Origin of the sequence: Eggerthella sinensis (assembly GCF_003339815.1) — a bacterium.
Classification (GTDB): domain Bacteria; phylum Actinomycetota; class Coriobacteriia; order Coriobacteriales; family Eggerthellaceae; genus Eggerthella; species Eggerthella sinensis.
Genome location: NZ_PPTT01000020.1, coordinates 1 through 57,671 on the forward strand (window position 1 = coordinate 1; position 57,671 = coordinate 57,671).

Genomic DNA, 57,671 nt, shown 5'->3' on the forward strand with positions numbered 1-57,671 from the left:
CGGGGATGGGGGGTGGTGACGCCGGGGGCCATCCAAGTCATCGTCATTGTGTCTGTTGGGGATCGCTCCGTATCGCAAAGCGTTCATTTGTACTAGAATACCCGCATGCGCAAAAGAAACGTTGACATGCGACAGATGATTGAGACACCGCTGCTGGGTTTCGGCGTGGTGCTGTTGTCGTTGTCGTGCTTCCTGCTCATGCTGTGGACGCTTATCATCATCGTGAGGATCGTGCTGGGCTGATATGTGGCAACGATTCACACTGTATGACGTACGGGTCATTGGCCATTACCTCGGCGTGCTCGTATTGTTCTCCTGCCTGGCGCTGCTCGTGCCGTTCGTCACCGCTATCGCGTGCGGCGAATGGGTGCCGGCCACGCACTACCTGCTCACCATCGGCATCGCGCTGATCATCGGCTCGGCGCTGCGCTACCTGCGCATCGATCCGGGTCGGTTGAACCGGCAGCAGGCGCTCGCGGTCACCGGCTTCGCGTGGATCGTGCTCGCGTTCGTGGCGTCCATCCCGCTGTACTTGTCGGGACATTACGTCACCTACCTCGACGCGCTGTTCGACGGCGTGTCCGGCCTCACCACCACCGGCGCGAGCGTCATCATCGACCTCGACCACCTGTCGAACGCCGACAACATGTGGCGCTTCATGATGCATTTGCTGGGCGGCTTCGGCCTTATCGTGGTGGCGCTGTCGTTCGGCCTGTTCGGCAAGCGCGCCGGCGCGAGCCTGTACATGTCCGAAGGCCGCAGCGAGCACGTGGTGCCGAACGTCGTGCAAACCACGCAGTTCATCGCGAAAATCGGCATGGGCATGATCCTCATCGCCACGGTGCTGCTCACCGGCATCTGCCTGTTCATCGGCATGGAGCCGCTGCGCGCCGTGCTGCAATCGCTCTGGCTTTCCATCTCGGGCTTCACCACCGGCGGCTTCGCACCCATGAGCCAAAGCGTGATGTACTACCACTCGTTCCCGCTCGAAGTGGTGCTCATGCTGCTCATGCTGCTGGGCTCCATCAACTTCGTGCTGCATTCCGAAGTGTGGAAGGGTCACGTGGAAGTGTTCTTCCGCGACCTCGAGATCCGCACGATGGTGCTGTGGCTTGCGGTGATGACCTGCGTGTTCGCCGCCTCTCTCAGCGCGAGCCCCGAATTCTCCAGCTTGCCGGCCATGCTGCGGCGCGGCCTGTTCATGGTGATCTCCGCGTTCTCCACGACGGGCTTCCAGAACATCACCACCAACCAGCTGTACACGGCGCTCTCGTCGGGCGCCTTCCTCGTGCTCGCCATCCTCATGGCGGTTGGCGGCAGCGGCGGGTCGACGTCGGGCGGTTTGAAGTTCAGCCGCATGGGCGTCATCATGAAGTCGCTCATCGCCACCATCAAGGAAGCGCTCGCTCCCGACACCGCGCGCGTGGTGGTCGCCTACAACCATGTGGGTCGCCGCATTCTGTCGCCGGAAATCGTCAAGGAAGCCATGACGGTGTTCGTGCTGTACATCGTCACGTACGCCGTGGGCGCGCTGGTGGGCATCGCGCACGGGTTCGAGGCGACGCAGGCCATTTTCGAATCGGTATCGATGGCCAGCAACGGCGGCGTGTCGTCGGGCCTTGCGGGGCCGGGCATGCCGGTGACGCTTGAAATGTTCTACATCGTGCAGATGTGGGCGGGCCGTCTCGAGTTCGTCACGCTGTTGGCTCTCGTCGCGGAAATCATCGTGTCGCTCAATCCGAAGAGGCGGGTGCTGAAGTCATGAGGGTGCAGGGTCGAAACATGACGATGCTTGCGCGGCGGGCGACAGCGTGGTGTCTCGCGCTTGCCGTGGCGCTCATGCTCGCGGCTGTGCCGGCGTACGCGGACGAGCCGGCCGAGGGCGACAACGCGGTGAACACGCAGCAGCCGTCCGACAGCTCGTTTATCTACGACACGTCCATCGGTGCGCTCAGCCAGGCCGACTCCTACTACGACGGCCAGACCGTGCAGGTGGTAGGCGAAGTGGTAGGCGATAGTATCCGCGCCGGCATGTCCGGGCGCCATCGCTGGATCACGCTTTCCACACCAGGCGATTCCGCAACGATCGCGGTGTACATGAGCAACGAAGCGGCGGCGAAGATCGACACGTACGGTGGATACGATACCGTTGGGACCATCCTGCAGGTGCGCGGTACGTTCCATCTCGTGTGCGCCGACCACGAAGGCCTGAGCGATCTCCATGCGGAAGCGGTGACCGTGCTCGAGCCGGGCAAGAGCACCCCCGACGCGTTCGATTTCAACGCGTTCATCCCGGGCATCGTGGCGGTGGTCATCGGGTTCGTGCTGTTGGGCGTGTTCTACTGGATGAGGGAACGGCAGCGGTAAGCGCACGGCGCGTCCGCGGAAACGAAGGAGTGCTTTTGCAAAGAGGCCAGGTCGTTAAGCTTGATCGCGGGTATCCGCTCGTGTGCACCGACGAGGGCGCGTTCGTGCGATGCGAGCACGCCACCGCTTTGGTGAAAGGCGAGGAAGTGCGCGCCGTGATCGGCGACTTCGTTGAGGTGTCGGTGCCCGAGGGGCACGACAAGGGCATCATCGAGCGCATCCTGCCGCGCTCGCGCGCCTTCGTGCGCAAGGACCCCACCGAGCGCGCATTGCCGCAGGTGCTGGCCGCGAACTTCGACCGCGTGTTCGTTGCGCAGCCCCTGTCCGACGTGAACGTGCGCCGTCTCGAGCGCGAACTGGTGCTGGCGTACGAAACGGGCGCGGCGGTGACCGTGGTGCTGACGAAGGCCGACCTTGCCGAGAGCGATGCCGAAGTGGCTGCCGTGCGCGATCGCGTGTGCGCGCTTGCCGGGCCCGACGTGCAAACCATCATCGTGTCGGCCGACGACCCTGCAAGCGTGGAAGCCGTGCGTACCCTCGTGCCGCCGAACACGACGGCCGTGCTCATTGGCAAGAGCGGTGTGGGCAAGTCGAGCCTGGTGAACATGCTCGTGGGGTGCGAGATGCAGGAAACGACCCCCGTGCGCGACCGTGATGGCAAGGGCCGGCACACCACGGTGAGCCGCGAGATGGTGGCCATTCCGGGCGGCGGATTCATCATGGACATGCCCGGCGTGCGCGGCTTGGGATTGTGGGAAGCCGACACCGGCATCGGCGCCGCGTTCTCCGACGTCGAGGAGGTGGCCGAGCAGTGCCGCTTCCGCGATTGCCGTCACGAGGACGAGCCGGGGTGCGCCGTGCGCGCCGCCGTCGAAGCCGGCGACATCAGTCCCGAGCGCTTCGCCTCGTACCAGGCGCTGCGCCGTGAGACGAAGGACCTGCGGGTTCGGCGCGAGGAGGCCCGCCGTATGCGCGGCGAAAAAGCCTCCGACCGCTCGAAAGCCCCAGCCCGCAAAGGCGGATCGCGCAAAAAGCACTGACAAACGAGGACGCCGCCTGTGAGGGCGGCGTCCTTCATGGGGATGGGGAATGCGGTGCTGTGTGCGTGACGCCGAGCTAGGAGTTCGCCGCTTCGCGTTCCGCTTCGGTCACCGGCAAGCCGTTCTCATAGCCCACATGGAACTCCGCACGCTCGAGCGCCTCGCGGTAGTCCTTCGTATTGGTGAACATCTCGTTCTTCCACCAGTTCTTCTTGAGCTTGCGCGAGCGGTAGACGGCGGCGCACACAAGCGCGATGTTCGCCACGAGTGCCAGGGCCGATACGACGGTCATGGGCAGGGTGTTCACGGCGCCGTTCGTCATGATGCCGTCGGCGTACATGGCGGGAAGCACGCTGAACGGAGCTTGCTCCATGAACAAGGGGAACACCTGCGCGAACATGCACCAGAAGGTCAGGGTGTGCCCGCGGTTGATCAGCCACGATCCGCGGTTCCACACGAATGCGAGGATGGTTGGCGCCAGCAGCAGGGCGACGCCGCAGTACCAGGAGTGCGTCGGCAGGTTGTTGTAGGTGTAGGCGAAGTTCCACAGGTCGTAGGGGATGATCCAAATCCAGGTCATGTCAGCCCAGATGACGTCGCGGCCGCCGTCTTTACCAAGCGGCTTGCTCACGTAGATGTGCATGACGGCGGTGAGCCCCACGATGCACAGGATGCCGGCGAGGGCGTTCATCACGTTGTGCCAGCCGCCATACAGCCACACGCCTTCGCTTGAGAGCTCCCACGTGTACCACGCGCCGATGGCGTGTTCGAAATCGCTGACCACGGCGATGAGGATGTTGAGGATGAGGATGCCGGGCACGGTGTAGATGAACCACTTCTTCTTGCCGATGCCCCATTGGAAGCGGATGAGCAGGAAGCTGATGCACGACAGCAGAGCTGCGTACAGTTTCGCGTAGTGGAACCAGCCGTTCATGTAGAGGTTCGTCGGGTTTTGCAAGGCCCACTCGGCTCCCGCGCCTGCGCCGACGGCCACGGCGACGCAGTATACCGTGACGATGGCCGGGATGGCGACGAGCATGATGAGCGCACCCCGTTTGCTCTTGATGGAATACCAATTGAGAAGCATAAGAACCAGCAGCACGGCGATAAGGCCGCCCCACTGGAACAACGCGTTCTCCCCGTACACTTGGAATAGCATGTCCCGCTCCTTCCTTTCGTTGAATTCTGTGGTATGACCACAAGTGCAATATACCACCATGTGTGAAGAAAAGGAAATAAGTTTTGCGAAATTGCTGGTAAATTTGGTAGTAATGACTTGTATAACGACAAATTCTGTGGTATTACCAAATACCAGAAGTGGTGTGGATTGAAGAAAACAAAGACGGAGTGGAGGCGGTATCGTGCAATTCGAGCGCATTGCGTCACCGAGCTTGAAAGATCTGTTCGTGCAGCAACTCGAGCGCATGATCTTGTCCGGAGAGCTTGCGGTGGGCGATCAGATACCCGCCGAGCGCGATCTTGCTGAGCAGATGGGCGTGAGCCGTACGGTGATCAACGCCGGCATTGCCGACATGGCGTCGAAAGGGTTTTTGGAAATCCGTCCGCGCAAGGGCGTGTTCGTTGCCGACTATCGGCGCACGGGCTCGCTGTCGACGCTCGTGTCCATCATGGATTTCAACGGCGGGCTGCTGCCGCGCCGCGAGATCAAGTCGCTGCTCGAGCTGCGCATGGCGCTTGAGGTGCTGTGCCTGCACGAAGCTATTCCTGCGATGACCGCCGACGGGTTGGCGGTCTTGCAGCGGCGGTTGGACAACCTGATGGATGCCGCGACTCCGGCCGAAGCCGCGGAGGGGCGGTTCGCCTTCGGCCACGAGCTTGACTGTCTGAGCGGCAACACCGTGTTGCCGCTGCTGAGCCACTCGTTCAAAAAGCCCATCGTGTCGCTGTGGACGGAGTACGGGCGGCGCTACGGCATACAGCTGCTCAAGGATCACTGCGTGAAGCGTTTCGACTACATCAAGGCGGGCGATGTCGAAGGTGCCGTCGCCTGGACGAAGCAGTGCTTGCAAGAGGCGATCGAGGGTGATCGTCAGCTGTACGGCGAGCGCTAAGAACGCTTCGTCGAGAAAAAATTCGGCGACGTAAGTATGACGTTCGTCATCCATTTAGCCTGATGCGCTCTTAAAAGGGGCGGGTATTCCCAGATGAGGCGCATTTTGCGTCGTTCGGGTTGTTGTGTTACGGTTGTGCCGCGTTGCGGATGAGCGCTGAGCGACAACGTGGGGGACGCACATGGGGAAACGCGCATTCAGCTTGAAGACCATTTACATCGTCGCATTGACGGTGGCGTTCGCCGTGTCGTTTTTCGCCTTCGCCGCCTTCGACTTCTACTCGCAGCAGAAGCAGACCGAGCAAGCCATGCTCGAGGAGGCGCGCACGTTCGCGCGCGAGATGGACGCCGTGTGGCAGTTCATGGACAACCAGCAAAATGTAATAAACACCTCGTCCGACGGCACCTACGAATTCAAGGGCCTCCATTGTTCCGTGGTGGGCAAGAGCGTCGGCCGGCTGTTCTCGGCGGGCAGCGACTACGCCATCCGCTACACGAATTTCAATCCCCGCAGCGAGCAGGATATCCCGGACGACTTCGAGACAAAGGCACTCGATGCCTTCTACGCCGACCGGTCGGTGCAGGAATACTACGGTGTGGCGTCGTTCGACGGCGAGAACCGCTTCCGCTACCTACAGGCGCTCGAGGTGGACAACAGCTGCCTCGAATGCCACGGCGAGCCCGCCGGGGAAATCGACATCACCGGCCACGCGAAGGAAGGCTGGACGCTCGAGTCGGTGGGCGGGGCCATCAGCATCGTGATCCCCCTCGATCAGCAGCAGGCGGCCATGCGCGACAACGTGATACGCGACGTGGCGTACTTCCTCATGATCACCGTGTTCATCGGCGCCATCATCTACGTGGTGACCACCGTGTTCGTGCTGCGTCCGCTCGGCGGCATGCACCGGGCGTTCGGCGAGCTGCGCGAGGGACGCCTGGAAGCGTCGCTCAGCGAGCAGTACGCCGCGAAGGAAGTGCAGCGCCTCATGGCGGGCTTCAACGACATGGCCGGCGAACTGCGCGATATGTACGAGCATTTGGAATCGCAGGTGGAAGCGCGCACCATCGACCTGAGCGAGGCGAACGCGCTGCTGGAGCATCAGCGCGACAAGCTCGAGCAGCTCAACGCCGACCTCGCGCAGGAGACGCAGTTCAAGTCCGACCTGCTCAGCATGGTGAACCACGAGCTGCGCACGCCGCTCACGTCCATCATCACCTTCGCGCAGATCTCGCGCGAGGCGTGCGACCCGTCGAACGCGGCCGATCGTCGCTCGTGGGAGGAAATCGAGAAGAACAGCCAGATTCTGCTCAACATGATCAACAACATGCTGGATATCGCGCGCTCCGACGCGGGCAGCGTGCGCGCAACCTGCGAGCCGATGGACCTTGGCGACGTGGTGGCGTCGGTGAAGAGCACGATGGCGCCGCTCGCGCGCAAGTACGAGGTGTCGTTCCGGACGAAGGTGGCGCCGAACGTGCCGCTGGTGAACGGCGACTACGAGAAGATGACGCGCATGCTGGAGAACCTGGCCAGCAACGCCATCAAGTTCACGCCCGACGGCGGCTCCATCGAGCTGCGCGTGGCGGTCGACGAGGCCACGCACGTGGTCACGCTGTCGATGGCTGACGACGGCATCGGCATCGCGCCCGAGGATCAGGAGCGCATTTTCGAACGATTCGTGCAGGTGGACAGTACATCGACGCGCAAGTACAACGGCAGCGGGCTGGGACTGGCGCTTGTGCGCGAGTACGGGGAGATGCAGGGATTCGCCGTGACGGTTGAGAGCGAGCTGGGCGTGGGCAGCACGTTCGTCATCACGATACCTGCCGACGCGATTGTGGGGGAAGACGATGTATAAGGTCATGCTCATCGACGACGAGGACAACCTGCAGCAGGCCATCGAGCAGCTGCTCGTGTCGAACGGCTACGCGTTCTGCGGCGCGAAGGATGCGGAAAGCGGGCTGGACCTGCTGGCGTCCGAGCATCCCGACCTGCTGCTGCTCGACGTGATGCTGCCCGGCACGAACGGCTTCGACCTCTGCGCGCGCATCCGTGAACAGGGCCGCCGCATCCCGGTGATCTTCCTCTCGGCGAAGTGCGACATCGTGGACAAAAGCATCGGCTTCCGCTCGGGCGGCGACGACTACGTTACCAAGCCCTTCGATTCGACGGAGCTGCTGCTGCGCATCGAGGCGAACATCCGCCGCCATAAGGACACCATCGACTTCGCCCGGTGTCGCAACCGCGAGGGCGTGGCCTGCATCGGCGATTTGGAGGTGCGCTTCGGCGAATACGAGGTGCGCGTGAAGGGCCGCCCCGTCGCGCTGACCACGAAGGAGTTCGAGATCGTGGCGTTTCTGGCGGCGCATCCCGGCAAGGTGTTCACGCGCAGCCAGATTCAGGAGTACATCTGGGGCGAGTCCGACGTCGAATGCAAGCCCACGAACAACATCACCGTGTTCGTGCGGAAGATTCGCGAGAAGATCGAGGAGAACCCCTCCGAGCCCAAGTACCTGCTCACCGTTCAGCGCGTGGGCTATAAAATGGCCGATGACCTGTATCGTTAATATCCGGTTAACAACTTTTTAACCCAAAACTTATTTTCGGTTTATCGCAATATTCCTCGGAGCTCCGTAAAGTGAAACTCATGAAAGGCCAGGGGGATCACGGCTTTTCAGCTCGTCCTTCGCGTAAGACCTTCCCTCCCTCCTTCCGCGAAGGGCGAGCACCGAACGGCCAAGCTGGCCGATGGAGTGGCGAAGAGAGGAGAACGCATGGCTGAACAAACGACGCACGGTTTCACCCGCAGGAGCTTCATCAAAGGTGCCGCAGCCCTAACAGCCGCCGGCGCTTTAGTAGGTTGTAGCCCAAAGACCGAAAACCTGGAAGAAACCGACGCAAAGAAGGAGGCTCCCGAGACGCAGATATATGCGGGTTCTTGCCGAGGTGCCTGTATGCAAGGCTGTCTTCTGAACGTGCATGTTCGCGATGGCGGGGTTGTCCGGACCACGGCGCGAGATCTGCCCGACACTCGTTACAACCGTATCTGTAGCAAAGGTCTCACTCATCCGTTTCGCATGTACAGCGCAGAGCGGCTCCAGTATCCTATGAAGCGGGTTGGAGAGCGAGGGGAAGCGAATTTCGAAAGGATTTCCTGGGACGAGGCTATTTCGGGTATTGCCGAAAAATGGAAGAGCATTGTGGACGAGTACGGTTCCCATGCCGTTGCCGCCATCACATGCGGTGGCAATCTTGGCATTCCGACCTTTGTGTACTCTTCAACGTTGGCGGGTATCTTGGGATTGACCCCGGTCAACACCGATTTCGATGCCGCGCATCAGTCGGCCATGAAGCCCATGCTTGGCGGCGGAGACATGTTCCGTCAGCAGAACGAAAATGCCGATCTGGTCAATTCAAAAACCATCGTGGCTTGGGGCTTCAATCCTGCCGTTTCCCATGTGCAAACGATGCATTTCATTAACGAGGCCCGAGAAGGCGGCACGCGTTTTATCGTGATCGATCCCGTGTTCAGCCCGACGGCTCAATTCGCGGATTGGTTCATTCCCATCAATGCAGGCACCGATGCGGTACTGGCAATGAGCGTTTTGGGCGTTGTTATTGAGAATGGCTGGCATGACCTCGAGTTCCTCAAGTGTCATACCGAGGCGGGTTTTCTCATAAAAGACAATGGTTCCTTCTTGCGCATGAGCGATTTGGGTGTAGAGCCAACCGAAGGCGATCCCAATCCCTATACCGGCCAGCCCACGATGATCGATCCATGTGTTGTATGGGATGAAAGCTCTCAGTCCGCTGTCGCTCATACTGAATCCTCCAATCCTCAGCTGTCTAACGTTCCCGAGGTGGAGGGTATGACGGTGAAGACTGAATGGGAGGCAGTTCTCGACTCCATTGCCGCGTACGACCCCGATACTGCTGCAGGAATTACGGGCGTTTCCGCTGATGACATTCGTGAACTTGCTCGCGTCTACGGAGAAGATGGCCCGGTTAACACCTACAACATCTACGGCTTCAACCACTATTTCAATGCCCATCAGGCATATCGCGCTGTTTATACGCTTGGATTCGCCACGGGCAATGTCGGCAAGCCCGGAGCTGCAACGGGAAGCGCAAATGGCGAGCCTTATGCGATGTTTAACCTTGTAGGTGCAGCCATGCCCACGGATGATAGCGGCAATTACTGCCAAGGCTCAAACCCTGTCCAGCCGCCCGTATCTCAGCTCGCATCCATTATTGAGACGGGCGAGTATGCAGGGCAACCGTTCCCGTTGAAAGCGGCTCTCGTTGCCAATTGTAACTTCATGGCAACCAATACCGATCGAAATTACACGCTGAAGTGGTTAAGCGGTCTCGATTACGTCGTTGTTGCGGATATGGTCATGAGCGAAACGGCAAAATACGCCGATGTGATTTTGCCTGTAGCGCATTGGTTTGAGCAGGAGGACGTACTCTGGCAAAGCATTAACCTTCCGTTTGCTCTATGGCAGGATAAAGTGGCGGATCCTCTTTACGAGAGCAAAACGGATGTGGAAATTGCGAAGCTGCTGGCAGATGCGATGGGGTATACAAATTTCCCGATCCTTTCTAGTCAGGAGGAGTATCTAAAGACCCTCTTCGATACCGAGGCATTGCGGCAATGCGGGGTTACACTCGACAGGCTGAAGGAAGAGAAGGCGGCTCGCATCTGGACTGCCGATGGGAGCGAATTAATCGCGTATAAGAATCTGACCTTCAGTACCCCATCGCAAAAAATCTCCTTTTATCGGGAAGCTCCATTTCTCATGTACGACATGGGGCAAGAAGTCGATGCCGTACGAGAGAGCTGCTTGGCGTGGGATCCGCCGAAGGAAGCGTACGTCAACGGGGAGGTGCGTAAGGTGTTCCCATACCACTGCATCTCGGAGCGACAGCGTCATCGTACTCATACGCAATGGCAGGATGTGGGCTACCTCAACGAGCTGTATCCCGAATCGGTTTGCAAACTCAACCCTAAAGACGCAAAAGAGGTTCATATCGAAGAAGGAGACAAGGTCAGGTTGTTCAATGATCGCGGCAGCGTGGTCGTTCGCGTGGCGATACACGCAGGCGTTCCGCAAAAGACCCTCATCGCTTCTCGCGGGTACGAGATCGATGAGGTTATCGAAGGTCATTTCGGAAACCTTTCGACTCACGAATATGACAATATCAACAAGAACCAGGTGTTTCTCGATTGCGCAGTAAACATCGAAAAGGTTGAGGAGGGCGAATAGCGATGAGCCGTTATGGGATGGCGATAGACCTCAAGCGATGCATCGGGTGTCATACGTGCTCTATTGCGTGCAAAGTAGCGAATAACATGCCCGAGAATGTGCGGTACAGCTGGGTGCGGACAGTAGGGGGAGATGCATCCGACACCGCTTCGGGAGATTTTCCCAACTGCACTATGTCCTATCTTCCGGTCCAATGCCAGCATTGTGAGAACCCGGCTTGCTTGGACGTTTGTCCTACGGGGGCTACCTCGAAGGATGAGGAGACGGGCATTGTTTCGGTGGACAGCGAGCTGTGCATCGGGTGCGAGTCGTGCATCAAGGCGTGTCCGTACGAGGGCGTGCGCACGCTGATCAAGAGCCCCGAGTACTACCTCGACGTGGTGGTGGGCGAGTACGACGCGCCGCCGCACAAGGGCGGCACGGTGGAGAAGTGCACGTTCTGCAAGAACCTCATCGACCGCGGCGAGGTGCCGGCGTGCATGCAGCTGTGCCCGGGCCGCGCGCGCTACTGGGGCGATCTCGACGACCCCGAGTCGGATGTGTCGAAGGCCATCGCGGGACGTGAGACCATGTTCCTGCACGAAGAGGGCGGCACGAAGCCGAGCGTGTATTACCTGCAATAACGCAGACGCGGGGCGGCGGTTTTGCAGCGATCGCCGCCCCTGCTTGTTGACGAGCGAGGGGGACGTATGGGGCAAGAAGAGGATCTGAAGCAAGCAGTGGGGTTGGCCGACGCGTGCGAGTTGCTGTCGTATGCGTTCGCGTATCCCGACGAGCGATTGGCGCAGGCGTTGGTGGACGGCACGCTGGCCGATGACGCGCGGGCGTGCCTGAGCGATGCGGGCGTTGCGGCCAACGCTGAGGCCGAGGCAGCGGCGGAAGGCTTGCGTGCGTGGCAGGGCGCTTCCATCGAAGAGACGCTGTCCGTCATGCGCAAAACCTACTCGCGCCTGTACCTGGCGCCGGGCGGCCACACGCCCATCTTCCCGTACGAAAGCGCGTTTCTCCACGTGGAGCGCGGGCTGCCGGGCATCCCGGCCCTGTTCCGCACAGCGGTGACGCTCGACGTCGAACGGCATATGCGCGAAGCGGGCGTCGCTGCGAGGAACGGACGCAAGGAGCCGTGCGACAGCGTGTTCGAGGAGTTCGAATTCTTGTCGTACTTGCACGCGAAGCGCGCCGAAGCGCTACACTGCAATGATGGCGAACGTGCCGTCGCGTGGGCGCAACGCATCGGCGCGTTCGAGGAGGAGCATGCTTCGATGTGGCTGCCGACGTTCATGCGGCGCACGCAGGAGCTTGCCGAAGGAACCCCGTACGCAGCGTTCGCCGCGTTGGGGTTGGCGACGATGGGGGAGCGGTCATGACGTTGGTGCTGGTGCTGGTGGGAACCGTGGTGTTCGCGTTCGCGTGCAAGCGGCCGATCAAAGCGTGCCCGATGGCGTTCTACGCGCTGGCCGTGGTGCTCGACGTGCTGTTCGTGGTGGGCTCGTTTATGGGCTTGCCGGCGATGCTGTACGACGTGCTGTTTCTGCTGCTTCACAAATGCACCCTGGCCACGGCGCTGTTCGCCGTCGTGATGTACATCGGGGTGTTCGCGCGCGACGGCCGCGTGGCGCAGTATTTCCGCCCCATCCGCGCCGAGCTCTCCATCATGGCGTGGCTGCTGTCGCTGGGCCACATGGCCATCTACCTTTCCTCGTACGCGAGCACTCTGGCGCTCGGCCTGCCGCAGACGAACGTGGCCGTGGCGCTGGTGGTGGCGCTCGCGTTGTTCGTGCTGCTCGTGGTGCTGGGCGTGACGTCGTTCAACGTCGTGAAGAAGGGCATGAAGAAGGAGACGTGGAAGCGCGTGCAGCTGCTGGCGTACCCGTTCTGGGGCCTCGTGTACGTGCACCTGCTGCTCATGCTGCTGCCCTCCGCCCTGCGCGGCGGCGCGGCGGCGCAGGTGAGCGTGATCGTGTACTCGGTGGTGTTCCTGGGCTACGCCGTCCTGCGCGTTGCCCGCGCGCTGCGCGACCGCCGCGCCGCGCACGACACGCCCGCATCCCCGAAATGTTTCACGTGAAACACGTCCGTTTTCCTCCCTGTTTCACGTGAAACAGGTGCGCGCGACGAAGCCCCCTGCCGCATGGCCGGGGGCTTCTGCTATACTTCCCCTCGGCCGGTCGGCTGCGGAACTCACGCCCGCACCAGACATCGGCTCCGCGTTTGCATCGTTGGGCCCTGCACTCGCGGTTTATCAGCTGCCCAAAACCCGCGGCATCGCGCCGCGTGGAGACAGGAGCATATCCATGAACAAGAAGACGACGTACGTCGCCCAAGCGGGCATGATTGCGGCCGTGTACGCGGCCGCAACCCTCATCGCGCTCATGCTGTTGCAGGGCTTGGCCTGGGGGCCGGTGCAATTCCGCATCTCGGAGGCCGTGTGCGTGCTGGCGGTGCTCACTCCTGCCGCCGTGCCCGGACTCACCATCGGCTGCATCATCGCGAACCTCATGGCGCTCGCCATCAACGGCACCGGCGCCCTCGGCATGCTCGATGTGGTGTTCGGCAGCCTGGCCACGTTCCTCGGTGCGTTGTGGTGCTGGAAGATGCGTGAGCGCCCGAAGGTGGCGCTGCTGGGGCCGGTCATCGCGAACGCGCTCATCGTGCCCGCGTACCTGCCGCTGCTGCTGCAGGGCCTGGGCTACTACACCATCCCGTTCACGTCCATCGCGCTCGACGGGCTGTACCTGCCCATGTACCTGTTCGGCGTCGTGGCCACTGGATTGGGAGAAGCGCTGGTCATGTACGTGTTGGGGCTGCCGCTGCTCTCGGCGCTCAAGCGCTTCAACGTGGTGAAAAAGGCCGCTGCGTAGGCAGTCGTGCGGCCTCGTTGAGGCGGCGATGACGAGGCGGGCATGGAACGCGTGAGCTATGCCCGCTCCACGCGACGGTGACGCGCTTACTGATTCGGTGAATTGAGAAGCGTTCGGAGCGAAAATCGGTACAATAACAAAGTTGGGCCTGTTTCGAGTGAAGGACGTGCATGAACCCTGTTATTGTGATTCCGACTTTCGTGTCTGCTCGCCGCCGCAAAGAAGGCGGCAGCGTGCTCACGACGTACGATCACGCGACCCCCATTTCGCAGCCCGGCGAGCTTCCGCGCTTGCTGGCGTCGTTGCAGAAGGTGCGCGGCGTCGGTCAGATCATCGTGCTGGTGGTGAGCGAGCCTTCGATCGAGAATCAGGCTGCCGAAAAGATCCAGGGGGTGGTTTCTCGCTATCCCTCCCTCAACTCCGTGGTGATTGGCGCGCCCGAGCTGGCGCTCATTCAGCAGCGCATGGAGCAGTTGGGCCTGGGCAAGCTGCAAAAGGAAATCGGCCTGTCCGGATACGGCGCCGTGCGCAACCTCGGCCTGGTGATGGCCGATGTGCTGGGCTTTGACTCCGTGGTGTTCCTCGACGACGACGAAGTGGTGGACGACGCCGACTTCTTGCAGAAAGCCATGTACGGCCTGGGCAAGCTCACGAAGAAGGGCATTCCCATCCTGGCCAAAACCGGTTTCTATTTCAACTCCGAAGGCTCGTACCTGTCGAAGAGCCAGGACAAGTGGTACAACCATTTCTGGCAGCAGGGCAAAGCCTTCAACAAGTGGATTTCGAAGGCCATGCGCGGACCGCGCCTCTCGCGTTCGAACCACACGTGCGGCGGCTGTCTGGCCCTGCACAAAGAGGCGTTCAAGCGCCTGTCGTTCGACCCGTGGATCGCGCGCGGCGAAGACCTCGACTACATGCTTGACCTGCGCATGTACGGCTCCGACATCTGGTTCGACAACCAGTGGAGCCTGCGTCACCTCCCTCCGGAGACCGAGAGCGAAGGCACGCGCTTCCGTCAGGACATCTTCCGCTGGCTGTACGAGTACCGCAAGATGGAGTACAGCCGCACGCAAATCGACTTGCTGCAGGTGAAGCCGTCGTCGCTCGAGCCCTATCCGGGCCCGTTCCTCGAGGCCGGCATCACGAAGCGCATTCGCATGACGGCGTTCCTGCGCAGCCTGGCGCGCCCCGACAAGAAGGCGTACCGCAAGGCGGCGAAGGCCGCCACGGGCGAGGCTACCACCTATGCGCAGCGCAACTGCTCGAAGTACTTCGAGTTCCAGTTCGTGTGGCCCGAGCTCATGGCGCGCATGGAGAACGATCAGATTCTGCGCACCGCGCTCATGCAGTCGGCGGCGCAGCGTCAGGCCAGCATGGGCTCCGAGCGCATGGCGGCCGCGCAGGCCGTTGCGGCTGCGGGCATCGATCCGGGCGTGACGAGCGAGATTCGCCTCAACGTGGCAGAGTAGAAGGCGATCGTAGATGGAAGTGTTCACCCTGTTCGTGCTTCCGGCAATCGTCGGCGTGGGTATCGGCATCCTGTCGGGATTGCTCGGTATCGGCGGCGGCACGGTGATGGTGCCCATCTTCCGTTTGGCGTTCGACATGAGCCCCGTGATGTCGACGGCAACCTCGCTGTTCGCCATTATTCCGACGTCCATTTCGGGTGCGGCGTCGCATATCCGTCACAAGACGTGCATCGTGTCGCTGGGCGTGGCCGCCGGCCTTGGCGGTGCGCTCACATCGCCGATTGGCGTGTGGCTTGCGCAGATTTCCCCGGCGTGGCTCATCATGGTGGCCGCCGCTCTCATCATCAGCTGGTCGGCTGCGAAGATGCTGGGCAAGGCGTTCAAGATGCAAGCCAAGAAGAAGGCGGAGAAGAAGGCCGAGCAGGTTCCCGCACCGATGGACGCGGTCGAGCTCGACGAGGAAGCGCTCGAGCGCGCAGCCGACGCGGCGGCGAACGACGATGCGCTGGCCGAGCCGGCCGCAGAGACGGCAGGCGACGCTCCCCGCAAGCTCACGCGCAAGCAGCTGCTCGTCGGTGTGGCTATCGGCCTGGCTGCGGGCTTGGCCTCGGGCTACGTCGGCGTCGGCGGCGGCTTCATCATGGTGCCGCTCATGCTGTCGCTCGTGGGCATCGAGATGCGCCAGGCGTCGGGCACCTCGCTCATCGCCGTCATGATTCTGGCTGTCCCCGGCGTTATCGAGCAGGCGTTGCTGGGCAACATCAACTACATGGCCGGCATTGCCATCGTGATTGGCTCTATCCCCGGCGCGGTTATCGGCGCGCGTCTCGTGCGCGTCGTGCCCGAGGTCGTCCTGCGTTTCATCTTCGGAGGCTTCCTGATTGTGGCCGCCGTCATCCTCGTGCTGAACGAATTCGGTATACTGGGCTGATAGTCCCAGGCGCGTCGCTTGGGTCGGTTGAGCAACGCGGGAGGTACCATGCAGGAAGAGACGAAGGGTTCGAAGTCGACGTTGCCGCGCTTCTTTACCCTCGAGATGTTCATGTTCACCATCACAGCCCTGTCGGGCCTCGTGCTGCTGTGGTCTATCGCGGTGCCGTACCGCAACGTGGCCGTTATGGTGCTTGCCGGCATCGTGTTCACGTTCTCCATCGTGGTGGTTATCCGCCTCATCATGGACCCCGATTCGGTGCGCGCCCGGCAATCGGACTCCATGCTGAAGCTGGCAAGCCAGACGCTGGCCTGCATGAACGATGGCATGGACCGTACGGCCGCGCAGAAAATTTGCGGGCTGCTGCTGCCGTCGACCGCCGCCATCGCCGTAGCCATCACCGACAAGGATCAGATTCTGGGATACGCCGGCTTCGAGGAGGCGCAGAATCCGTCGGGCAGCATCATCCGCACGCACGCCACGCATGCCACGCTCGCCGACGGGAAGCTGCGCATCCTGTTCACGCCGGAGGACATTGGGTTCCCCAGCGAATCGTCCAACATCAAAGCCGCCATCATCGTGCCGCTTGCGGTGGGGCGCAACGTGGAGGGCACGCTCAAGTTCTACTACCGTCGCGCGAACCACATCAGCGAGACACAGAAGTCCATTGCCGAAGGGTTCGGTCAGCTGCTGTCCACGCAGATGGCCGCGTCGGCGTTGGAAGAGCAAACCCAGCTGGCCACGCGCATGGAGCTCAAGATGCTGCAGAGCCAGATCAACCCGCACTTCCTGTTCAACACCATCAACACCATTGCTTCGCTCATTCGCACCGATCCCGAGACGGCGCGCAAGCTGCTGCGCGAGTTCGCCGTGTTCTACCGGCGCACGCTTGAGGACTCGGCCGACCTCATCGTGTTTGCGCGCGAGATGGAGCAGACGAAGCGCTACTTTACGTTCGAGGTTGCGCGGTTCGGCGCCGATCGCGTGCAGATGGAGATGGACGTGGACCCGCGCGTCGAGGACATGATGGTGCCGCCGTTTTTGCTGCAGCCCCTCGTGGAGAACGCCGTGCGGCACGCGATGCCGTCGGAGGGCAAGCTCACTATCGTGGTGACGGGCAAGGTGGAAGGCGACGACGTGATTGTGAGCGTGTGCGATGACGGCGTGGGCATGACCGAAGAGGCACGCTGCAACATCATGCATCCCGAGTCGTCGAGCGGCCTCGGCATCGCAGTGAAGAACGTGCACGATCGCATTTGCGGCTACTTCGGCCCCGGTACGCGCATGGAAGTGGAAAGCGAGCTCGGTAGCGGCACTTGCGTCATCCTCGTTCTCAAGGAAGGCGCCCGTCGGGATTACGAGTAGCAAGAAAAACGGCGCCGAGCGGCGCCGTTTGCTTTCGATGGTGCCCCCGGGCGGATTCGAACCGCCGGCACCCGCTTTAGGAGAGCGGTGCTCTGTCCCCTGAGCTACGGAGGCGCGTTGGCTATTGTAGCATTGTTGGCGAAGAAGCGCGCGTCGGAGTAAGGGAACCTGCGTCGCCCTCAGCCTGCGTCCCCTCCTATTGCGCCTGCGGTGCGATTTGCTGGTGCGCAAGGTTTTTCGCAGGCGCTAGGAGCGGGGGCAAAAAGGAGGGACGCCGTGGGCGCCCCTCCTTTTAGTTTTGCTTCTTTGGGTCTTCTGTTGGGTCTTCGGTGGGGTCCGGGGTTATTGCTTGGAAGGTGACGGTGATGTTTACGTTGCTCTTGATGTTCGGGAGCGTGAACGTGCCACCTGTCTTGCCGACGTCGTCTAGGCCGCTGACCTTCGCTACCTCGTAGCCGGGGTTCGGGGTGATGGTGATGACGGCGCTGCCGCCCTCTTCAACCGACGAGACGTTCGAGGTCACGGTGCCGCCGCCGTTGGAGTTCACGCCAACCGAGTACGTCTGCGTCTTCTTGCCGGTGCTCACCACGATGTTCACCGCGTCGCCCTCTTTGCGCTTGCCGCTCGAGGGATCTTGGCTGATGACGAGTCCTGCTTCGACGGTATCGCTTTCCATGTAGTCGGTGTTCACGTAGAAGCCAGCGTTGTTGAGCGTGGTGACGGCGGCGCCTTCACGCTGACCCACCACGTTCGGCACGTCGATGCCCGCCGAGCCCTTCGACAGGATATACGTGACCGTGGAATCCTTGGCTACCTCGGTACCGGCAACGGGGTCTTGCCTGATGACGTGGCCTTCCTCAACCGTGTCGGAGTATTCGGCCTCGCCCGAGGCGGACTTCAACCCGTTCGCGGTCAGTTCCTTCTTGGCCTCGTCGGCGGTTTTGCCCGAGAGATCGGGTACGGTGATGGCTTTCGTGCCCTTCGACACGGAGAGGTTGATCTTGGTGCCCTTGGCCTGCTTGCTGTCGCCCTTCGGATCCTGGCTGATCACCTGGCCGGCCTCGACGTTGTCGTCGAACGATTCCTCAACCTTGCCCAGCTCGAACCCGGCCTCCTCGATGGCGGCGGTGGCTTCGTCAACCGTCTTGCCCACCACGCTGGGAACGGCAACCTTATCCTTATCATCGCCGCCACCCGACATGAGGGCGAACGCGATGCCGCCCACCACGGCAAGCGCCGCGATGATGCCGATGACGATGGCGATGGTCTTCTTGTTGTTCTTCTTGCCGCCCGTGTTGTTGGCGTTGTAGGAACGCTGCGCGCTCGTGGGGGATGCGGCATTCACGCCGCCCATGGCCGGCATGACGGCGGTGCCGTCGGCCACGCCCATGGGGGGAACCACGCCGCCCATGACCACCGTCTCGGCACTGGTGAAGCCCTCGCCCAGGTTGACGGGGCGGCCGGCCAGGTAGTCGTTGAGCGCGAGGCGCATATCCTTCGCGGTGGCGAAGCGCTCTTCGGGGTTCTTCGCGATGGCCTTCATGATGATGGCCTCGAGCGCGGGGTCGATGTCGGGGTTGATCTCGCGCGGCGGCACGGGCAGGTCGTTGACCTGCTTCATGGCAACGCTCACGGCGTCGGGACCGTCGAACGGCAGGCGTCCGGTGGCGGACTCGTACAGCACGATGCCCAGCGAGTAGATGTCGCTCGTAGCGGTGAGGTCTTTGCCCTGCGCCTGCTCGGGGGAGATGTAGTGCGCGGTGCCCAGCACCGAAGAGGTTTGGGTCATCACGGAGTTCTTCGCGCGCGCGATGCCGAAGTCCATGACCTTCACGTTGCCGTCGGGCTGCACCATGATGTTCTGCGGCTTGATGTCGCGGTGGATGATGTCAAGGCCGTGCGCCACGGAAAGCGCCTGGCACACCTGCGAGCCGATTTCGGCAACCTTGCGCTGGTTGATGGCGCCGCGCTCGAGGATGGCGGTCTTCAAGTCGGACCCGCGCACGAACTCCATGACGATGTAGTAGGTGCCCTCGTCCTGGCCCCAGTCGTACACGTTCACGATGTAGGGGCTCTGCAAGTTGGCGGCAGCGGCGGCTTCCTGCTTGAAGCGCTGGGTGAAGTTCGGGTCGGCGGCGTATTGGGGCAGCATGACCTTCACGGCGACCAGGCGACCGAGCACGTTGTCCTGCGCGCGATACACCTCCGCCATACCGCCGATACCGATGCGCTCGGTAATCTGGTAGCGGTTGTTGAACACCCTGCCTATCATGTTTCCGGTCACGTTTTAGCTCCTTTAGGTTACATGCTGGGCTGCATACCGTTTTGAGGACGGTACACGGGCCATCAGCATACCTTATTTACAAAAGCCCCTGAACTTCCAAGGCCGTTTTTAACACATTCTGCGCTTTTGCCGTACCCACGCCCTCTTCGCCGTCCTCGATGATGAGCGCAACCACCACGCGCGGATCGTCGGCGGGCGCCATGCCCACGAACCAGCTGTCGTTGCTGTCTTGCTTCTCGGCGGTACCCGTCTTGCCGGCAACGTCGATGCCGTCGATTTGCGCCGCCGTGCCGGTGCCGTTCTCAACGACGCCGAGCAGCACCTGGCGGGTGCGCTCAGCGGTGGTCTTGCTGATGGCCGTCATGAGCTTCGACGGCTGAGCCGAGAAGCTGCGCTCGCCGTTGGCGTTGTTCACGCTGTCAACGATGTAGGGCTGCATGATCACGCCGTCGTTTGCGATGGCGGCGCCCACGAGCGCCATCTCGAGCACGGTGGCCTGCGGGCCCGCCGGGCTTTCGCGGTCGGGGTGGTTGGGATCGCCCACCGGCTCGCCCGCGGCGGCCCACGCCAGCTCCCATGGGCTCTTGGACAGATCCTCGGCGGTGGGCATGAGCGAGGTGAACAGGCCCAGCGAGAAGTCGATGTTCTTGTTGAAGCCGAAGTCCTCGGCGCCGGCCACCAGCTTATCAGCACCCATCTCGACGCCCAGCTGACCGAACACGGTGTTCGACGACAGCGCAGTGGCCTGGGCCAACGTGAGGTTGCCGTAATCGGCCTTGTTGAAGTTCGACACGGTGGCGTTGCCGATTTCCATGGTGCCCGGCGACGAGAACACGGTGTCCTCCTTCGCCACGTCGTCTTCAAGCGCGGTGGCAAGCGTGACCATCTTGAACGTGGAGCCCGGCGCGTACAGCGCGTGGGTGGCGCGGTCGATGAGCGTGGTGTCGTCGGGGTTCGCGTTCGCCTGCTCGATGATCGACTCGAAGTCGGCGGCGTTGTACGTGGGCGATGAGGCCATGCCAAGCACGGCGCCCGTGTCGGGGTCGAGCACCACGCACGCGCCCTTGCGCCCGGCGAGCGCATCCTGCGCTGCCTGCTGAATCTTGGAGTTGAGGGTGAGCGTGACGTCGTTGCCCGCCGTGCCGATGCCGGCAAGCGAGTTCAGCACGTCGGTCCACGAGGCGAAGTTCTCCTGCCCCTTGAGCGTGTCGTTGTACGCGGCTTCGATGCCCGCGTTGCCGAAGCGCGACGACGAGTAGCCCACCACGTGGCTGGCCAGGTCGCCGGCCGGGTACTCGCGCTCGTACGTGCCGTCCTCCTGCTTCACGCTGCGCGCAAGCACGGTGCCGTCGTACGTGGCGATGGTGCCGCGCTCGGTGCGCGCTTCCTTCGCGATGGTGTGGTTGTTGCCCGGCAGGTTCTGGTAGTAGTCGGCCTGCACCACCATGATGAGCGTGAGGTTCGCCACAAGCAGCGCGAACAGCGTGGAGCACAGCAGCATGCTGTGGTTGAGGCGCTTGCCCAGCGACACGCGCCCGAGCACGCTGTTCGCGTGCAGCGACGTGGTGGCGCTGGTCATCTCCGCGCCGACGCCCGTGCCTTCGTCGCCGCAGCGCAGCAGGAAGCCCACGATGATGAAGCTGGCCAAAAGCGACGAGCCGCCCTGGCTGATGAAGGGCAGAGTGAGGCCCGTCAGCGGGATGAGCCGCGTGACGCCGCCGACGATGATGAACGCCTGCAGCACGATCATGGACGTGAGGCCCACGGCGACGAACGAGCTGACGTCGCTCTTCGCGCGCGCCGCCGTCACGAAGCCGCGCACGGCGAAGCACAGGAACAGCAGCAGCACGCCCGCCGCGCCCAGCAGGCCGATTTCCTCGGCGATGGCGGCGAAGATGAAGTCGCTCTCCACGACGGGAATCTGGTCGGCCAGGCCGCGTCCGATGCCCACGCCGAACAGGTCGCCGTCGGCGATGGAGTAGATGGCCTGCGTGAGCTGGTAGCCCGTATCCTGTGCGTCGGCGAAGGGATCGAGCCAGGTGTTCACGCGCACCTGCACGTGGGTGAACGCCATGAACGCGCCCACGGCGCCGATGGCGATGAGGCCGAGGCCGATGACGAGGTAGAACTTCTTGCCCGTGGCCACGTACAGCATGACGAGGAACACGAAGAAGAACACGAGGGCGCTGCCGAGGTCTTTCTCGAACACGACGATGACGAGCGCGATGCCCCACATGAGCAGCAGCGGCAGCAGCGTGCGGACGTCGGGCAGGCGGAAGGGGCCCACGCGCCACGTGAACACCGAGAGCATCTCGCGGTTCTGCGCGAGGTAGCCCGCCAGGAACAGCACGATGACGATCTTCGCGATTTCGCCCGGTTGGAACGAGTAGCTGCCGATGGACAGCCAGATGCGGCTACCGTAAATCTCCTGGCCAAGGCCCGGAACGAGCGGCGAGAGCAGCAGCAGGAAGCCCACGATCATGAGCGTGTACTTGTAGTTGGCTATCTTGTCGAGGTTGCGTATGAACACGAGCACGAGCACCATGCAGGCCACGCCCACGAACAGCCACATCACCTGGCCGACGGCCAGGTCGGGGGCCAGGCTGGTGACGAACGCGATGCCGATGCCCGACAGCGCGAACGAGATGGGCAGCAGCGCAGGGTCCGAGTTTGGCGCGAACTTGCGCACGGCGAGGTGCGCGATGACGAATGCGACGAAGATGGCCGCCGGCACTCCGAGGGTGGTCAGGTTGAGCGCCTGTCCCTGGTTGATGGCGATCATGGCGAACAGCAGCGCCACCACGGGCGCCGCCACCAGCAACAATACGAGTTCTACGTTGCGGCGCGTCATGCGGCACCGCCTTGCGTGTCCTTGTCGTCCCCGTCTTTGGCGTTGTCCTGCGTCTCGCCGCCTTCGGCGGCGTTATCGTTCTTCTGCGCGATCTCGTCCTCGTACTCTTTGACGAGCGCTTCGGCCGCTTCCATGTCGTCGACGCGGATGCCATCGTTCAGGCGGTTCGCCACGCCGGGCTGCAGTTGGTCGACCTCCACGGAGGTGGTTTTTTCCAGGTGCGAGAATGTGAGCCCCAGCACCGAGCCGGGAACGCCCCGGTAGATGGCCACCTTGCCGTTGTCGTTGGCCAGGTACGCCGTGGTGTTCAGGTAGGTTTGCGTGCCCCACACGGCCCCGGCGATGATGGCCGCGAACAGCACGAGCACGAGCGCGATGGACAGCTTCGTTTTGCGCGCCAGCTTCTTGCGGCGCACTTCGGCGTAGCCGGTCACGTCTACCACGATGACGGTGACGTTGTCGTGGCCGCCTGCTGCGATGGCCTCGTTCACCAGCTGCGATGCGCAGCGCTGCGGGTCTTGGATGCGGCGCATGGTGTTCTCGATCTCGTCGTCGAACACCATGCCCGATAGGCCGTCGGAGCAGATGAGCAAGCGGTCGCCCGTTTCGACGTTGATCTCGTAAATGTCGGGGTGCAGGTGCACGTCGCTGCCCAGGGCGCGCGTGATCACCGAGCGCTGCGGGTGCGTGCGCGCTTCTTCGGCCGTGAGCTGCCCGGCTTCGATCATGTCGGCCATGAGGCTGTGGTCGCGGGTGAGCTGCTGAAGCTTTCCTTGGTGCAGCAAGTAGGCGCGCGAGTCTCCCACCTGGGCAATCACCAGACGCTCGCCCTCGAGCATGGCGGCGGTCATGGTGGTGCCCATGCCCTGGCGGCCGCGTCCTTCGTGGGCTGCCTGGATGACGGCGCGGTTTGCGTTCTCCACGGCGCGGCCGAGCTCCGCCCCGTCGGGATGGGCGGGGGCCTGCTCGGACAGCACGCGCACGGCAATCTCGGAAGCCACTTCGCCCGCGGCGTGCCCGCCCATGCCGTCGGCGACGGCGTACAGGGGAGGCGTGACCACGAGGCTGTCCTCGTTGTGGTCACGCAGGCATCCGATGTCGGTGCGACTGCCGAACGAGGTGAGCGCGCCCTTGCGCGTGCGCGGCGTGGATTTGTACGAACGCTCGGCGGCCATTAGGCAAACCTCACGCGGATGGCGACGTCGCCGACGTTCACCACGTCGTTGTTCCTGAGAGCGGTGGGCTCGGTGATGGGCTGTCCGTTCACGCCCGTGCCGTTCGTGGAACCGAGGTCCTCAACGAACAGGTTTTGCCCCATGAGCTGGAAGCGTGCGTGACGGCCGGACACGTAGCCCGCGCCCACGACGATGTCCGCCCCGGGGCTGCGGCCCACGATGACGGGCCCGCGCACCACGATGGACACGCCGCGCAGCTCCTTCGGCCCGCGTTCCACGGAAAGGTTCCACGTGCGCTCTTTCTTGCGCTGGCCGCGCACGAGTCCGATGCCCGTCTTCATGATGGCGAACAAGAACAGGTACAGCAGCGCGACGAACAGGAGGCGTACGATGAGAAGTACGACGTCGATCACGGGTTATCCTTCCGTTTCCGCTCAGGCTTGGGTGAACACGAAGTTCGTCATGCCGATGGTGATGCGGTCACCTTCGGAGAGCGGCTGGGTGGCAACCTCGCGGCCGTTCACCAGGGTGCCGTTCGTCGAACCGAGGTCGGTGATGGTCCAGATGCCCTGCGGCTCGAAGCGCAGCTCGGCGTGCGTGCGCGAGGCGTTCACGTCGTGCACGGCGATGTCGTTCTTCGACTCGCGGCCGATGAGCAGGCGGGCGGAGGCCAGGTCGTACGTGCGGTTGTTCGTGGTGTCCACGAGGCGGGCGCGCACGGCGGCCTGCGCCGGCATGGGCGTGGCGGCCTGCGGACCGCCGGCGAACACGACGGTTTCGGCGGCCATGGGCTGATGCTGCTGCGGTTGCTGCTGGGGACGCGGCTGCGGCTGGCGCATGGCGGCGGCTCCCATGCCCGCACCGGCAGCGGCGCCGACACCGGCTCCTGCCGCAGCGGCGGCGCCGATGGCGAACGGGTCCACGGCCGTCGGGCGCTCGGGCGGCTGCATGCCGTCGCGCTGCTCGTCGAAGTCGCGGCTGTCGAAGGTGTACTCGCCGTAGTCGATGGAGTAGTCCAGCTCGTCCTCCGGCACGTAGGGAAGCTCCTGATGTTGGTCGAGCCCGCCGGCAGGCATGGCGTCGTACTGGTCGTAGGCGCTGTACGCGTCGTACTGCGCGGGGGCGCTCATGGGTGCCGGAGCCGGCGCGGGTGCGGCGTAGCCGTTGTCGTAGCCCTGCTGCGGGTAGCCGCCGTACTGCTGCTGCGGCGCCTGCTGGCGGGGAGCCTGCTGACGCGGCGCGGCATAGCCCTGCGCGGGCGCGCCGTAGCCGCCGGCCGACGGAGCGGCCAGGCCGTAGCGCTGCATTTCCTCGGCGCGCAGCTGCGCGATGATGGGCGCAGCCACCGCCTCGGCGATGATGTCGAACTTGCCGTGCTTCAGGCCGTCGTCCACGATGAAGCGCACGAGCGGCTGGCCGTCCATGACGAGGCCCTGCTCGGACGCCTTCGCGGTGAGGTAGGTTTCGGTTTCGCCGGCCAACGTGGGGTAGTAGCCCATGAGGCGGCGGTCGTCGTCGGGGTTCACGAGCACGGTGTACAGCGTGGGGGCGTACTGCTTGCCCGCGCCCACCATCTTCTCGCGCTTCATCTGCTTCTCGGCCTTCTTCGCTATCTGAACCGGCGAGATGGGAGCGTCGAACATCTTGTCCGCAGCGCCCTCGAACGTGTCTTCCATCCTGCCTTCGAATTTCGAAAGAAAGCCCATTGCATCTCCTTTAACGGCGCGTCGTGGAAGCGGCGGCGGAGCCGAGCTTCGGGTGTGCGCGTGTCGCGTGCGGGCCGGTGCCCGCGCGGTCGCGCGCCCAAACGCAACCAGGTTACTTCGTGTGTCCCTGCATATGACTATGCAATGTTCCATCTTGCCATAAACGCCCCAGGTGCGCCCCATCCTTTACGCAATCGTCATTATTGTGAAGCGAGGGTAACGCACGCGGGGCGGGGCGTGCGGGGATGGCTACTCGGCGGCTTCGGCCGATTCCACAAGGCGCATGAGCTCCTGTTGGCTGTGCACGTTCGTCTTCTTGTAGACGTGACGGATGTGCGTTTTCGCCGTGCCTTCGGAAATGTAGAGCTTCTCCTGGATGTAGGCGGCGTTGTGGCCCTTCGCCAGGAAGAACATGATTTCCGTCTCGCGGCGCGACAGCAGGTACGTGTTGGCAACCGTCTCGCATTTCGCGCGGAAGCGCCCGCCGCCTTTGCGCCCGTCGGCTTCGTCGCGCGATGCGGACGAGCGGGCCACGAGGAGCGGTTCGCGCGCCGCTTCGGGCTGCGAGGCTGTGGTCTCGGACGCGGAAGCGACGTCGTCCGCCACCGGGCGCAGCGGCATGAGGGGCCGTACCTGGTCGTTCAGTTCGGCCGACACGGCTTTCACGAGCGGGCACGGCGCCACGATGGCCTCGATTTCGCGCTCGCGCGGCAGCAGCGCGTAGGCGAACACCATAATAAGGAGCACGATGACGATGACGCCCTGCTCGCCGAAGGGCAGCAGGTGCACCCAGTTCGCCGCCACGATGGGAAACAGCGACCCGGCGAGCCCCGCCAGGGCCAGCATGCCGCGCCCGAGGCCGAACACGTAGATGGGCGACAGGCGGAAGCGCTGCGCCAGTTCGCCGAAGAAGATCCACATGAGCGCCTCGAAGCACAGGTACCCCACCACGAGGAACATGCTGGAGAACGTGCTGTCGCTCATCTCCGACAGCGGCAGGAAGAACAGCGTGACCGCGATGAAGGGGATGAGCGGGCGGAAGTAGCGGCTCCATTTGTCGCCGCCGCCCAGGGCCACGATGGTGACGAGGATGATCACGGTTGCGCATCCCGCGGCCAGCAGCATGAGGATTTGGTCGGCCACGTTCGATGCGGGCACGATGTACTGGATGGACGTTTGCCGCAGCGTGCCCAGCGCCACTCCGAACACGAACACGGGCAGGGCGAACCGCAGGAAGAACTTCGTGTGGTTCACGGGCAGCGGCTTGAAGATGGGCACCTCGTTGCGCTCGGAGTAGGGCTGCGGCGTTTTGTTCCACAGGATGGCCAGCTCGAGCAGGGGAATGATTGCGGTGAGGATGCCGGCGATGGGGAAGGGACCGTAGTGCAGGGCGACGGCGTACACGCCGATGCCGATGGAGATGGCGATGGATGAGTTGAGCACGATGGAGGCGCTGTCGCACCGTGCGAACGCCGTGCCCCAAAACAGGATGAGAATGGCGGAACCGATGCCCGTCACCACGCCCGAAACCGCCTCGAGCGGCGGCGCGTTGAGCGGGGCCGGCGCCAGCAGCAGGAGCGTGCCCGCGCACATGAGCAGCGAGCCCGTCACGAGCGTCTTCTTCGAGATGTAGGTGTGCAGCAGCCGTTGATCGGTGATGCCGGCGAACAGCAGGCACAGGCCGAACACCACGATGGATATGAGGAACGGAAGCGAGGCGTGGCTGCCGTACATGCCGGTGATGTAGGTCTGCGTGCCGAAGATGGAGGACGTGCCGAACATCGCGGCGTACACCCATGCCTGGTGCAGGCCGTAGCCGACGGACAGCAGGCTGAGGTCGCCGAACGCGGCATCGTCGCCGAAGTCGGCGTTTATGGTGATGCGAGGAACCCTGACTCCCATGTTGTAGCTCCCCTCTGGCGTCTTCCCCTGGTTCTATGATACCGGCTGAACTGCGCGTTTGCCAGCGGAAACGTACGGGGACTGGAGGGAGGGGCGGCCGGTTGACCTGCATATATGACGGGGGAGATAAAAATAATCCTCTGCGGATGATGCGATGTAGGAGGCGGATGATGCGCGAGGGGCTCGGCTGGTCGTCCGAGCCCCTCGCGCGCGGCAGCTTACGACACCGTGAATACCACGTTGTCGTAGCGCTCGAGGGGCGTGTCGGCGCCCTCGGTGCCGCTTGCGTCGTGCGTGGTGTGCGTGCCCGGCTTCTGCGCGTCGGCATGGTAGACCGTGCAGGTCCATTCCGTGCCGGACAGCGTTTCGTCCTGGCATACGGCTGCCGTGCTGCCTTCGGGCACGATGAGCAGCCCGGTGCGCACCCCTTCGCCCGCCGCGGTCGCATCGACGGTGTACGTCACCTCGATCACGCCCTTGCTGTTGGACGCGGCCGATGCTTCGCCCTGCACGTGATACTGCGCGTAGGCGGGCAACGCGATGGTAGCGGCGCACAGGCAACCAAGAACCACGACGGCAAGCGCCTTCTTGCCTCGTACGTTGGCCATAAGAACCTCCTTGCTGCGGAGGCCCCGCTCTTCGCAACGCACTGCGAGTATAGGCGGTTGCAACACGCCTCGTCAAGGCGAAGAACATCCTATTGAACTGGTGAAATACCGATTCAATCCCCTGCGTATGATACGTGCGCGCCCGCCGCGCGCAAAGTACCCCGCGGGGGATGATGGCGCGCCACGCGCGCTTCCTATAATAGAGAGAGCGAAGAGAGAACAGGAGGAATGCCATGCTTGCATCAACGAAGCTGTTCGTTGCCGACGGCATCGACGATGACGAGTTCGACCCCTTGGCGGTGGACGACCTCGACATCAATCAGGAGGACATGGACGAGGACAACCCCTTGGACACCGTGGACTTTCCCACCATGCGCAACATGCCGCAGAGCATGCGGCGCGAGGCGGTGTACACGCCGGAGCGGCAGGGAGGGGCCGAGCAGGCGGTGCGTGCGCTGCTCGATCACAACCCGGCGCGGCGACCCGTATTGCTGGCGCTCGTCGCGTGGTGTCGCGAGGGCTGCTTGTCGAGCGAGCTGTCGGCGCGCGTCGATCGTGCGCAGGAGCACAACCGGTCGGTGTACGCGCCCATGACGCTGTGTCGCATGCTCGAGCGCGCGGGAGCGCTCGAGGTGGAGATGCCGGCGGTGGCCGACGAGCGCGAGGACGTGGCCGAAGGGGTCGCGTATCTGGAAATCAAGGAGCGCGTCGACCCGGTGTGGCGCGCGACGCCGGCGGGATTGACGGTGTACGAAGAGCTTTCACAGGGCGCGGCGTTTCGGGATATCGTGCTCGACCGCGATCGCGTCTACCTGGACGTGTATCGCGCCGTGATGGAAGCGGTGGATGAGGCGCCCCGCACGAAAGCCGCCATCGAGGAGCTGGTGGACACGTTCGACATCGTGCAGAACCCGCGACGGTTCGGCGGGCACTTCATTGACATGCTGGAGCGCACCGACGCGCTGGAGTGGAACGATCATGCGTGGCGCCTGACCGAACTGGGCCGGGCCATGCTGCCGGTGGTGCAAGCTGCGAGCAAGGAGGAATGCCATGTCTGAGGAATCGATCGATCTGCGGGAGCTCATGGACAAGCGCGCCCGCACGTACGGCATGCTGGCGCGTCTGTTTCGCGAAGAAGTCGACCGCGAGACGCTGGCCGAGCTGCAAGGCATGCGCTTCCCCGCTTCAACCGGCAACGCGACGGTGGACGAGGGGTATCACCTGCTGTATGCCTACCTGAAAGCCGCCTGGGACGACAGCATCACCGAACTGGCTGTCGATTTCGTGCGCACGTTCATCGGACACGGGGTGAACGGCTACTCGGCCGCGTATCCGTTCGAGAGCGTGTACACGAGCGAGCGCCGGCTCATGATGCAGGAAGCGCGCGCGGAGGTGCTGCAAACACTGCGCGAGAACAACCTCAAGCGCGGCGCATGGACGGAGGGCGAAGATCATGTGGCGCTGGAATTCGAGTTCATGCAGCGCATGAGCCTGCGCGCGAGCGCGTCGTTCGACGCGGGCGACGAGGATGCTGCGGTGGAGTGCCTGCGCACGCAGCGCACGTTCTTGCAGGAACATCTGCTGAACTGGCTGCCCCTGCTGGTAGGCGACATGCGCCTGTTCGCCCGCACGATGTTCTATCAGGGGCTGGCGCAACTGGCCATCGGCTTTGCGGAGGAGGACGACGCGCTGCTGACCGAGCTGCTTGACAGCGTGGACGTTGCAGCTTGATGCGCGGGGTTTCGGATGGAGAAAGGGCCCTCGGTTTGCGACCGAGGGCCCTTTTCCGTCAGTTCAGGCCGTGGGCGGCGAGCAGGGTTTGACCGCCGGTGGTGGCGGGGCAGGCGTTGCCGGCTTCCGCAAGGAAGACGGTGGGCTGCACGAGGGCGATGCGCTCGCCCTGTTCGGCGCGCACGCGGGTCACCTGCATCTTGGTGCGCTCGGCAACCTCGAGGGGCGCCTTCGTGAAGTACGAGATCACCAGTCGTTTCTCTGCCTTTGCGATGCCGCTGGCGAAGCTGCGGCGCTCGCTGCTCATGACGCGCTCGCGCGCTTCCTCGGTGCTGATCACCTCGAAGGCGTCGCGCCGCGGGATGAAGCCGTTGACGGCGGCAACGACGAAGAGATTGTCGTAGGCGGTGCCGGCGAGCGTGGCGAAGGTGGCGATGCGCAGGGTGTGCGCGTCGTCGGGGAAAGCGGGGTGGAACTCCTGCGCGCGCACGAGGGCGAACAACTGCGCTGCGGACTCGTCGCCGGCCATCGCCCGCGCGATGTCCTCGAAGGCGGGCAGGCCCTCGGCACCGATGGCGGACAGCAGGTTGAAGCCCGTGCGCCCCTCGTTGCGCTCGATGAACGCGCGGCCCTCGAGGAAGCACTCGCGCAGCACCGCGGCGCGCAGGAAGGGCTCGTCGTCGCGCTCGGCGATCGCGAACAGCGCGTCGTACAGGCTTTGCCCCGCTTCGTCGGCAAAGGCGAGCAGCGCATTCCAAGCATCGCTGTTGGTGAGATAGTTGTCGAAGCCGCACCAGGTACGCCAGGCGACGAGATCGCGGGGGTCGGCAAGCAGGTTGAGCTTCGTGTAGGCCTCGAGCTCTCGCGCACGTGACCGCTCGCGCGGGTCGCCGCCGATGCCGCCCTGCGCGCCCGCGGCGGATACGGCGAAGCCGCGTTGCCGAAGCGCCTGCTCGAGCAGCACCGCCCATCGCTTGGTGGGCACGACGACGCAGGTGCGCTGCTCGGGCGCGGCATCGTCCTCGTCGAGCAGCACGCGCAGGAGCTTCGTGATGCCGTTGACCTCCTCTTCGGGCGTACTCCACTTGACCACCATGGTGTCGTCGGACGCGAGCGCGTTCGCCACAGGATGGTCGAAGGGTTTGGCAAGCTCGAACACCGCCACCTCGCGTCGCTCGGCTTCGAACTGCGTGAATCCCGCAACGTGGGGGTGGGCCGCTTGTGTGACCTGGGCTTGCTCCTCGTTGCCGGCCACGATAAGCTGCTCGGTTGCCAGCAGGCACAGGCAGGTTTGCTCGGCGCGGCTGAGGTTTTGGAAGTCGTCGCACAGCACGTAGGCGAACCCGACGCCGCGCTCCGCTCGCCGCGCCTCGCGAAGATAGGCGGCGCAGAGCGCGGGCGCCTCCTGCGCGAGCATGGCGCAACGCGACGACACGACGCGCTCGAGGTGGGCGCGCACCGCCTCTTCCTCGCCGTCGAGATGCCAGTCGCTGAGCGGCAGCCCCTCGTCCATGCAGGCGAAGAAGCGTTCGAGCAGGGCGCGCAGGCGGCGGACGGGCGTGCCGAGCGTCTTCATGTCCTCAAGCACGATGCGGTACTCGGCCGCCGTGAGCAGCCGGGGGATGCGGTCGGTTGCGGCGCGGGCATCGGGCGCGTCGAGCACGTCCGCGCAGACGTCGAGCGTGGTGGTCACACACACGGCGTTCGCCGCGTCGCCACGCTCGTCGCCGAGCGCTGCGTGCAGCCGCTGTCGAAACGCCTGCGCAGCGAACCCGCTCGTCACCTCCACCAGCACCGAATGCGGGTCGGTGCCCGCGCGCAGTAGGTGGGCGCAGCGCTTGACGAGCGCTTCCGTTTTGCCGCTGCGGGCCGGGCCGTGCACCTTCGCGATGCGCCCCTCGTACGAGGCGATGGCGTCAATCATGCGAGCCTCCTCTCAGTCGACGAACGCGGCGCGGGCGGAATCGAACACGCGGGCGCTGCCATCGTCGTATTCCACCAGCCAGAGACGGTAGTCCACGGCGAAGGCCGGTTCGTCGAGCGCGAAGGGGTCGTCGGCCCCGTCCTCACCCGCCGCCGTGCCCGCGTCCACGTCTTCGCCGTCCTCCTCGCCCTCAAGCTCGGGGCTCCCCAGGAACAGGCGCTCCGCCTCGGCCGCAGCCGCCTCCCGCGCCGCCTGCCGCTCGGCGGCCTGCTGCGCACGCGCGGCTTCCGCGGCCTCAACCCGCGCGGCCGCTGCTGCTTGTCCTGCAACCTGCTGCTCCTCGTACGCTGCGGGCGTCGGCATGAGCACGCGCCGCACGCCCTCGCCCAGCGTCCCGGCATTGCGGGCGTCGCGCAACGCGCTCAGCAGCGCGGCGCATGCCGGGTCGATGCCGCTTGCGGTGTCGAGGTGCAGGCCGGCAACCAGTTCGCCATCCTGCAACTCGATTTCGATCCAATCGAAGAACAGCTCGGTGGCGTGCAGGTCGCGCTGCCGGCGGTTGAACACCAGCATGTTGTTGCCCACTTTGTGAAACTCGTTTGCGAACCAGCGCTCCAGCACGTCGTTCCACAGGCGGTCGGCCTCGTCGCCGGCATGCAGATAGGGGCGGCCTCCCATTTTCACCAGAAAGCGCGCGATGTTCTCGGGCGCCCCCTCGCTCGCCGGATGCGTGCGCACGAGCGCCGATCCCACGTGGGCGTAGCAGCGGCTGATTTCCAGGCGCAGCTCTTCGCTGTCGAGCCTCTCGTCGATATCCAGGATCAGCGTCAAAGACGGACGCGGTTGTGCCATGGGTTCCTCCTTCAGATCGGGTTCGTGCGGGCCTCTTCGCTCTGCATTCGAGTATAGAACGGCCCTTCCGAGCAAAATAATCCTTTGAGGATGATTCATCGCCGATTAAGCATCCACCCCTTATGATTTGGCCTTTTGCCGCGTTTCTACACTGGGAAAGCAGCGGGAGGGCCGCGCCGACGCGACCGAAACCGCATCTGAGAACACAGCGAGAAAAGGAAGAGAGGAGGGGCATATGGCGAAACTTTCACTGACTCGTCGAAGCTTCCTGAAGGCCTCCGCGATTGCCGGGGCGGCGTGCACGCTCGGGTTCGCGGCCGCGCCTTCGACGGCGCTTGCCGAAGGAGAAGACGCCTCAGCGGGCGAGATCAAGCGCATTCGTTCCTGCTGTCGCGCATGCGGCAAATGCGAGTGCGGTGTTTGGGTCACCGTCCAGGACAATAAAGTCATCAAGGTTGAAGGTGACGAGTCCAACGCCCACAGCCGCGGGCACTGCTGCGCGAAGTCGCAGTCGTCCATGCTGGCCCTGTACCACCCCGATCGTCTGCGCTACTGCATGAAGCGCACGAACCCCAAGGGAGAGGACGACCCGGGTTGGGTGCGCGTGTCGCTGGGCGAGGCCTTCGATGAAGCGGGCGCGAAGTTCAAGGAGATCGTGGAGAAGTACGGAGGAGAAGCGAACTTCGCCATGGGTGGCACGTCGCGCGTGTGGGCGCAGCCCCCGTACGGCACGCTCAAGTCCATCTTCCCCACGCCGAACGCGCACCTGGCCTACGAGATTTGCAAGGGCCCGCGCCACTTCGGCGGCATCCTCACCGACGAGATCGGCTCGCCGTGGATGGAAGTTGAGCAGGGGCCGCTCGTGTACGTGCAGTGGGGCACCGCGGCCGAGTACTCGAACTACGACTCCACGAACCGCACGGTGGTGGACTGTTCGCAGCGCGCGTACAAGCATATATTGGTAGACCCGCGCATGACGCCGCTGGGCAAAGAAGCCGACCTGTGGCTGCCGCTGCGCGTGGGCACCGACCTGTGCCTGGCGCTCGGGTGGCTCAAGTGGATCGTCGACAACGAGGCCTACGACGACCTGTTCGTGCGCCGTTGGACGAACGCGCCCTTCTTGTGGAACCCCGAGGAGGGCGGCCGCACGGAGAAGGGCTGGTTCCTCGAGATGAACGGCGGCATCGACATGGAGAGCCGCATCCTCACCGAGGCCGACCTCGACCCGGAGTGGGTCAATCAGTATTGGGACTACGAGGGTCGCTATCAGCGCTTCATCTGCTGGGACGAGAACAACAACAAGCCCACGTACTGGGATTCCGAGGAATGCCAGTGGGAGGGCGAGAAGCATAAGATTCCCACGACGGGCACGTGGATCGAGCATCCGTACAAGCCCATCATCGCCGACGCATGGCTGCCCGACCCGTCGCATTTCGCCGATCCTGCCGATCCGCAGTACGATGCGTACTGGAACGAGGGCAACGAAGGCGGCGCGAAGTCGAACCCGGCGGGGCTGCCCAAGAACCCGGCGCTGTTCCCCGGCGGCGTGGAGATCAAGCTGAAGGACGGCAGCACCATCAAGGCCGACACGGTGTGGGAGGCGTTCTCCGACAGCCTCGAGCAGTACACGCTCGACTACGTGTCCGAGGTCACCGAGGTGCCCGCCGACAAGATCGAGGAATCGGTGCGCATCTACGCGACGCGCCTCAACCCGCTGCACGGCAACGGCGGCATCCACTACCAGCTTGCCCCCGACCAGACGGGCCATGCGGTGCAGAACACGCGCGCCCTGCAAATCATCGCGTGCATCACGGGCAACTCCGACGAGCCTGCCGGCAACCGCGGCTCTTCCAAAGCCGAGGTGGACGGCTGCGCCGGCCGCGCGAACATGCTGGTGACCGACTACGGCGACCAGGCGCACGACTGGGGCGTGGGCGTGGGCACGATGGAGCTGGGCAACACGCCCCGCAACCTGTCCATCGACGAGCAAGTACCGCTCATCCAGCAGTTCGTGCAGTACCTCATCGACGAGAAGTCCCCGCTGGCCGCGCGCTACGGCAACAAGGTGCCCACCGACGAGGAAGCGCGCTTCATCGCCGAGCGCAAGGGCGGCGCGTACAAGCCGAACACCGCATGGCCGCCGCTCAAGACGTCGTACGAGAGCAACGCCAAGCAGATTTCCGCCGACCGCTTCCCGCTGTTGCGCTACTGGAACCGCTGGGCCGACTCGGCCGCCATCTGGGACTCCATCAACGGCATCGACACGCCCTACCAGATCCACGGCGGCGTGTGCATGTCGGGCGACTTCATGAACGAGTCGAACCTGCTGGAAGCTTGGGAAGCGCTCACGCGCCTCGACTTCTGGGTGGATTTCAACCTATGGTCGTGCCCGAACAACGGCTGCGCCGACATCGTGTTCCCCGTGCTGCACTGGCTCGAAGTGAACACCGGCCGCGTGTCGCAGGGCGCCGGCGGCATCTTCGGCGCGGGGCAGCGCTGCGTGGAGCCCATGGGCGACTGCATCTTCGACCCCGTGGCCGTCATCTGCCTGTACAAGGCCATGGGCGTGGTGTGGAACAACCGCGACCCCGAATACGACGAGTGGAACAACCTCGACTACAACGAATTCGTCCAGATGGGCGGCTCGGTGGGCTACGAGGAGCAGGAGTACCGCGTGCTCAAGGACGCCACCGACTGGTGGAAGACGGAGGAGTTCCCCGAGGGTCCCGACTTCCCGCAGTACGCGGCGAAGTTCCAGGAAGAGGGCTGGTTCGACTGTCGCACCTGGCACCCCGAGCGCTGGGGCACGTACCGCCGCTGGGAGATGGGCTACCGTCGTCAGCAGGGCGGCTACAACCTGTACGCGGCCGTGGACGAGAAGTGCGCCTTCATGACGCCCACCGCGAAGGTGGAAATCTGGTCGACCATCTGCGAGACGTACATCCCCGACGGCGCGGCCACGTTCGCCAGCACGAACGTCGTCGACCCGAACGTGCCCGACATCGACAAGTTCCCGCACTGGGTTGAGCCGAAGAACTCGAAGGTGGCCAACCCGGAGTATTACGATGCCGCGCTGGTGGACCAGATCAAAACCACGGACGCCTACATCAACGACAACTACCGCGGCGATCATCTGGTGGAAGACTACAAGGCGGCGCTCACGCAGTACCCGGACAACGCCTTTACCATGACCACGGGATCGCGCCAGCCGGTGTACTTCCACTCGGAGCACCGTCAGCTGCCATGGTGCCGCGAGCTGTGGCCCAGCCCGCGCGTTGAAATCAACCCGAACGACGCCGCTCGCATGGGGTTGGAACAGGGCCAATGGGTGTGGATTCGCACGCCGTGGGGTGCGGTCCGCGAAGTGGTGGACCTGTACTACGGCATCAAGGAAGGCACCATCAACGCGAACCATGCCTGGTGGTACCCCGAGGTGGACACCGCGTCGCACGCCTTCGAGCTGGTCAACATCAACTGCACCATGGACAAGTACGCGCAGTGCTGGATCTGCGGCGCTTCGCAGCTGCGCGGCGCGCCGGCGCTCATCTACCCCGCGACGGCCGAGAACAGCCCGTTCGGCAACCCGGTTCCGTGCGACCCGCAGGGCAACCCGGTTATCACGAACGCGAACGACCCGCGTTTGAAGGAGTGGCTGTCGAACGATCCGCGCCTCGAGGACTCGAAGGTGGAGCTCACCTTCGCCAACCTGTCCGCGACGGGGCTGAACCACGCGACCGTGGTCAAGGCATAGAAAGGAGGTTTACATGGCGAACTACGCGATTATCACCGACCTCAACCGCTGTACGGGATGCCTTGCCTGCACCGTTGCGTGCAAGGCCATCAACGGCGTGGACGTGGGCTCGTTTTGGATCAAGACGCTGCGCATCGGGCCGCACCCCATCGAGGGCGGGTCGGGCACGTTTCCCGACGTGGAGATGTACTTCCTGCCCGTGCAGTGCCAGCACTGCGAGAACCCCGAGTGCGTGAAGGTATGCCCGACGGAGGCTTCGCATGTGCGCGAGGACGGCACCGTGCAAATTGACAAGTCGAAGTGCATCGGCTGCCAGTTCTGCGCGATGGCATGTCCGTACGGCGTGCGCTATCTGAACGAGGAGGAGCGCGTCGTGGAGAAATGCACGCTGTGCGAGCAGCGCATTTCCCAGGGCGAGCTGCCTCAGTGCGTAGCGCAGTGCGGTGCACGCGCCCGCTACTTCGGCGACCTCGACAAGGGCGTCGACTCGTTCGAGGCTCCCGCGCATCCCGACAGCCCCGGCTGCCAGTACGACGAGATGACCCAGACGCGCGTGAAGCTGAAGGACTACGTGGAGCCCTACACCGAAAACGATATCCATCATCTCACGAATGCGGGTAACGAGCCCAAGCTCATGTACCTCATGCGCGAGGGCCGAAAGTGGAGGGAGTAGCACATGGAATTGCAATGGCCCCTTATTCTCTTCACCTTCTTCCTGTGCCTGGCGGGCGGCATTCTGCTTGCGCAGGGCGTGCTGACGTGCGCGGGCAAGGGCAAGAAGATGCAGCTCGTGTCGCTGATAGCCGCCGCTATCGCGCTGGTGGTGGGCGGCATCGCGGTGTTCTTGCACCTGCAGCATTGGGAGCGCATCTTCAACGGCTTCGGGCATATCACTTCGGGCATCACGCTCGAGTTCGTGGGATGCATCGTGTTCGCGGTGGTGCTGGTGCTGTACTTCCTCATGATGCGCCGCTCCGAGGACGGCATGGCGCCGAAGTGGTGCGGCATCCTGGCCATCGTCGTGGGCGCGGCGCTGCCCATCGTGACGGGCATGAGCTACCTCATGCCGTCGCTGCCCGTGTGGAACACGCCGCTGCTGCCGGTGTACTACCTGTGCAACACCGTGCTGATGGGCGGTCTGTCCGCGCTGGTGATTGCGGGCGCAACCGGTGCCGACGACGTGAAAGGCCTGGCCATCAAGCTGGTGGTGGCCGGCGGCATCGCGCAGCTCGTGGTGGTGGCTGCGTACGCGGTGGCCATCTCGTCGATGGGCGGGTTGTACAGCGATGTGACGTACTACTTCGATCCGACGCTGCCCGACGTGGGCATGGTGGATACCGACGCCGTGGTGGGCAGCTTGTTCACCGGCAGCCAAGCGCTCGCGTTTTGGCTGGGTGCCGTGATCTTGGGATCGGTGGTGCCGGTGGTGCTGGGCATCGTGGCGCGCACGGTGAGCGACGTGAAGAAGCTTGCCGCCTACGCCGCCGCCGGACTGGTGTGCGCGGTGATCGGCGGACTGTGCTGGCGCTCCATCCTGTACGTGGTGGCGGTGAGCGTCTTCGCCCTGTACTAGCGCGATGAAGGTGTGATGCGGTGTTCGGAGGCGTTCTGGTCGGCGCTTCCGAGCACCTGAAAATTCGTGATGGACGGGGCTTCGCCGTCCGATTTCGCCCCGCTGTTCGCAACGACGTGGCGAAGCCCGGTCATCCACGCATTTTCGGAAGCCCTGCGAGGGGTGCGGGACATGAGGCGGTATCGAGCGAAGAGGAGAGAGCATGAACGTGTCGAGACGATCGCTGGTCATCGGCGTGGGCAGCACGGCGGCGTTGCTGGGTATGGGGGCGCTGCGCTACGCGGGGCACACCCCGCTCGTGCGGCCGCCGGGAGGGCAGGACGAGGCGCACCTCGTGTCGGCGTGCATCCGTTGCGAGAAGTGCTACGAGGTGTGTCCGCGCAAGGTGATCGTGCCGGCGCATATCGAGGATGGGCTGCTGGGCATGCGCTCGCCGGCGCTCGACTTCGACGCGAACTTCTGCGATTACTGCGCCGACGAGAACGGCGGCGAGCCGCTGTGCGTGAAGGTGTGTCCCACCGAAGCGCTGCAGCTGCCGCCCGGTGCGACGGCCGAGACGACGTTGCTGGGCGTGGCCGTGATCGATGAGTCGCAGTGCCTGGCGTTTCGCGACACGGGGTGCCGGTACTGCTACGACGCGTGCCCGTACGAGGCCATCGAGCTCACGGGCGAATCGAGCAACCCGCGCGTGGCCGTGCTGCCCGAGAAGTGCAACGGCTGCGGCGCGTGCGAGAGCGTGTGCGTGTCGCTGAAGGCGGGCTCCATCGCGTCCGGCGCCACTGCGCGCGCCATTGTGGTCAAGCCGATCGAGTCGGCGGAGTAGGGGGCTGTGATGAAAACCAAGAACCTGCGCACGGCGATTGCGGTTGCGGCGTTCGCCGTGCTGTCCATCGGATTGGTGGCGGGCATCGGCTTCGGCACGATGTCGGGCTTCGGGTGGGAGACCATCTCGGCCCTGTGCCCGCTCGGCGCGCTCACCACGATGATTGCGGCGAAGACGGTGGTGCCGCGCGCCGTGGTGTCGCTCGTGGTGATGGGCCTGTTGGTGCTCGTGGTGGGCCGCGCGTTTTGCGGGTGGCTGTGCCCCGTGCCGGTGCTCGAGCGCGCCCGCGCGTTCTTCCGTTCGCCGAAGAAGCGCAAGGAGCTTGCGCAGGCGAAGCACGACGAGATGGTGGGAATCGCGAAGAGCGAATTGGGCTGTGCGGGGGAGGCAGGGGACGGCTCTGGCTGCGCCCGGAACTGCGCGACGTGCGCCGAGAAACGCACGAAGCTCGATTCGCGCCACTACGTGCTGGGCGGCGCGCTGCTGTCGACGGCCATCTTCGGCTTTCCCGTGTTCTGCCTCGTGTGCCCGGTGGGGCTCACGTTCGCCACGGTGCTGGTGGTGTGGCGTCTGTTCTCGGCCGGCGATATGACGTGGTCGGTGGTGCTCATCCCGCTGCTGCTGGTGGTGGAGCTCGTGTTTCTGCGGAAGTGGTGCACGCGCTTCTGCCCGCTGGCGGGGCTCATGAACCTGGCCTCGCGGTTCAGCAAGACGTTCCGGCCCGTCATCGACGAGTCGAAGTGTCTCGAGACGACGAACGGCACGCCGTGCAGCCGGTGCGCCATCGCGTGCGAGGCCGATATCAACCTGCGGCATCCCGCGTTCGGCGAGCGCACGCTGGCCGATTGCACCCGGTGCCGCGCCTGCGTGGAAGCGTGCCCGACGCAGGCCGTCAGCATGCCGTTCGTGGCGAAGCGCGGCGTGGCGGGTGCGGTGGACGCGCCGGGTTCGCCAGTGCCGGTCGTGTTGGCCGACGCCGAAGAGAACACGGCCGAATGATGGGCGGGCCTGGGGGCAATCGGAGCATCGTGGGCGTGCTCGACGAGGTGTCGAGCGAGGCCATCGTGGTGCATCAGGAGCGGTGCGCGAAGGTGCGCAACCGCAACGTGTCGTGCTTGAAGTGCGCCGAGGCGTGCACGTCCGGCTGCATAGCGCTGGTGGACGGGCAGCTGCGGGTGGATGCGACGAAGTGCGTGGGCTGCGGCACGTGCGCCACCGTGTGCCCGACGTGCGCGCTCGAGGCGCGCGCGCCGAGCGACGCCGAGCTGCTGCAGGCGAGCTTGGCCGCGCGCCGTGGCGACGACGTGGTTGTGGTGTGCGAACAGCTGCGCCGTGCGGCTGGCGGGTTGCTCGACGACGGCGGGGTTGCGTGCGTGGTGTGCTTGGGGCGCGTGGAGGAGTCGCTGACGAGCGGGCTTGCGGCCGCGGGCGTACGCCGGGTGCGCTTGGCGTGCGGCGACTGCGCGCGGTGCGCGCAGGAGCACGGGGCGGTCACGGCGCGTCTGGTGGCGCAGACGTCCAATGCGCTGTTCGCCGCCTGGGGCTGTGATGCGCGGGTCGAGGTGGTTGAGGGCGTGCCGGCGTCGGCGCTTGCCGCAGGGGCGTTGCCCGGTGACGCGACACGCGCGCTCGACGCGTACTTCGCCGAGCCGCGTGGCAACGAGCCGGTTGGGGAGCAGCAGGCGGCAACCGCTTCGAGCTTCCCCGCGCTCGTGCGGGTCATGAAGGACGGCACGCTGCCCCATTTCGTTCCCGACCGTCGGGAGGCGTTGCTGGACAATCTGGCGCAGCTGGGCGATCCCGTGCAACACGATGTGGCCACGCGGCTGTGGGGTTGCGTGGTGATTGACGGCACGACGTGCTCGTCGTGCCGCATGTGCGCAACCTTCTGTCCGACGGGCGCGCTGCGCAAGTTCGATCGCGACGACGGCACCTTCGGCATCGACCACTACCCGGGCGAATGCGTGAAGTGCGGCAGTTGCCGCGACGTGTGCCCCGAGCACGCCATCGTGCTGCGCGACAACGTGCGGCCGTCGTACTTGCTGGAAGGGGTGGTGCATCATTACGCCATGCGTCCCCGACCGGTGGAGTTAGGCGGTGCGCATCAGATAGTGAACACCATGCGCGAGCGCATGAAAGGAAACGACATCTTCGAACGGTAAACGCTTCCACCCTCTTCGCTCGGGAGCGTTGTGCCACGTGGTTGAGCCCTCTGCCGGACCCCCTCCCGGCAGAGGGCTTCTTTGCATGGGGGGGTGCGTTGGGCGCTCGGCGTTGGAGCGCGCGAGCTTCTACCAGTGGCACACCACGACGTCGCCGCCTTGGATGATGCCGAAGAGGTCGGCCGCCGCGCCAACGGGCAGGTTCACGCAGCCGTGGCTGCCGAAGCCTTGCTGGTAGCGCGCGCCGCCGAACGCGTACTGCCAATCGGCGTCGTGCATGCCGATGACGTTGCCGACGAACGGCATCCAGTAGCGCACGGTGGATTCGTACTTCGAGCCGTCGAGGTTCGTGCCCTTGAGCACCGAGGGGCTGGCCTTCTGATTGAGCCAGTACACGCCCGGCGGGGTGTTGTGCACGCCGTTCGGCGTGCCGGTGACGCAGGCGGATTCCCAGATGAGCGCACCGGCTTCGTCGTAGAAGCGGACGTACTGCTCCGACAGGTCGATGTCGCAGTAGCGCGCGCCCCAATCTTGCGCGCCGGCGCCGTTGTAGGCGCTGCCCGTCGTTTGGCAGGGGATGTCCACCGCGCCGGTCGTGCCGTTCGCCACGCCGTCCTTCACCAGCGTGCGCAGCGCTTCGCCGTCGGTCAGCCATCCGTAGGGGCCGCCGGAGACGGTGACTTGCTTGCCGTCGGGGCGCGTGTACGTGCGCTCGGTGCCCACCGTGTCGCACGCGGCTTCCAGCTCGTCGAGCCACGCGTCGAGCGCGCCCTCGTCGAGGCTGGGCGTGAGCTCTTCGTCGAAGTGGACCCACGAAGAGACGAGTGAGGGGTTGACCTCGGCCGCCACGTCGCCGCCCATTATGAGCTGCATGTCGGCTTTGACGAACTGGTTGGCCGCTTCGGCGGCGCTCTGCAGCTTCGGGTCGGTGGAGCGCACGGCGGGCTGCTGCAGCACGTCGGCGGTGAGCTTGACGGTGGGCTGCAGGGAGGCGATGCCGGTGGCGATGGCCTTGGCAACCGCGTCGGCGTCGAGCGCGGTGCCCGTGGATTCCTTCTGCACGGCGAACGCGTCGGCCTGCTCGTCGAAGGCGACCGCGGCGTCGGTGGGCGGGGTGGCCGCGGCGTTGAACTCGTAGACGGCCGCCTGCACGGCGCTGCCGAGGCCGCTGCCGGCCGACGAGGCGGTCAGGCTGTCGGTTTCGTCGTGCTGCTTCGTGATTTCGAGGGGCCAGAGCCAGGGGTTCGTGTTCGAGAGCGCGGCCTGCGCGATGCGCTCGCCGTCGAGGGAAACGCCGGCGTCCTTCGCCGAGAGCTTCAGCGTGAAGCCCTGTCCCGTGACGGCCACCGCGTAATCGTTCAGGGCGCCGTCGAGGGTCGCCTGCACGTCGGAAGGCGTTTTCAGCGAGATGTCGTGGGTTCCCAGCGTGGTGTTCGGCATGAAGTGGCCGGTGAAGAAGATGCCGCCTGCAACGTAGGCGATGACGAGCAATCCAACGAGAACGCCCACGATGATGCCGATGATTTTGGGTGCCGAATGTCGGCGGCGGGGGCTCTCTTCAGGGAAGCTGGCGTGTGCGGGCGTCGCGTCTGCGTGTGAGGTGTGGTTCATAAGGCGTCCTGGCTGGGTGGCGAATGTGCGTTGCTCCTGTTGAGCGCTCCGTCCATTCTAAAGGAAACCGCCGCCCGACGATAGCACGACTTCCCACGTTGCAACCAATCGGTGAATGGTCGAAGCAACTTCGGTGTTTCACGTGAAACACCGGGGGCGGCTACCCTTCGCGTGCGGGTTCTTCTTCCCGGTCTTCAGTCGGATTGCCCTGCGCTTCTGCAAGCGCGGCCGTGCGCTTCTCCGCGCGGAGCGGGAGGTACTCGCTGATGACGATGCCGGCGAAGATGAGGGCGAACCCGGCGAACAGGGGACCCGTGAGGATTTCGCCCAGGAACAGCACCGAGAACGTCACGCCGAACACCGACTCGGTGGCCAGGAACAGCGATGCGGGCGCGGGGTCGACGTGCGCGACGGCGAAATTCTGCAGCAGCAACGCAATGCAGGAGGCGAACACGGCCAGGTACCCGAGACTCATCCAGGTGTCGAGGCCGAGCGTGGCGAAGGCGGGCATGGGCTCGAAGGCGAACCCGGCGCCGAAGCCGAGCACGCCGGCAACCAAAAACTGCACGACGGTGAGCAGCGTCATGTCGCGGCCGCGTGCGTATTTCGCCGTGTACAGCACGTGCAGGCTGAGAAAGAACGCCGACAGCAGCGTGATCAGGTCGCCGAAGCGCAGCGAGAAGCCCGCAAGCCCCGCGAACGACACGCAGCCCACGCCCCCGACGCACACGAGCGCCGCCGCGATGTTGAAGCGCGTCGGGCGCGGCCCGCGCAGCGCCCATCCCAGGAACGGGATGATCACGCAGTACAGCGAGGTGAGAAACGCGCTGTTCGAGGCCGTGGTGTCGGTGAGGCCGGTCGAGTTCGTCCAGTAGGACAGAAACAGGAACACGCCCAGGATGGCGCCCTTTTTGAGGTGGTCGAAGTCGAGCGACTTCCGAAACCGCGGCAGCATGACGATGCCCAGGATGATGCCCGCCGCCGTGAAGCGCACGCCCACGAGCCACGCGGGCGGGAATTCGTCCACCGTGGACTTGATGACGACGGTGCCCAACCCCCAGATGGCGGCCGCCACCAGGAGGAAGGCCTTGTACATCCAGAGGGAGCGCGTGCTATGTTGTACGAGGTGAGCCATAGCGCTGCATCATAGCACGTGCGCGCCCCGTTCAAGCGCACGATGCCGTTTACTCTTCGAACAGCGCGATGACGTCGGCCTTAGAGCGCGCGCCCAGCTTGGCGTAGAGGTGCCGCACGTGGGTCTTCACGGTGTTCTGCGACAGGAACAGCTCCTGTTCGATCTCGGCGCGGCTCTTGCGTTGCGCGATGAGGCCCATGATCTCCGTCTCGCGAGCGGTGAGTTCGTACTGCGCGGCCAGGTTGTCGCAGCGCGTCATGAAGCGTTCGCGCGGGCCGGGCACGTGCAGCCGGTCGTCAAGCGACAAGCCCGACGCGCCCCAGTCGCCGTTCACGGACTTCTCGCTCATCCAGATGACCACGCATACCAGCACCAACACGATGCCGGCGAGGGCCGTCCCGATGAGAAACGACTGGCTGATCAGCAGATCGCTCTCCTGCAAGGAGCGTCGCAGCACCACGCCTGCGAACAGCGCCCCTTCGCTCGAGGCGCGCGCGATGGCGAACAGGCGCAAGCTGGGGACCTCGAATCGAAACGAGATGTTAGCCAGCATGAGCAGCACGAAGAACGTGAACCACACGTACGCCAATTTCAGCAGGAACGACACGGCGTAGCTCCACGTTCCTGCGGCGAAGGGGATGAGGGCGATTGCCACGATGGCCAGCGGCAGGGCTGCTTTCGCCAAGAAGCGCACGTCAACGCGGTTCTTCAGCGTGAACGCCGCGAGTATGATGGCGACGCCCGCGAGCCCGGTAGCGGCCACGCGGTGCACCGATCCGGTTCCGTCGGGATTCGTCAGCAGCGATCCCGCCAGGCCCGAGATGAATCCCGCCACCGCCATGATGGCGATGAGCTTCCAGGGAAGCGGGTAGTGCACGTTGTGCAGGCGCGCCGGTTCGCTTGGCAGGATGCGGAAGCTGAGCATGGCGCATCCGAGCGACGCAAGGGGCAGCAGCGAGGTGGCGATGACGGCGAACGGTGCGCTCATGGTGTACACCATGAAGGATGCGACGGCCGCCGCGATGCAGGAGAACGCGCCGTACATGAGGGTTCGCGTAGCTCCCATCTGGCTGTACGCTTCGGCCCAGAGACAGAAGAGCACGGCGCCGCCCCATGCGGTCGCGACGGAGGCGACGATGACAACCCCTTCGGGAGCGTTCATCGGAATGAGGACGAGGCCCACGACGGCGGTTCCGACGGTGGTGGCCGCGACCAGCGCGACGCAGAGCGCTCGGCGATTGCTGAGACGCCCTATGCGCGATGCGAACAGCGCCAACACCGCGAACATGCCGATATCGCCGAAGCGCATGCCGGTGTCGAAGGCGTTGCGCAAGCCGAGGTCGAGGTCGGGTCCCGGAAAGACGTGGGGGATATGCGTGCAGCAGAGCCAGGCGATGAACAGCCCCATCCCCAAGAAGCGCAGGGGGTACAGCAGGGCGGAGAGGGGCTCGTCGTCGCCGGCTTGGTCGGCCGGGGCCAACGCGCGCACCACATCGCTCGATTTCATCGACGCCTCCTTCGCTCTCTTCCGCCCGTTCGTCGTGCCATTGTACCAGGGGTGAATGCAGGGGTGAATGCGAGTTCACCCCTCGGCCGGGCAGTTCACCCGCGACAAGGTGCCTGATCCGGGGCATGCTTGCCTCAGCGCCTCGGGAGGGCGCGGCACCGGGCCTTCGGGGCGGGTGCATCGTAGATCTCTAGGAGGGATTCACATGAACGCACTGAAGAACGGACTTTCTCGTCGGAGCTTCCTGACGCTGGGCGGCGTCGCGGCACTGGGCGGCGCGGCGGCGCTCGCCGGATGCGCGCCGAAGGCTTCCGCGCCCGATGCGAAAGCCGAGGCGGCCGACGACGCGACGACCATGCAGACGGCCGACCAGACCAAGGAATGCGACATCGCCATCGTGGGCGCCGGCGGCGCGGGCCTGTGGGCCGCGGTCGAGGCCGTGCGTGCGGGCAAGAGCGTCGTGGTCATCGAGAAGGGCGGCAACGTGGGCGTGGCGAACGGTTCGTTGGCTGGCGGCCCGTTCATGGTGGGCTCGAAGCTGCAGGAGGAAGCCGGCATCGACTTCACGGTGGAGGAAGCTTTCAACCATATTATGGAGTACGCGCACTGGTCCACGAACGCGGCGGCGGTGAAGGCGGCGGTGGCTATCTCCGGCGAGACGGTGGACCAGTTCACCGACGACTTCGGCGTGCCGACGGGCATGCGCCCCGACAACTACGGCGCCGGCCATGCGTCCGTGCGTGCGAACTTCCAGTCCGACCCGAGCGATTCCAAGACCCAAACCAAGGGCGAGGACCGCATGAAGCCGCTGCAGGAGTTCGTGGAGAGCAAGGGCGGCACGTTCCTGTTCAACACGGCCGGCAAGCGCCTCATCATGGAGGACGGCGTGTGCACGGGCGTGCAGTGCGAAGGCGACGGCGTGATCGACGTGAAGGCGAAGGCCGTCATCGTGGCGACGGGCGGCTTCATGGGCAACGTCGATATGATGCGCGAGAAGTTCGGCACGTTCGTGAACCCGCTGGGCAACATCCTGTCCGTGGGCGAGGGCATCGACATGGTGCAGGCCGCGGGCGGTCAGGTGTCCACGCAGTGGGGCATCGCCGGCAACGAGTTCACCGGGTCGAACCAGAAGGCCGACGGCCTGTACGATCGCAAGAGCGCCGCATTCACCATCGGCATCTACGGCACGCTGCTCGTGAACAACCAGGGGCGCCGCTTCTCGAACGAGGGCAAGTTCGCGAACCTGCCGCTGGCGCTGGGCGGGGCCATCTCGCTTGTGGGCGGCAAATACTACGCGGTGGTGGATCAGGCGTACGTCGACGGCTTGAATTCCGGCATGGATGCGTGGACGCTGTGCGGCTCCGACGAGGAGCATTGGCACACCGGCATGATGACGCTCAAGGGCAAGGCGCTTGAGAACGTGCAGGGCAGCATCGACGACGCGGTGAGTGCCGGGTGGGCCTTCAAGGCCGACAGTATCGAGGCGCTGGCCGAGGCCATCGACGCTCCCGAGCTGGTGAACACGCTTGACGAGTACAACGGCTACTGCGCCGACGGCAAGGACGAGCAGTTCTACAAGCCGGCTTGCTTCCTGCAGCCGGTGACCACCGGTCCGTTCTATGCGTTCCAGTACGAGCCCAGCGCGTGGGTGACCATCGGCGGCATTCGCACGAACGACCGCCTGCAGGCCATCGACGGCGACGGGCTGCCCATCGCCGGGCTGTACGTAGCCGGTGCCGACAACGGCACGCTCATGAGCGCTCCTTACTGCGACTACGAGGGCTACTCGCTCATGTGCGCCTACTGCGGCGGCCGTCTGGCCGGTCAGTACGCTGCCGAAACCCTCGACGCGTAAGGTCGCGCCGCAGCAGCATCGCCAACCAACCCGCAGGGGCGCACGCGCATCTCCCTCCCTCCGCGTCGCGCCCCGTTTTCGCCGCCCCCGCCTGCGCAGACGGGGGCGGCCTTGTTGCGCGCGCCTCCCTGGGGCGCTTTGTCCTTCGGTTCGTCTTCCTCTGGGTGACCGCTTTGCGACAGAACGTGCTGCGCGGGCGCGCCATGCTACGCTGGGATGTCGGATGACGATGACCGGACGGGTGAGGAGGTGCGGCATGCCCACGCTCAAGGAAGTGGCGCAGGTGGCCGTGGAGGCGCGGCGCGAGAAGGGCTCGGGCTCGGGCAAGCGCCTGCGCGAAATCGAGCGGATTCTGCGGCGGCACCGCGTGTGGTCGGGCCTCACGCCCGAGCAGGCCACGAGCTTGCTCGAGGACCTCGGCCCCACGTTCGTGAAGATGGGCCAGATTGCCGCGAACCGCAGCGACGTGATTCCTCCCGCGTACGCCGACGCGTTCAAGCGGTTGCGTGCCGACGTGCCGCCCATGCCGTTTTCCACGGTGATCGAAACCATCGAGTCGTCGCTCGGCCATCCGTGGCAGGAGACGTTCTCGTGCATCGAGGAGAAGCCGCTCGGCTCGGCGTCCATCGCGCAGGTGCACAAGGCGTGCATCGCCGCGCATGCCGTGGGCGACGCGCGCGGCGGCGCGACCGCCGAGGCGCTGCCTTCCACGGCGCCGGATGCGGGCACGTGGGTGGCCGTCAAGGTGCGCCGCCCGAACGTGGTGGAGCAGATGACGCAGGACCTCGCGCTCATTCGCCAGACCGTTGCGCTTGTGGGGCTGACGCGCGCGACCGACGGCATCAAGCTGAATCTCGACGACCTCGTGAGCGAGCTCGAGCGCACGACCCACCAGGAGCTGGACTTCTGCATCGAGCAGGAGAACCTCGTGCGCTTCCGGCAGTTCTTGAGCGACCAGTCCGGCGTGGAAAGCCCGCGTCCCTACCCGCGCATGAGCTCCGACGACGTGTTGGTGATGGACTTCATCGCCGGCCCCATGATCAACGACGTGCCCGCGCTGCGCGCGCAAGGTCTCGACCCGGCGAAGCTGGGTCAGCGCCTGGCCGAGAGCTACGTCACGCAAATCGTGGACAACGGCTTCTTCCACGCCGACCCGCACCCCGGCAACATCCTCGTGCACGACGGCGACATCGTGTGGATCGACCTCGGCATGGTGGGCGAGCTGTCGGCGCTCGAGCGCGCGCTCATCGGCCGCATGTTTCGCGCCGTGGCCGAGAACGACCCCTATGCGCTCATGGAGGCGCTGCTGGGTGCCGCACGCGTGGAAGGCCCCGTCGATCACGGGCGCCTGCTCAGTCAGCTGGGCAACCTGCTGGTGTCGTACACCACGGTGAACCTGGCCGACATCAACGTGGGCTCGGCGCTGGTGGATGTGTTCGGCGTGCTGCGATCGCAGAACCTGGCCCTGCCGTCCTCGTTCACGCTGCTCGCGCGCGGCATGGTGACCATCGAGGGCGTGCTGGTGGACATCGCGCCGAATACGAGCGTCATCGACATCATCTCCGACCACGTGAAACGCCGCACCCGCACCTGGGCGGCGCTCGAAACGAAGGCGCGCGAGTTCGCCTCGAGCGCGCTGACGTCCGCCGAGTCCGCCGTGCGCCTGCCCACGCAGGCGTCGCACACGCTCGACATGATCGACCGCGGCCAGATTCGCGTGGGCGCCGACCTGGGCATTCCCACCGATGCCATCGCCGCGCTCTATTCCGTCAGCGGTACCGTGGCCATGGCCCTCATCTCCGCCGGCCTGTTCGTGGGCTCGAGCCTGCTGGCCACCACGAACATGCATCCCCAATTCCTCGGCGTCCCCCTGCTCGGCGTCCTCGGCTACCTGGGCGCCTTCGCCCTCGGAGCCTACGTCGTATGGCGCAACATCGTCATCCGCCATAGGCAAAAGAACGAGGAGAAGCTGTAAGCCTGCGCGCGGGCTGCGCTCAAGTTCATGCTGAGCGGCCACGGCCATGACGTTCGGTCGCTTGGCGGGTACGAACGCTGCTGCGGGGCTTTAGGGCATGAAAAAAGGGAGCCGGCTTGGGGCCGGCTCCCGATGCGTGCGGGTGGTGCGGGATTGTGCGTGCTCGCTAGGCGAACACGACGATGGCGGCGGGGTCCTTGACGCGCAGGGCGGCCGTCTCCATGATGCGGAACGTGTGGTTGAAGTCCGCGAGCTCCAGGTAGCCCACCGAGAGGTCGAGGCCGACGGCGAGGTCGAGGTACTCGGGCTCGGCGCACACGAGCACGGCCTTGCCGGGGCCCATGACGCTGGTCATGTACACGTTGTCGCCGATGAGCTTCTTGATGCGGTCGATTTCCAGCAGGCCGGTGTTCGGCTGCAGACGCTGCAGGTCGAGGAACAGGTCGGGCGACACCACAAGCGCGTAGCGGCCGAGGTAGCCGGTCTTGGCAAGCTGCGCAACGCCGGCGGTGACGTCGGCGAAGCTGTTCTCGCCCTGAGCCCAGTCGCCCTTCTTGATCTTCGTCGAGCCCTTCACGGTGAGCAGGCCGTCGGCGCCGAGCGCCTTGTTGCCATTCAGGATGAGGTCGTCCTCGCGGCGCGACGCCTTCTTCGCGGCGGCGATGGCCACCGAGAGATCAAGCGGGTAGCCGGTTTGCGCGGCGTACTCCATGTCGCGGCCGAGGAGGGTGAAGTCCTCGAAGAACATCGGCAGCTCGAGCTGCGTGCGTCCGACGATGCGGCCGATGCCGTCCTCAAGCACCTCTTCCTTGTTCACGCCGTCGACGGCAACCGAGGTCACGCCGGGGCCGAGCGGGCCGAACACCTTGAGGAAGCGGCGGCACGTCAGCTGGTTGCGCGCCGTGCCGATGACGGTGCTGTCAATGCGGTTCCACAGGCCGTCCGAAAGGTCGGCCGATTCACGAGCGAGATAATCCATAGCGGACTCCTTTCGAGGAGAATACGCGGATGCGAACGAATGTTTCACGTGAAACATTCGGCCTCCATCAGCGGAAAAGGCAGAAAAGCGAAAAACGAAACAGGTTACGACAGGTCGCCTACGGTGGGGGCGGGAGCGGGCTCGGCCGGGGCCGGGGCAATCTCGCCGTCGGTCTTGATGCCAAGTTCGGCAAGCTTCTCCTGCACCTCGCCTTCGCCCTCCAGGAAGAACTCCGTCTCCGTGGGGTCGAGGTGGCGCATCAGCGTGATGAGCTCGCCCATGTGAGCCTTCTCCTCGTCGCGGATGTCGGCGAGCACGGCCTTCGCGGCCGGATCGTCGGTGGCCTGATAGTGGGCGTCGTACAGGAAGATGGCTTCAAGCTCGCCAGCGATATCGATGCGGAGCGCCTGCATGAGCTCGGCGTTCGTCATCTTGCGATCGACGTTGCCGGCAAACGGGTTGGGGAAACTGGGCATGAGATCCCTCTCTTTCGGTGTGAACAGCGGTTCTTTTCATCTCTCTGTTCGATATGATACTCCGTTTGTCATGATAGAAACATAACGAGTTGGTCATTATTGATAACTATTCTCAATAACTACAGACTTGAAGGCGAGCTTGCGATACGCCACCACGCCGATGCCCGCAAGCGCCAGGGTGAGCACGGCGATGGCCGCGGCTCCCAGGTAGTTCCCGTCGCCGAATGCGCCGGCGGCCAGCGTCGAGGTGATGACGGAGGGGATGCGCCCGACGGTGGTGAGGGCCACGATGCGCCCGACGGAGCTCGTACCCAGCCCAGCTACGTAGGTGAGCAGGTCTTTCGGCGTGCCCGGAATGAGGAAGCACAGGAACAGGAGCAGCTCGAAGCGCCGCGAATCCTGCAACCACTTCATGGACGTGATCTTCTCGGGCGAGAAGAACAGCCCCACGATGCGCATGCCGAACGTGCGCACGAGCAGCATGACCGCCGCCGTGCCGAGTGCGCTCGCGACGAGGCACCACAGCGTGCCCTCCCAGAAGCCGAACGCGTACCCGGCTCCCAGCTCGAGCGGTTCGCCCGGCAGGAAGGCGAACACGATTTGCGCCATGTTGGCCAGCACGAACACCACGCGGCTGAGCGGGCCCGTCTCGTCGACCCATGCGCGGAAGCGCGGGGCGTCGGCCACGAACGCGAGCAGCTCGGGTCCGTACAGGATACAGAACGCGGCCAACCCCGCGGTGAGCGCAAGCAGGCCGACGATGACGGCGATGCGCTTCTTGATGAGGGTCTTCCGTGCGTCTTCCATGGGGGCTCCGTTTTCTCGGGGGCGTTCGGTACGCTTCCGATGCTACGGGGCAAATATCTACCGGCTGTCTACGTCGCCGCATTCGAGCGAAAATCGGGCGATCACCCGCGCGCCGCCCCCGCCTTCCGTGCCGCTCGGCTCGCGATTTTCCAGCACGAGCCCGCCGCCGTGCTTCTCGCACAGCAGCGACGCGATGTTCAATCCCAGGCCGAAATGGTCGCTCGACGGAGCCTCGCTGAAGAAGGGCGCGCACCCGCGTTCGAGCGCGTCGGGCGAAAAGCCGGGCCCGTCGTCTTCCACTATCAGCACGAGGCTGCCATCCTGCACGTCCATGCGCGCGTCGATGCGGGCGCAGGCGTAACGGGCGGCGTTGCTCAGCAGGTTCTCGGCAACCTCGCCCACGATGGATTGGTCGAGGCGGAGGGCGGGGCGCTCGCGATCGCAGCGCGGGCTGACGGACAGCCCGAACGCGCGCCCGTGTTGCGCGCTCAACGCCACGCCGATGTCGTCTATCATGATGGCTGCGTCGTCGAACGGCACGTCGTGTGCGGTGATGGTGCGATCTTCGAGCTTTTGCAGGCCGCTCATGGCTTCGACGTAACGCTCAAGGCGTTTCACCTGATCGGCCAAGGACGACACCGACGCGGCAAGGCGCTCGGGCGAGGCGTCGCCCGTCTGCAGGTGCGCGTCGAGCAGCTCGATCTTCCCCTTGAGGATGGTGAGCGGCGTGCGCAGGTCGTGCGCGAATGCCGCGTTGAGGCGCTTGCGCTCTTCGGCGGTGCGCCACAGCGAGCGCTGCGACGCAGCCAGCGATGCGCGCATGGTTTCGAACGACGATGCCAGGCGGCCCAGCTCGTCGTCGCGGTCGTACGCCACGACGAAGTCGAGATCCTGATGCGCGATGTTCGAGGCCGCTTCATCGAGCACGGTGAAGCCCGGTTGCAGGCGCTTCTGGAAGAAGCGCCGCGCCGCCGCGAAGATGCACAGGCCGAACCACAGCGGGAACATGAGGAACGTGAGCGTGCCGAACAGGCTGGACAGGAGCAGCGCCTCGTCGGAAGGCGGCGTGGACAGGTAATAGCCTATCGGCGATGTGAGCAGGCCGGATGAGCTTCCGTTGTCGAAAGCGGGGTCGTCGTCGGCCGAGAAGAACGCAGCATAGGGGCTTTCGGGATGCTCCTCGATCCAGGCGTAGAATCGGGCACGCGCCTGCGCGTCGTAGACGGGCAACCCTTCGACGGACAGGTCTTCGGCGGGTAGGTCTTCGTCTTCCGGGGCTTCGATGGTGAGCGCGTCGGAGGTTTCGTCGCTCGACTGAGAGCCGCTCAGGCCGAACGTGACGCTGGTGTATTGGTAGTCGCTCGCGTCGGTAATGCTGGTGAGCGGCGACACGTCGCGCATGGGCAGTGAGGTCATGTCGTCGCGCACCGTCTGTACGAACACGCTGCTGCCGTTCTCATCGATTTCCACGGCGCGCGCCGGCACGAGGGAATCGGTGCTCTCGTCGTACAGGTAGAGGCCGGACATTTCGTAGGCGTCGCGGGTGGCGTCGTTTTGCAGCGAGGCGAATACCGAGGCCGTGGCGCTTGAAACTACGAGCGCGATCAGCAGAAACACCAGCATATACACCATGAACGACGTCTTGAGCGACGCGTTGCGCCAGCTGTGCCGGATGCGGGCGAACACGCTCGGGCGCTCGTCGGGGTGCGGGGCGCGCCCTCCGTCGGGCGATCCCGCTACGCGCGCCATCGGTACCCCATGCCCCACACCGTTTCCACTGGGTCGGGTGCCGCGCCCGCCGTTGCCAGCTTCTTGCGGATGCGGCGGATGTGCTCGGTCACCACCTGCGGGTCGCTTTCGTTTTCCCATCCGCCCACGCGCTCGTGGATGCGCTCGCGCTCGAACACCTGTCCGGGATGCTTCGACAGGAAGGCGACGATGTCGAACTCGCGCCGCGTCAGGTCCACGGGTTGCCCGGCCACCGTAACGATGCGCGTGCGATAGTCGATGACGATATCGCCGTCGAACCGCACCTCGGTCTTGGTTTGCTGGCGGTTCGTGCGCGCAAGATGCGCCTTCACGCGCGCGCCGAGCACGGCGAGCGAAAACGGTTTGAGCACGTAGTCGTCGGCGCCGGCCTCGAAGCCCTCGAGCGCGTCGACGTCTTCTACGCGCGCCGTGAGGAAGATGATGGGGCAGGTGAGGTGCTCGCGCAGGCGGCGGCATACCGTATAGCCGTCCATGAGCGGCATGCCCACGTCAAGCACGATGAGGTCGGGATTCTGCTCGGCGCGCTTGAGCGCGGCCGCGCCGTCGCCGGCGGTGAGCACCTCGTAGCCCAAACCCGTGAAATACTCGTCAAGCAGCGCAACGATTTCCGCCTCGTCGTCCACGACGAGGATGGTGGTGTGCGATGCGCGCTCGGTTTCTCCCACGGTGCTCCCTTCGGTGTGCTGCATGCTGCGCCGGAAGTCTACCATGAGAATGTCAAGAAACGGTCAACGCGCGCGCCGCGTTTCACTCGTTGGTGCCTTCCTTCACGATGAGCACGGGGACGTCGGCGTTGCGCAGCACGAAGCTGCTCACGCTACCCAGCATGCCGCGGAGGGCGCCCAGGCCGCGCGAGCCCATGACGATGAGGTCGCAGCCGTTGTCGACGGCGTACGTCACAATTTGATCGCCGGGGCTGGTTTCTTGCAGCAGCTCCACGTGCACCTTGTTCATCAGGCCCTTGAGCAGGGGGTCGATGCGGCGGCGCAGGCGCTCTTCCGCTTCGGCGGTGACGGCTGCGAACGTGGCTTGGAGCGTTCCCGAGGTGGACACGATCTGCTCGTCGCGCCCTTCGGCTTCCAGCTTGTCGATGGCAAGCTGCTCGGTGTCGATGATGTGGACGATGCGCAGCGTGAGGCCGGGGTCGTCTTTGGCGAAGCGCACCGCTTCCGCAAGCGCCGCCTGAGCCGAGGGCGAACCGTCGTAGGGAACCATGATGTTGTCGTAAAGCATGGCAACTCCTTTTCGCACGCGAGGTGGAACGTTGCCATCAGTATAGCAGCCCGGCGCGCGCGGGGTTTTCGCTGCGGCATCTTGGTTTCAGAGCGTGAAGTAATACGATTCCAGCAGGTAGGACTGCTCGTAGCGCTCGGCAAGCAGCAGGAGGCGGCGCTTGACGGCCTCGCCGGTTGCCTCGCCGCGCCCGAAGCGCGTCATGAGCGTGTCGAACGAGGTGCGCTCGCGCGTGGTGACGTGCGGGGACACGTAGCCCCACACGTGCTGCGCCGCGTTGCGGAACGAGCCGGGGTCTTCGGGCAGGGACAGCGCGCGTTCGGCGGTTTCGTAGAACGGCACGGCGGGGTAGCCGTGCTTGTCTTTGAGCAGTTGGCGAAGGGCCTGGTAGGCGGCCTGATCGTGCTCGAGGATGGCGTACTTGTAGCGCGCCCATTCGCGCTCGAGCGCAGCGATGCCCTCGTGATGCGTGCACAGGATGCACTTGAGGGCCGAAAGGTTCTTGTCCTTCACTTCCAGCATGATGTCGGGGAGCGAGGAGTTGTCGCCGTTTTCGCTCGTCGCGCTGCGAAACGCGACGAGTTCCTGGTAGAACGCGAGGAAGGCGTCGATGCCGATGGTGTCGGCATGGCTGCCCGGCCGGCGCCCCGGCGCCTGTTGCGCGTAGTGCATTTTCTGAGGACCGTCCTGCGCATGCCACGTTGCGCGCGCTTCGTCGAGCAGCTCGAGCCAACCGGGGCTGTCGGGTTCGTGGTTGAGCTCGTGGTGCAGCGTGTCGAACACCACCGGCGCGCCGGTCCGGCGGCTGAGCGCCAGCACGTCGCGCGCGGTGAACAGGCGGTCGTCGTTCTCGATGACGAGCCGGCGGCGCACGGTGGCGGGCAGCGTCTCGTAGGCGCGGGCGAAGCGGTCGAGCGCGGCTTCCTTGTCGCCGTACGCGCCGCCCACGTGCAGCACGATTTTGGCGGTCGCGTCGAGCTCGAGCGCATCGAGGAACGCCGCGTGGTAGACGAGGTCGGCGACGGCGCGCTCGACGACGTCCGCATTGGGCGAGTTCAGCACCGTGTATTGCCCGGGGTGCATGCTGAGGCGCATGCCGTGCGTGCGCGCCGTGCGGCCGAGCGCCGCAAGTTGCGGGGCGAAGTCGGCCGTCCAATCGAGGGTGTTCACGGGACTCGAGCCGAAGGGGATCACGTCCGAGCTGATGCGGAACAGGTTGATGCGGTTGCGCGCGTTGTACGCGAGCGCCACCTCGAGCGCGGCCAGGTTATCGGCGATGACGGCGGCAAGCCGTTCGGGCGTGGCGAGGCGCTGCGTGATGGAGCGCATGGCGGCGCCGGGCACCGCGAGGGTCTTCGAGGCGTAGCCGATGCTCATGCGCGTTCCTTTCCCGGACCGTTTCCGCTGCTTTCGGAAGAGCGTCGATCATACCGCTTCGCGCCCCTCCGGGGGAGAACGCCGGGCCACCGCTTGGAAACGCGCGGGCGACACCTTCATGACCTGCGAAGATTCGATGCTACCATCGGCATTCCCGAGAAGAGGAGCGCCCATGAAGCCGTACTACGAAGGCTGGTACATGAAGCAGCAGCAAGGCGACGACGTGCTGGCCGTCATTCCCGGCCGGGCCACCGATAACGCGTTCATCCAGGTGATCACGCCGCAGGGCGCGCGCTACCTGTCGTACCCGCTCGCGGCGTTCCGTCAGGAGGAGCGCCGTGGCGAAGGCATGGTGATGCATGTGGGCCGCAACCGCTTCTCGCCGCGCGGCATGGACGTTGACGTGCACGAGGGCGGCGTTGACCTGGTGGGACGGCTGCGCTATCGCTCCCTCACGCCGTTGCGCTCCGACATCATGGGCCCCTTCGCCATGCTGCCCATGGAGACGAAGCATACCGTGTTCAGCATGCGCCATCGCGTGAACGGCGAGCTCACGTTGAACGGCGAGACGCACCGCTTCGACGACGGCGTCGGCTACATGGAGGGCGACCGCGGGCACAGCTTTCCGGCAGGGTATACCTGGGTGCAGAGCGGCGAATTCGACAACGGCGCGTCGGTCATGATCGCGGTCGCGCGCATCCCGATTGGCCCGGTGCGGTTCATCGGCTGCATCGCCGTCGTGAACCTCGACGGGTGCGAGTACCGCCTGGCCACGTATCGCGGCGTTCGCATCCTGCACGCCACGTCGTCGCTCGTCGAGCTCGCGCAGGGCGACCTGCGCCTGCGCGTGGACATCTTCGGCGAGGGCGGGCATCAGCTGCAAGCCCCCAACCAGGGCGCCATGCAGCGCGTCATCCGCGAGAGCCCGTCCGTGCCCGCGCACTTCCACTTCGAGCGCCGCGGCCGCACCCTCCTCGACGCCCGCAGCCCCCACACCAGCTACGAATACGTCCCGGAGTAAGGGAGCGATAAAGCGGGCCCGCCGGATTTCCGACGGGCCCGCTTGGGTGGCGCTTGTTACCGCTGCTTGCTGTCGCTTGCTACTCCGGGGTGCCGTCGCCGAACAGGAGCTCGCGCTCGGAGCCCTTGAGCGCGGCACGGGCCTGATCGCGCAGGTTGTTCATGCCGCTGAGGAACTGGCGGTACATGACCACCGTGAGGTAGCGGCCCTTCGGCGTGAGCGTGAGCTCTTCGGCGTTGTCGGTGGCGAACGCCCCGTTCAGGCGCATGAACGCCATTTCCGCAGGCAGGCCGCGCTCGACGCTGCAGCCGAAGTCCTTCGCGAACTGCTTCTTATCCAGGCGCAGCTTGTACAGGTCGAGCAGGAAGCGGTAGCGCATGAGGTCGCGCTTGCTCATCTTCGTCTTGCCCATGATGGACATGCGCCCGCTCTCGATGGCGGCGTTGTAGTCCTTGATGCTGAAGTTGTTGACGTACAGGCATCCGTTGAGGTGCGTGATGGAGCCGCTGCCGATGGCGGGGTACTCGTCGTAGTTCACCTGGTACTCGTCGATTTGCGGCGTGGGGTTCTCGAAGCCGCAGAGCGACGCGCCCTCCTGCCCGGAGCGGGTGAACGTCCACAGCGTGGTGCGTTCGAACAGCGGGTCATCGCCGCCGGCCAGCACGCCGTCGAGGATTTGATAGTAGCGGTGCTCGCGCTCGTAGTCCATCGCGCCCAGCGTGGAAGCCATCTTCCGCGTGGTGGCCGACGACACGTACAGCGGCGAGAACGTGGTCTGACGGCAACCGCTCAGCGCGATTTTCTCGAGGTCGGCCATGAGCACGTCCTCGGTTTGCGAGGGGAAGTTGAAGATCATGTCCACGTTCAGCGAGTCGAAATACGATTCGGCCTCGGCAATGCGCTCGAGGATTTGCTCGCCGCTGCCGTACTTCTCGTAGCGGTCCATCTGCTTGAGCAGGTCGTTGTCGAAGCTCTGCACGCCCACCGATAGGCGCTGCACGCGACCCTTCATCTTGTCGAGCCACGGCTGCGCCAGATGGTTCGGGTTCGTCTCGGAGGCAACTTCCTTGATGTTGAAGTTGTCGCGCGCCAGGTCGAGCGTTTCGCACAGCTCATCGATCATCACCGTCGGCGTGCCGCCGCCCACGTAGATGCTCTCGAAGTCGTAGCCGAGGTCCTTCAGCATCATCATTTCCTTGCGCATGTTCGCG

At 64.7% G+C, this 57,671-nt stretch carries 46 protein-coding genes and 1 tRNA gene (1 of these 47 running past the window's edge); 25 read left to right on the forward strand and 22 right to left on the reverse strand.

The features are described 5' to 3' along the window. The first annotated feature begins 244 nt into the window (after positions 1-244). Genes C1876_RS11430 through rsgA form a run of 3 tightly spaced genes read left to right on the forward strand, consistent with a single transcriptional unit; the run spans position 245 to position 3,407 of the window. Positions 245-1,765 carry a TrkH family potassium uptake protein gene (locus C1876_RS11430; RefSeq protein WP_114546863.1) on the forward strand — a complete coding sequence of 507 codons (1,521 nt, stop codon included), beginning with the start codon at positions 245-247 and terminating at the stop codon, positions 1,763-1,765. A 17-nt stretch (positions 1,766-1,782) separates the two neighbouring features. Beyond that, positions 1,783-2,367 (forward strand): hydrolase, encoded by a 585-nt coding sequence (locus C1876_RS11435; RefSeq protein WP_244910126.1) that lies wholly within the window; start codon positions 1,783-1,785, stop codon positions 2,365-2,367. Between the two features lie 35 nt (positions 2,368-2,402). Then, the gene (rsgA, locus tag C1876_RS11440; protein WP_114546864.1) at positions 2,403-3,407 is read left to right on the forward strand and encodes a ribosome small subunit-dependent GTPase A; all 1,005 of its coding nucleotides are present in this window, start codon (positions 2,403-2,405) and stop codon (positions 3,405-3,407) included. A 76-nt stretch (positions 3,408-3,483) separates the two neighbouring features. Here rsgA and C1876_RS11445 read toward each other — a convergent pair whose 3' ends face one another. Next, positions 3,484-4,566, reverse strand: a complete 1,083-nt coding sequence (locus C1876_RS11445) for a DUF5692 family protein (protein ID WP_244910128.1) — start codon at positions 4,564-4,566, stop codon at positions 3,484-3,486. A gap of 247 nt (positions 4,567-4,813) precedes the next feature. On the opposite strand from C1876_RS11445, the gene C1876_RS11450 reads away from it, so the two are divergent. The 11 genes from C1876_RS11450 (at position 4,814) to C1876_RS11500 (ending at position 17,372) form a co-directional block, all read left to right on the forward strand. Beyond that, the gene (locus C1876_RS11450; protein WP_148044520.1) at positions 4,814-5,479 is read left to right on the forward strand and encodes a FadR/GntR family transcriptional regulator; all 666 of its coding nucleotides are present in this window, start codon (positions 4,814-4,816) and stop codon (positions 5,477-5,479) included. A gap of 181 nt (positions 5,480-5,660) precedes the next feature. Next, a complete protein-coding gene (locus C1876_RS11455) occupies positions 5,661-7,337 on the forward strand; it encodes an ATP-binding protein (protein ID WP_114546866.1) in 1,677 nt (558 codons plus the stop codon). Then, positions 7,330-8,046, forward strand: a complete 717-nt coding sequence (locus C1876_RS11460; protein ID WP_114546867.1) for a response regulator transcription factor — start codon at positions 7,330-7,332, stop codon at positions 8,044-8,046. The genes C1876_RS11455 and C1876_RS11460 overlap by 8 nt, the downstream gene beginning before the upstream one ends. A 207-nt stretch (positions 8,047-8,253) precedes the next feature. Continuing rightward, the gene (locus C1876_RS11465) at positions 8,254-10,746 is read left to right on the forward strand and encodes a molybdopterin-containing oxidoreductase family protein (RefSeq protein WP_114546868.1); all 2,493 of its coding nucleotides are present in this window, start codon (positions 8,254-8,256) and stop codon (positions 10,744-10,746) included. Between the two features lie 2 nt (positions 10,747-10,748). Next, the gene (locus C1876_RS11470; protein ID WP_114546869.1) at positions 10,749-11,369 is read left to right on the forward strand and encodes a 4Fe-4S dicluster domain-containing protein; all 621 of its coding nucleotides are present in this window, start codon (positions 10,749-10,751) and stop codon (positions 11,367-11,369) included. Positions 11,370-11,435: 66 nt separating this feature from the next. Then, complete coding sequence (locus C1876_RS11475; protein WP_114546870.1) at positions 11,436-12,113, forward strand: TorD/DmsD family molecular chaperone; 678 nt, start codon at positions 11,436-11,438, stop codon at positions 12,111-12,113. Further along, positions 12,110-12,814: a hypothetical protein gene (locus C1876_RS11480; RefSeq protein WP_114546871.1), complete on the forward strand. Its 705-nt coding sequence runs from the start codon at positions 12,110-12,112 to the stop codon at positions 12,812-12,814. The genes C1876_RS11475 and C1876_RS11480 overlap by 4 nt, the downstream gene beginning before the upstream one ends. 226 nt (positions 12,815-13,040) lie before the next feature. Next, positions 13,041-13,607, forward strand: a complete 567-nt coding sequence (locus C1876_RS11485; RefSeq protein WP_114546872.1) for a QueT transporter family protein — start codon at positions 13,041-13,043, stop codon at positions 13,605-13,607. A gap of 170 nt (positions 13,608-13,777) precedes the next feature. Next, positions 13,778-15,076, forward strand: coding sequence for a glycosyltransferase family 2 protein (locus C1876_RS11490; protein WP_114546873.1), 1,299 nt, complete (start codon positions 13,778-13,780; stop codon positions 15,074-15,076). A 13-nt stretch (positions 15,077-15,089) separates the two neighbouring features. After that, positions 15,090-16,007: a sulfite exporter TauE/SafE family protein gene (locus C1876_RS11495; RefSeq protein WP_114546874.1), complete on the forward strand. Its 918-nt coding sequence runs from the start codon at positions 15,090-15,092 to the stop codon at positions 16,005-16,007. A 48-nt stretch (positions 16,008-16,055) separates the two neighbouring features. Further along, complete coding sequence (locus tag C1876_RS11500) at positions 16,056-17,372, forward strand: histidine kinase (RefSeq protein ID WP_114546875.1); 1,317 nt, start codon at positions 16,056-16,058, stop codon at positions 17,370-17,372. A gap of 38 nt (positions 17,373-17,410) precedes the next feature. On the opposite strand, the gene C1876_RS11505 is transcribed toward C1876_RS11500, so the two are convergent. The 8 genes from C1876_RS11505 to C1876_RS11540 all read right to left on the reverse strand — a co-directional run bounded on the left by C1876_RS11505 (position 17,411) and on the right by C1876_RS11540 (position 27,898). Beyond that, positions 17,411-17,486, reverse strand: a tRNA-Arg gene (locus C1876_RS11505). Between the two features lie 178 nt (positions 17,487-17,664). Further along, the gene (gene pknB, locus C1876_RS11510; protein WP_170139522.1) at positions 17,665-19,644 is read right to left on the reverse strand and encodes a Stk1 family PASTA domain-containing Ser/Thr kinase; all 1,980 of its coding nucleotides are present in this window, start codon (positions 19,642-19,644) and stop codon (positions 17,665-17,667) included. 88 nt (positions 19,645-19,732) lie between these two features. Beyond that, positions 19,733-22,507, reverse strand: a complete 2,775-nt coding sequence (locus C1876_RS11515) for an FtsW/RodA/SpoVE family cell cycle protein (protein WP_114546877.1) — start codon at positions 22,505-22,507, stop codon at positions 19,733-19,735. Continuing rightward, positions 22,504-23,682, reverse strand: a complete 1,179-nt coding sequence (locus C1876_RS11520) for a Stp1/IreP family PP2C-type Ser/Thr phosphatase (RefSeq protein ID WP_114546878.1) — start codon at positions 23,680-23,682, stop codon at positions 22,504-22,506. The genes C1876_RS11515 and C1876_RS11520 overlap by 4 nt, the downstream gene beginning before the upstream one ends. Then, a complete protein-coding gene (locus tag C1876_RS11525) occupies positions 23,682-24,095 on the reverse strand; it encodes an FHA domain-containing protein (protein WP_101720958.1) in 414 nt (137 codons plus the stop codon). Before C1876_RS11525 ends, C1876_RS11520 begins: the two co-directional genes overlap by 1 nt. A 21-nt stretch (positions 24,096-24,116) precedes the next feature. Continuing rightward, positions 24,117-25,388 (reverse strand): FHA domain-containing protein, encoded by a 1,272-nt coding sequence (locus C1876_RS11530; protein WP_114546879.1) that lies wholly within the window; start codon positions 25,386-25,388, stop codon positions 24,117-24,119. 249 nt (positions 25,389-25,637) lie between these two features. Beyond that, entirely contained in the window at positions 25,638-27,290 is a 1,653-nt protein-coding gene (locus C1876_RS11535; protein WP_114546880.1) for a LuxR family transcriptional regulator, read from the reverse strand. Positions 27,291-27,508: 218 nt separating this feature from the next. Then, positions 27,509-27,898 carry a hypothetical protein gene (locus C1876_RS11540; protein WP_114546881.1) on the reverse strand — a complete coding sequence of 130 codons (390 nt, stop codon included), beginning with the start codon at positions 27,896-27,898 and terminating at the stop codon, positions 27,509-27,511. Positions 27,899-28,131: 233 nt separating this feature from the next. Here C1876_RS11540 and C1876_RS11545 point away from each other — a divergent pair, with 233 nt between their 5' ends. Continuing rightward, positions 28,132-28,956, forward strand: coding sequence for a hypothetical protein (locus tag C1876_RS11545; RefSeq protein ID WP_114546882.1), 825 nt, complete (start codon positions 28,132-28,134; stop codon positions 28,954-28,956). Next, positions 28,949-29,629 carry a TorD/DmsD family molecular chaperone gene (locus C1876_RS11550; RefSeq protein ID WP_114546883.1) on the forward strand — a complete coding sequence of 227 codons (681 nt, stop codon included), beginning with the start codon at positions 28,949-28,951 and terminating at the stop codon, positions 29,627-29,629. The genes C1876_RS11545 and C1876_RS11550 overlap by 8 nt, the downstream gene beginning before the upstream one ends. Before the next feature lie 58 nt (positions 29,630-29,687). Here C1876_RS11550 and C1876_RS11555 read toward each other — a convergent pair whose 3' ends face one another. Together C1876_RS11555 and C1876_RS11560 are read right to left on the reverse strand one after the other, a co-directional pair. After that, positions 29,688-31,553, reverse strand: coding sequence for a UvrD-helicase domain-containing protein (locus C1876_RS11555; protein WP_114546884.1), 1,866 nt, complete (start codon positions 31,551-31,553; stop codon positions 29,688-29,690). Positions 31,554-31,565: 12 nt separating this feature from the next. Beyond that, positions 31,566-32,405: a hypothetical protein gene (locus C1876_RS11560; protein ID WP_114546885.1), complete on the reverse strand. Its 840-nt coding sequence runs from the start codon at positions 32,403-32,405 to the stop codon at positions 31,566-31,568. 235 nt (positions 32,406-32,640) lie between these two features. On the opposite strand from C1876_RS11560, the gene C1876_RS11565 reads away from it, so the two are divergent. From C1876_RS11565 to C1876_RS11590, 6 genes are all read left to right on the forward strand, one after another. After that, positions 32,641-36,156 carry a molybdopterin dinucleotide binding domain-containing protein gene (locus C1876_RS11565; protein ID WP_244910129.1) on the forward strand — a complete coding sequence of 1,172 codons (3,516 nt, stop codon included), beginning with the start codon at positions 32,641-32,643 and terminating at the stop codon, positions 36,154-36,156. Between the two features lie 13 nt (positions 36,157-36,169). Continuing rightward, the gene (locus tag C1876_RS11570) at positions 36,170-36,829 is read left to right on the forward strand and encodes a 4Fe-4S dicluster domain-containing protein (RefSeq protein ID WP_114546886.1); all 660 of its coding nucleotides are present in this window, start codon (positions 36,170-36,172) and stop codon (positions 36,827-36,829) included. Between the two features lie 3 nt (positions 36,830-36,832). Then, positions 36,833-37,729, forward strand: coding sequence for a dimethyl sulfoxide reductase anchor subunit family protein (locus C1876_RS11575; RefSeq protein ID WP_114546887.1), 897 nt, complete (start codon positions 36,833-36,835; stop codon positions 37,727-37,729). A 202-nt stretch (positions 37,730-37,931) separates the two neighbouring features. After that, a complete protein-coding gene (locus tag C1876_RS11580) occupies positions 37,932-38,552 on the forward strand; it encodes a 4Fe-4S dicluster domain-containing protein (RefSeq protein WP_114546888.1) in 621 nt (206 codons plus the stop codon). Positions 38,553-38,561: 9 nt separating this feature from the next. Beyond that, positions 38,562-39,551 carry a 4Fe-4S binding protein gene (locus tag C1876_RS11585; RefSeq protein ID WP_114546889.1) on the forward strand — a complete coding sequence of 330 codons (990 nt, stop codon included), beginning with the start codon at positions 38,562-38,564 and terminating at the stop codon, positions 39,549-39,551. Beyond that, on the forward strand, positions 39,548-40,714 hold the full coding sequence (locus C1876_RS11590) for a 4Fe-4S binding protein (RefSeq protein WP_114546890.1): 1,167 nt from the start codon (positions 39,548-39,550) through the stop codon (positions 40,712-40,714). The genes C1876_RS11585 and C1876_RS11590 overlap by 4 nt, the downstream gene beginning before the upstream one ends. Positions 40,715-40,843: 129 nt before the next feature. On the opposite strand, the gene C1876_RS11595 is transcribed toward C1876_RS11590, so the two are convergent. From C1876_RS11595 to C1876_RS11605, 3 genes are all read right to left on the reverse strand, one after another. Continuing rightward, positions 40,844-42,325, reverse strand: coding sequence for a L,D-transpeptidase family protein (locus tag C1876_RS11595; protein WP_114546891.1), 1,482 nt, complete (start codon positions 42,323-42,325; stop codon positions 40,844-40,846). 160 nt (positions 42,326-42,485) lie between these two features. Continuing rightward, positions 42,486-43,460 carry a DMT family transporter gene (locus C1876_RS11600; protein WP_114546892.1) on the reverse strand — a complete coding sequence of 325 codons (975 nt, stop codon included), beginning with the start codon at positions 43,458-43,460 and terminating at the stop codon, positions 42,486-42,488. A 49-nt stretch (positions 43,461-43,509) separates the two neighbouring features. After that, on the reverse strand, positions 43,510-44,967 hold the full coding sequence (locus C1876_RS11605; protein WP_114546893.1) for a helix-turn-helix transcriptional regulator: 1,458 nt from the start codon (positions 44,965-44,967) through the stop codon (positions 43,510-43,512). Positions 44,968-45,172: 205 nt separating this feature from the next. On the opposite strand from C1876_RS11605, the gene C1876_RS11610 reads away from it, so the two are divergent. Next, positions 45,173-46,822 (forward strand): FAD-dependent oxidoreductase, encoded by a 1,650-nt coding sequence (locus C1876_RS11610; RefSeq protein WP_114546894.1) that lies wholly within the window; start codon positions 45,173-45,175, stop codon positions 46,820-46,822. A gap of 256 nt (positions 46,823-47,078) precedes the next feature. Then, positions 47,079-48,797, forward strand: a complete 1,719-nt coding sequence (locus C1876_RS11615) for an ABC1 kinase family protein (RefSeq protein WP_114546895.1) — start codon at positions 47,079-47,081, stop codon at positions 48,795-48,797. A gap of 166 nt (positions 48,798-48,963) precedes the next feature. Here C1876_RS11615 and C1876_RS11620 read toward each other — a convergent pair whose 3' ends face one another. From C1876_RS11620 to uvsE, 7 genes are all read right to left on the reverse strand, one after another. Then, positions 48,964-49,776 carry a family 1 encapsulin nanocompartment shell protein gene (locus C1876_RS11620; protein ID WP_114546896.1) on the reverse strand — a complete coding sequence of 271 codons (813 nt, stop codon included), beginning with the start codon at positions 49,774-49,776 and terminating at the stop codon, positions 48,964-48,966. 104 nt (positions 49,777-49,880) lie between these two features. Then, positions 49,881-50,252, reverse strand: a complete 372-nt coding sequence (locus C1876_RS11625; RefSeq protein WP_101720935.1) for a demethoxyubiquinone hydroxylase family protein — start codon at positions 50,250-50,252, stop codon at positions 49,881-49,883. Positions 50,253-50,348: 96 nt separating this feature from the next. Further along, positions 50,349-51,059 (reverse strand): TVP38/TMEM64 family protein, encoded by a 711-nt coding sequence (locus tag C1876_RS11630; RefSeq protein WP_114546897.1) that lies wholly within the window; start codon positions 51,057-51,059, stop codon positions 50,349-50,351. Positions 51,060-51,116: 57 nt separating this feature from the next. Continuing rightward, positions 51,117-52,808 carry a HAMP domain-containing sensor histidine kinase gene (locus tag C1876_RS11635; protein WP_114546898.1) on the reverse strand — a complete coding sequence of 564 codons (1,692 nt, stop codon included), beginning with the start codon at positions 52,806-52,808 and terminating at the stop codon, positions 51,117-51,119. Then, positions 52,796-53,494 carry a response regulator transcription factor gene (locus C1876_RS11640; protein ID WP_227112512.1) on the reverse strand — a complete coding sequence of 233 codons (699 nt, stop codon included), beginning with the start codon at positions 53,492-53,494 and terminating at the stop codon, positions 52,796-52,798. The genes C1876_RS11635 and C1876_RS11640 overlap by 13 nt, the downstream gene beginning before the upstream one ends. Before the next feature lie 82 nt (positions 53,495-53,576). Next, positions 53,577-54,062, reverse strand: coding sequence for a universal stress protein (locus C1876_RS11645; protein ID WP_114546899.1), 486 nt, complete (start codon positions 54,060-54,062; stop codon positions 53,577-53,579). Between the two features lie 87 nt (positions 54,063-54,149). Beyond that, the gene (uvsE, locus tag C1876_RS11650; RefSeq protein WP_114546900.1) at positions 54,150-55,439 is read right to left on the reverse strand and encodes a UV DNA damage repair endonuclease UvsE; all 1,290 of its coding nucleotides are present in this window, start codon (positions 55,437-55,439) and stop codon (positions 54,150-54,152) included. A 172-nt stretch (positions 55,440-55,611) separates the two neighbouring features. On the opposite strand from uvsE, the gene C1876_RS11655 reads away from it, so the two are divergent. Further along, on the forward strand, positions 55,612-56,460 hold the full coding sequence (locus tag C1876_RS11655) for a stress response protein nst1 (protein WP_114546901.1): 849 nt from the start codon (positions 55,612-55,614) through the stop codon (positions 56,458-56,460). A gap of 79 nt (positions 56,461-56,539) precedes the next feature. Here the strand turns inward: C1876_RS11655 and C1876_RS11660 are convergent, their stop codons facing one another. After that, on the reverse strand, positions 56,540-57,671 hold the 3' portion of the coding sequence (locus C1876_RS11660; protein WP_114546902.1) for a coproporphyrinogen III oxidase family protein. Its footprint extends 209 nt past the window's final position; 1,132 of the gene's 1,341 nt are visible here — the last part of the coding sequence; its start codon lies off the right edge, out of view; its stop codon occupies positions 56,540-56,542.

Coding starts and splice junctions, on each gene's coding strand:
- C1876_RS11430 (WP_114546863.1), top strand. CDS start 245: ATGTGGCAACGATTCACACTGTATGACGTACGGGTCATTGGCCATTAC.
- C1876_RS11435 (WP_244910126.1), top strand. CDS start 1,783: ATGACGATGCTTGCGCGGCGGGCGACAGCGTGGTGTCTCGCGCTTGCC.
- C1876_RS11445 (WP_244910128.1), bottom strand. CDS start 4,566: ATGCTATTCCAAGTGTACGGGGAGAACGCGTTGTTCCAGTGGGGCGGC.
- C1876_RS11455 (WP_114546866.1), top strand. CDS start 5,661: ATGGGGAAACGCGCATTCAGCTTGAAGACCATTTACATCGTCGCATTG.
- C1876_RS11460 (WP_114546867.1), top strand. CDS start 7,330: ATGTATAAGGTCATGCTCATCGACGACGAGGACAACCTGCAGCAGGCC.
- C1876_RS11465 (WP_114546868.1), top strand. CDS start 8,254: ATGGCTGAACAAACGACGCACGGTTTCACCCGCAGGAGCTTCATCAAA.
- C1876_RS11470 (WP_114546869.1), top strand. CDS start 10,749: ATGAGCCGTTATGGGATGGCGATAGACCTCAAGCGATGCATCGGGTGT.
- C1876_RS11475 (WP_114546870.1), top strand. CDS start 11,436: ATGGGGCAAGAAGAGGATCTGAAGCAAGCAGTGGGGTTGGCCGACGCG.
- C1876_RS11480 (WP_114546871.1), top strand. CDS start 12,110: ATGACGTTGGTGCTGGTGCTGGTGGGAACCGTGGTGTTCGCGTTCGCG.
- C1876_RS11485 (WP_114546872.1), top strand. CDS start 13,041: ATGAACAAGAAGACGACGTACGTCGCCCAAGCGGGCATGATTGCGGCC.
- C1876_RS11490 (WP_114546873.1), top strand. CDS start 13,778: ATGAACCCTGTTATTGTGATTCCGACTTTCGTGTCTGCTCGCCGCCGC.
- C1876_RS11495 (WP_114546874.1), top strand. CDS start 15,090: ATGGAAGTGTTCACCCTGTTCGTGCTTCCGGCAATCGTCGGCGTGGGT.
- C1876_RS11500 (WP_114546875.1), top strand. CDS start 16,056: ATGCAGGAAGAGACGAAGGGTTCGAAGTCGACGTTGCCGCGCTTCTTT.
- pknB (WP_170139522.1), bottom strand. CDS start 19,644: ATGATAGGCAGGGTGTTCAACAACCGCTACCAGATTACCGAGCGCATC.
- C1876_RS11515 (WP_114546877.1), bottom strand. CDS start 22,507: ATGACGCGCCGCAACGTAGAACTCGTATTGTTGCTGGTGGCGGCGCCC.
- C1876_RS11520 (WP_114546878.1), bottom strand. CDS start 23,682: ATGGCCGCCGAGCGTTCGTACAAATCCACGCCGCGCACGCGCAAGGGC.
- C1876_RS11530 (WP_114546879.1), bottom strand. CDS start 25,388: ATGGGCTTTCTTTCGAAATTCGAAGGCAGGATGGAAGACACGTTCGAG.
- C1876_RS11535 (WP_114546880.1), bottom strand. CDS start 27,290: ATGGGAGTCAGGGTTCCTCGCATCACCATAAACGCCGACTTCGGCGAC.
- C1876_RS11540 (WP_114546881.1), bottom strand. CDS start 27,898: ATGGCCAACGTACGAGGCAAGAAGGCGCTTGCCGTCGTGGTTCTTGGT.
- C1876_RS11545 (WP_114546882.1), top strand. CDS start 28,132: ATGCTTGCATCAACGAAGCTGTTCGTTGCCGACGGCATCGACGATGAC.
- C1876_RS11550 (WP_114546883.1), top strand. CDS start 28,949: ATGTCTGAGGAATCGATCGATCTGCGGGAGCTCATGGACAAGCGCGCC.
- C1876_RS11555 (WP_114546884.1), bottom strand. CDS start 31,553: ATGATTGACGCCATCGCCTCGTACGAGGGGCGCATCGCGAAGGTGCAC.
- C1876_RS11560 (WP_114546885.1), bottom strand. CDS start 32,405: ATGGCACAACCGCGTCCGTCTTTGACGCTGATCCTGGATATCGACGAG.
- C1876_RS11565 (WP_244910129.1), top strand. CDS start 32,641: ATGGCGAAACTTTCACTGACTCGTCGAAGCTTCCTGAAGGCCTCCGCG.
- C1876_RS11570 (WP_114546886.1), top strand. CDS start 36,170: ATGGCGAACTACGCGATTATCACCGACCTCAACCGCTGTACGGGATGC.
- C1876_RS11575 (WP_114546887.1), top strand. CDS start 36,833: ATGGAATTGCAATGGCCCCTTATTCTCTTCACCTTCTTCCTGTGCCTG.
- C1876_RS11580 (WP_114546888.1), top strand. CDS start 37,932: ATGAACGTGTCGAGACGATCGCTGGTCATCGGCGTGGGCAGCACGGCG.
- C1876_RS11585 (WP_114546889.1), top strand. CDS start 38,562: ATGAAAACCAAGAACCTGCGCACGGCGATTGCGGTTGCGGCGTTCGCC.
- C1876_RS11590 (WP_114546890.1), top strand. CDS start 39,548: ATGATGGGCGGGCCTGGGGGCAATCGGAGCATCGTGGGCGTGCTCGAC.
- C1876_RS11595 (WP_114546891.1), bottom strand. CDS start 42,325: ATGAACCACACCTCACACGCAGACGCGACGCCCGCACACGCCAGCTTC.
- C1876_RS11600 (WP_114546892.1), bottom strand. CDS start 43,460: ATGGCTCACCTCGTACAACATAGCACGCGCTCCCTCTGGATGTACAAG.
- C1876_RS11605 (WP_114546893.1), bottom strand. CDS start 44,967: ATGAAATCGAGCGATGTGGTGCGCGCGTTGGCCCCGGCCGACCAAGCC.
- C1876_RS11610 (WP_114546894.1), top strand. CDS start 45,173: ATGAACGCACTGAAGAACGGACTTTCTCGTCGGAGCTTCCTGACGCTG.
- C1876_RS11615 (WP_114546895.1), top strand. CDS start 47,079: ATGCCCACGCTCAAGGAAGTGGCGCAGGTGGCCGTGGAGGCGCGGCGC.
- C1876_RS11620 (WP_114546896.1), bottom strand. CDS start 49,776: ATGGATTATCTCGCTCGTGAATCGGCCGACCTTTCGGACGGCCTGTGG.
- C1876_RS11625 (WP_101720935.1), bottom strand. CDS start 50,252: ATGCCCAGTTTCCCCAACCCGTTTGCCGGCAACGTCGATCGCAAGATG.
- C1876_RS11630 (WP_114546897.1), bottom strand. CDS start 51,059: ATGGAAGACGCACGGAAGACCCTCATCAAGAAGCGCATCGCCGTCATC.
- C1876_RS11635 (WP_114546898.1), bottom strand. CDS start 52,808: ATGGCGCGCGTAGCGGGATCGCCCGACGGAGGGCGCGCCCCGCACCCC.
- C1876_RS11645 (WP_114546899.1), bottom strand. CDS start 54,062: ATGCTTTACGACAACATCATGGTTCCCTACGACGGTTCGCCCTCGGCT.
- uvsE (WP_114546900.1), bottom strand. CDS start 55,439: ATGAGCATCGGCTACGCCTCGAAGACCCTCGCGGTGCCCGGCGCCGCC.
- C1876_RS11655 (WP_114546901.1), top strand. CDS start 55,612: ATGAAGCCGTACTACGAAGGCTGGTACATGAAGCAGCAGCAAGGCGAC.